Source organism: Streptomyces sp. NPDC102467 (assembly GCF_044765445.1).
Classification (GTDB): Bacteria; Actinomycetota; Actinomycetes; order Streptomycetales; family Streptomycetaceae; genus Streptomyces.
In genome coordinates this window covers 1-55,925 of record NZ_JBIWKA010000013.1, presented here as the reverse complement: position 1 = coordinate 55,925, position 55,925 = coordinate 1, and the positions used below count along the sequence as shown (strand labels likewise).

Sequence of the window (55,925 nt, the reverse complement as noted above, 5' to 3'; positions counted from 1 at the left end):
GCCGGTCATCACCGACGCCGTCACGATCGCGAGCGCGGTGGCACCACCCAGGAACAGGAACGCCAGGATCATGCGGAGGGGACTGATCCAGCGGGTCTGCAGCGTCGCGTCGGCCATCGCCTCGGTCGGCCGGACCTTCGACACCCGGCGGGAGGCGATGAACGCGGCGGCGAGCGCCGCGAACAGCGTGGCGCCGAAGCCTGCGAGTTTCGGGATGAGTCCCTGGCTGAAGAGCATCTCCCCCGGGATGAGGCCCTGTTCGACCAGGATGTCGTACATGAAGTGACCGAAAGCAGGTCCCAGTACGAGGGACAAGCCGGCCGCGAGAGTTGCGATCACGCATGTTTCCGCCATCACCATGCGGCGCAACTGCCCCGGCGTGACACCGGTCGTGCGCAGCAGCGCCATCTCCCTGCGGCGCTGCTGCATCAACATGCCCACGGTGCTGCCCACGACGAAGATCGCGACCATGGTGGACAGACCACCGAACGCGCCGGCGACCGGAATCAGGTTCTGCCGACCACTGATCGCGTCCGGGAACTCGGCAACCCCCCGATCGTCGCCGCGGAGCACCTGGGCCCCGTGCTCCCGGACGACGTCATCGACCGCGTCGGCGAGTTTCGCCGAGTCGGTGCCCGGGGCTGCGAGCACCCCGATGTCGTCGATCTTTCCCGGCCGGCCGTACAGCCGAGTGGCCTCGCCGTCGGAGAACAGCAGCGTGGACCGGGTGGTGATCCGGCTTTCGGCGATTCCGCTGACCCGGAAGACGTGCGGGGTGCCGCGCACCGACGTCCGCAGGTGTCGGCCCGGCCGCACGCCCAGCCTTTTCGCGGTGGTGCGGTCCACCACCACCTCGCCGGACGCGGTCGGCCTGGCGCCCTCGACCAGCTTGTACGGCGAGAGCGACGCGCTGGACCAGCCGTGCCCGAACGCGGAGACCGGTCGGCCGGCCAGCGCGGTGATCGGCACCGAGACGTCCGGTACGGCCGCGGCCACGCCGGGCACCTCGGCCACGGCGTTCACCAGATTCTCGTCCAGCGGTACTCGCTCGGTCATCGGGTCGGTTGCGGAGCCGACCGCGTGGCCGGGGTAATCCTGGCTTCCGGTCACCACGACCGGCGCCGCGGCCAGCCGCTCGGCCTTGACGTTGGCGCGGATACCGGTCTCCAGCAGTCCCCCGCAGCCCTGTACGACGACAGCGCCGACGAACAGAGCGATCAGCGACGCGAGGAACCCGCCCTTGCGATAGCGCAGGGTCTTGAACGCGAGTCGCAGCACTAGAGCGCCCGTTCCGCTGCCACGGGCCGCTGCATCCGGGCCCACGCGCCGAGTTGCGTCATCTGCCCGGCCACCTGCTGGGCGGAGGGCCGTTGGAGCTCGGCGCTCACCCGGCCGTCCACCAGGAACACCACGCGGTCGGCGTGCGATGCGGCCACCGGGTCGTGCGTCACGATCACCGCGGTCTGCTCGCCGCTGTCGACCGACTCGCGCAGCAGCCCGAGGATCTCCAGCGCGGTCTCGGTGTCCAGGGCGCCTGTCGGCTCGTCTCCGAACAGCAGGGCCGGCCGGGTGACCAGGGCGCGGGCGATCGCCACGCGCTGCTGCTGACCACCGGAAAGCTCGCCCGGGCGGTGCTTGCGGCGGGACGAGAGGCCGGTGCGCTCGATGACGTCGTCCACCAGCCTGCGGTCGGGCCGTTTGCCCGCAAGCCGCAGCGGCAGCGTCACGTTGTCCACGACGTTCAGCGCGGGCAGCAGATTGAAACTCTGGAAGACGAACCCGATCCGATTCCTGCGCAGCTTGGTCAACTTGCGCTCGTTCATCGCCGTCAGGTCCTGGCCGTCCAGGAAGACGCTGCCGGACGTCGGCCGGTCCAGGAGGGCGGCGCAGTGCAGAAAGGTGCTCTTGCCGGAACCGGAGGGGCCCATCACCGCGGTGAAGGTGTGGCGGCGAAAGGCGAGCGACACCCCCGCCAGCGCCACCACGCTGTTGCGCGACCGCCCGTACACCTTGCGGACGTCCCGCAAGCGCAGTAACTCGTCCGTGGTCGGCCGCCCTTGCCCCGAACTCATGAAGGTCTCCCAGCTCTCAGGTGTTCCACCGGCTCGGGAGGGATCGAAAGACCGACGCACTCGGCGATGGATCCGACCAGCGCGGCAGCCGAAGCGGCGGGGGACGCCGCGGACAACGACCCTAGGGACGTACGGCGCCCCCGAACATGGGGCTACCCCTACCTACGAGCCGGTGGAAAACCCGCTAGTACCTCTGCCGGCGCGGGGCCTAGTCGATACAGAACTCGTTGCCCTCGATGTCCTGCATCGGGATGCACGCATCGTTGCCGTCATAGAGAGTCTGCAGGTGTACCGCCCCGAGCGGGATCAGTCGTGCGCACTCGGCCTCAAGCGCGGCAAGGCGCTCTTCACCCACAAGTCCGGTGCCGACCCGCACATCGAGATGCAGCCGGTTCTTGGCGGCCTTGCCTTCGGGGACACGCTGGAAATACAGCCGCGGGCCCACACCTGAGGGGTCACTGCAGGCACACCACGCGTCCTGCTGCTCGGGGGGCTGCGACAGCTTGAAATCGTTCCACGTGGCAAACCCGTCCGGCGGCGGGACGACATACCCCAACACCTCGCACCAGAAGCGAGCGAGGCGCTCAGGTTCCGCGCAGTCGAAGGTGACTTGGAACTGCTTGATCGATGCCATCGGCCCATCGTAGAGACGAGGCCTCGGGCCCGCCGCACGTTGGAGCATCACCCGGCTTCCCGGCGGCATCCGGCTCACCAGTTCAGGATGAGCTCGGCGGCGGTGGGGCCAGTCGGTTGATGGCCGGCGCGCTCTCCGATACCGGCTGCGGGTTCTTGAACTGGCGCAGATGTGGCGGCAGCGCCGCGCATACCCGTCCCTCAGCCGGGCGATACCACTGCCGTTGAGAACACAGGGTCACAACATCCGGAAACGCCGGGTGAGTTCGGCGCCGAGGACCGGGGCCAGGGCCCTCGCGTAGGCCTCCGCGATGTGGCCGTCGTCGCGGTAGACGAGCGTGTCGGCGACCAGCACCGGGCAGATCCGGGGTGCGCACAGCCAGCGGCCCGGGTCGACGGCCGAGGCGCCGGTCGACGCCGCCGCGGCCCGCACCGCGGCGGCCCTGCGCGGGTCCTTCACCGCGCTGTCCGGCACGGCCGCGCACCGCCCCAGGTCCAGTGGATGTGTCCCCGCGCAGTCCACCGCGTCCGACGCGGGCCAGGGCGTGTCGAGGAACGCCGCCACCTCGGCCCCGCTCGCGCGGATCGCCCGGTACGTCCGCTCGAAGCCTGCCGTCCACTGCCGTACCGCGCCTCCGGCGTCGGGGTGCGCGGGGACGCCGGCCTCGGATGAGGAGGCGATCACCAGGTCGGGCCGCAGGTCCGCGATCCGCGCCAGGACCTTCGAGCGCCAGGTGTCGCACGCGGTGTACGGCTCGCCGCCGCTGACGATGGTGACGTCGGCGACCTTGCACGAGGCTTTTGTCAGGGAGACGAGCCGCCAGTGGCGTTCGCGCGCGAGGCGTTCGAGGGCCGGGAACCACTGGGCGGCGTGCGAGTCGCCGAAGAGCACCACCGTGGTGTCCGACGCGGGGTCGCCGTACACGCAGGGCGGCACGTCGACCGATGCCAGGCCGATGTGGCAGCCGTCCCGGTACACCGCGGATCGGCCCGACTTGATCTCGGTGAGGCCGGGCGTCAGATTGCTGGGTACGACATCGCCGGGCGCGGCGAGCAATTGGGACAGGCGTGCCTGCGGGTCCGGTGCCCGGTCGAGGGCCGCGGCCAGGCGTGGCGCCGGGCGGCCGGAGTCGATCGGGGGTGGGAAGAGCGCCGCGACGAGAGCGAGAGCCACGGCCCCCGCGGTCAGGCCGGCGCCCAGCCCCAGCGCTCTGCGGGGACGGTCCCGGAAAGCGGCGCCGAACCGTACGGGGTTCTCCACGAGCCGTAGCGTCAGCCAGGCCAGAAGCAGCGCGAACGCGCACACCGCCAGCCGGGCGTACACGTCGGCCGTCGGCCGGTCCAGGGCGACGGGCAGGATCACGAGCAGCGGCCAGTGCCACAGGTACCAGCCGTAGGAGAGGCCACCGATGCCGGTCAACGCCCTTTGGCGTAGGAGGAGTTCACCGCCGAACCGGCTGGGAACGCAGCCGCCTGCCAGCACGAGCACCGTGCCCGCGACGGGCACGACGGCCGCGTACCCGGGGAACCGGGTGGTGTCGTCGAACGTGAGGGCCGCCCCGACCACGGTCGCCAGGCCCACCCAGGAGAGCGTCCCGGCGAGCAGCGGCCGCATGCCGCGCAAGCGGTGGGCACAGAGGGCGAGGAGCGCCCCGGCGGCCGGCTCCCACGCCCGTGTGTGCGAGCCGAAGTAGGCCCAGGACGGGGATGTCCGCGTCGTGCGGACGCTCAGGTAGAACGAGAGCGCGAGGAGGACGCAGGCGATCCCGGCCGGCACCGCGGCGGTCCGCCGGGGCGTTCGTCCTGCACGCCGCCACCGACCGGCGACCGCATACGCGGCCACCAGCACCAGCGGCCACACCACGTAGAACTGCTCCTCGACCGCCAATGACCAGAAGTGCTGGAAGGGCGACGGCGGATCGGTCGCCTGCAGATAGTCGGTGCCGGACACGGCGAGCCGGAGGTTGACCGCATACAGGCTGCTCGCGATCGCGTCGCCCACATACGCCGCGAAGCGCGCCTTCGAGAGGAAGAGATACGCCCCGCCGAGCGTCACCACCGTGACCAGGACGGAGGCCGACAACAGGCGCAGGGCCCGCCGGGCGTAGAAGCGGGTCACGGAAATGCGGCCGGTGCGGTCCAGCTCGCGGGCGAGCAGGGACGTGATGAGGAAGCCGGATATGACGAAGAAGACGTCGACGCCCACGTACCCGCCGCTGAACCGTCGCACCCCGGCGTGCGACAGCACGACGAGCGTGACGGCCACGGCGCGCAGCCCCTGAATGTCCGCGCGCCTGGCGGCGGTCGCACCCGGCGGGCGCGCCGCCGCTCTGGGCCTCGGCAAGCGTCGTCCGGGCCACAGCAGTACTTGGGTCACGGTGTCTTCGTCTTCCTCACTAATACACAGGGGCATTCGTGGGACGGACGTGACAGTCGCAACAGTTGCGCGCTGCTGAGGGAGTTCCGCAGGTCTCCGACCCTGCGCGGCCCGGAACTCATCCCGTGTTCGGCCAGGGTTCACCTACACGCCCGGAGGCGCCCGGTGTCAGGGCAGCACGTGCCCGGCCGTGCGGAACAGGCGGTACCACTCCTCCCGGGTGAGCGGGAGGTCCGAGCCCGCGGCGGACTCGGCGACCCGGCCCGGGTTGGTGGTGCCGAGCACCACCTGCATGTTCGCCGGGTGGCGGGTGATCCACGCGACGGCGATGCCGGTCGGCGTCACCTCGTACTTCTCGGCCAGTTCGTCGAGGGCGTCGTTCAGCTCGGCGTAGTTCTCGCGGTCACCGATGAAGACCCCGTCGAAGAAACCCTTCTGGAACGGGGACCAGGCCTGCAAGGTGATGCCGTTCAGGCGCGCGTGGTCCAACAGGCCGTTGTCCCGGGAGACCGACTGGTCGAGGCCGCTCATGTTCGCGGCGATCCCCGAGGCGATCATCGGGCAGTGGGTGATGCTCAGCTGCACCTGGTTGGCGACCAGCGGCCTGCGTACCGCGGTCTTGAGCAGTTCGATCTGGCCCGGCGTGTGGTTGGAGACACCGAAGTTCACGACCTTGCCGGCCGAGTGCAGTTCGTCGAAGGCCGCGGCCACCTCTTCCGGCTCGACGAGCGTGTCGGGACGGTGCAGCAGGAGGACGTCGAGGTAGTCGGTGTGCAGGGCCGCGAGCGACTCGTCGACGGTGCGCACGATGTGCTCTTTGGAGAAGTCGAAGAAGCCGGGCCGGATGCCGACCTTGCTCTGGATCACGATGGACTCGCGCTCCGCGCCGGTCAGTTTGACGGCCTGTCCGAAGCGCTCCTCGCACGCGTGGCGCGACGGGCCGTAGATGTCGGCGTGGTCGAAGGTGTTGATCCCGGCGTCCCGGGCGCTGTGGTAGAGCCCGCGGACGGCCTCGTCGTCGAGCTCGGCGATGCGCATCAGGCCCAGGACGACGTTCGAGGCCCGCAGTTCGGTCTGGGGGAAGGAGATCGTTTTCACGATGCCATCCTTGCGAACGGGCCGACTCGGCGCCAGTATCAACCGGCAAGTCAGTACCGGTGCCGGGTGTCGTGTGCGGGCAGTGGGCGCAGCGTGGGCCAGCGTTCCACGAGGCGCCCGGCCAGCGCCTTGCTAAGGTGGCCGAGTGCGTGCAGGTGGTCGTGGTCGCGGGAGAGGTCGGCCACCACGTCGAGCCGGTGGACGAGGCGTTCGCGGGCGGAGACGTAGCCCCACTCGAAGTCCTCCGCGGGCACGCGCGCCAGGTGGTCCACGGTTTCCCGGTGAGCGCGCTCCACCAGCGCGTCGCCACGGATCAGCCAGCCCGCGCAGGCGTCGGCGAGGTCACCGGGGACGTCGGTGCCGGTGAGGCTCCGCCAGGTGGTCCGATAGGTCTCCTCGGCTTCCGCGAGCGGCGCGGCCGTGACCGACATCGCGCACCAGCAGGTCGGGAACCCGATGCGGAGGTAGGCGAGTTCGACCAGCCCGTTGCCGAGCGACGCCTGCTCGAAGTCGACGAAACGGACACCGCCGGTGGTGCGCAGGTCGTTGCCTGGGCAGGGGTCACCATGCAGGAACGCGTGGTGGTCCGACGGGTCGAGCCGGTCGATCAGATCCGCGAGTTCACCCGGCACCGCGGGCGGGACGGGGACATCGAGCGCTTCGGCCAGGGCGAGGAAGGACGCGGTGTCGGAAGCCGACGGTCCGGACCAGGTGGGGAGCGTGCCCGCGTCGGCCGGTCCGGTGAGTGCGTGCAGCCGGGCGAGGGACTCGGCGTAGCCGGGCATCCAGTCGTCGGCCGCGCCGAGATCGTCCAGGTGCTCCAGGACCAGGACGCGGGCCGCCGGGTCCGTGCCGAGCAGCGCGGGCGCGACGGCCGGCCGGGTGGCACGGGCGGCGAGTCGCAACGCGGTGGCCTCGCGCGCATAGCGCGCGTCCGCGTCGGTTCCGGATCCGCCTCCGTCGGTGATCTGTTTGACGATCACCCGGCCCCCGGCGCCCAGTTCGACCCGCCACACGCGGGACCGCGGGCTGCTGTCGAGGAGCGTGGCCGCCGTGGGACGGCCCAGCGAGTAACGCAGCTCATCGCTGAAGGGCACCGAGATCGCCATGACGTCAGCGTAGGACCTTGTGTTCATGACTGAGTCGATCGGCCCCGGGCTCACCGTGGGCAGCACCGCGCCGCTGCCCGTGGCGAGCAACGGAAGCCGCCGCTGCACCCGTTCGGGGCGGGCTGCGTCGCCGGGGTTCGCGACGCAGCGGCGGTCGGCCCGAACAAGAGGTCAGGGCAGGTTCCACCTGCGCAAACATCGGGCGCCCGTGATCACCGTATTGAGTTAATGTCGATGACTTTTCTTGGCCCGACGGGCGCAGCGACCCGTACTGTTCTCACGAAATCTGGACGAATTCCCGCCCGTATACCCGCATTTCCTCCTGCCGCCCGATCGCCCCAGGCCCACGCGCTGCCGCCCGACCAAGGAGAGCTCCCCCGATGACCGTTGACTCGACCCCGGAGACTCGCCTGGAGCCGCCGCGCCAATCCAGCCTGGGCACGGCGGCTGCCCGCAACCTCTCCACCACGACCAAGTCCGCCCCGCAGATGCAGGAGATCACCTCTCGCTGGCTGTTGCGGATGCTCCCCTGGGTCGAGACCACGGGCGGGACCTACCGGGTGAACCGCCGCCTGACCTACACGGTCGGCGACGGAAGCGTGGAGTTCGTCCAGGACGGCGCCGAGGTCCGGGTGATCCCGCGCGAGCTCGGTGAACTGGCCCTGCTGCGTGGCTTCGACGACATCGACGTGTTGACCGCCATCGCCGAGCGGTGCGTACAACGCGACTTCCGGGCGGGCGAGACACTGGTCGAGCGTGGAGCGCCGGCGGACCGGCTCCACTTGATCGCCCACGGACGCGTCAGCCAGATCTCCGTCGGAGAGTACGGCGACGAAGTCGCTCTCGACGTACTCGCGGACGGCGACCGGTTCGGAGACGACGCCCTGCTGGAGGAGGGTGCCCGCTGGAAGCAGACCGCGGTCGCCGACACGCCGGGCACGCTGCTCACCCTGTCGCGCGCCGACTTCGCGGCAGTGGTGGCCACGGCGCCGGGACTGCGGGACCACATCGCGGAGTTCACGTCGCGTTCGAGTCGCCGTCAGAACCATCGCGGCGAGGCGGAGATCGCGATGTCGGCCGGCCACCACGGTGAGCACGAGTTGCCCGGCGCGTTCGTCGACTACGACCTGAACCCGCGCGAGTACGAACTCTCCGTCGCGCAGACGATCCTGCGGGTCCACACCAGGGTCGCCGACCTCTACAACGAGCCGATGCACCAGACCAAGGAGCAACTCAGGCTCACCATCGAGGCGTTGCGCGAACGCCAGGAGCACGAGCTCATCAACAACCGGGAGTTCGGGCTGCTCCACAACGCCGACTTCAAGCAGCGCATCCAGACGCACTCCGGTCCGCCGACACCGGACGACCTGGACGAACTGCTCTGCCGCCGTCGCGGTTCGAAGTTCTACCTCGCCCATCCCCGGACGATCGCGGCGATCGGGCGCGAGTTCAACGCGCGGGGACTCTATCCGGACCATGTCGACCTCGGCGGCCAGCAGGTCCCGGCCTGGCGCGGGGTCCCGATCCTGCCCTGCAACAAGATCCCCATCACGAAGGAGCGGACCAGCTCGATCCTCATCATGCGTACCGGCGAGGAGAACCAGGGCGTCATCGGTCTGCGCCAGACCGGCCTGCCGGACGAGTACGAACCGGGGCTGTCCGTCCGCTTCATGGGCGTCGAGGAGAAAGCGATCACCTCCTACCTCGTCAGCACCTACTACTCCGCGGCCATCCTCGTGCCGGACGCGGTCGGCGTACTGGAGAACGTGCAGATCGCCCGCTGGCCCAACTAGCAGGTTCGGCCCGCACCGCACGGCGCGTAACCCCCGGTCGGTCCCCCGGGCCGGTCGCGCCTGCCCGAAGGGCCAAGGGACAGCCGCCCACCTCACCAAGGAGCCCTCCAGGAGTCATGGATGCCCCAGCCTGATCCGACCCCTCCTCAGTCGAGCCTGTCGGAAGCGCTCTCCCGCTTCGGGGCGCACGTACTTGCCGGCGCCGCGGCCCGCGCCTGCGACATCGGCGCTGCCACCGGCGGCCCACCCCGTACGCCTGCCCCGCACGCCGCGCTCACGGTGCCCGCGCCCGCCTCGCCCTCCCTCGACGCACCGGCGGTCGCGCCCCCGGCGCCGAGCACCGACTTGGCGCGACTCCTGAGCGGCCCCAGCGGCATCGGCACGGCGGGCCTGCGCCTGAGCCTGCGGGAGGAACCCCCGCACCATCCGGAGCCGTCGGCCTCGGCGCCATCGGTCTCGTCGCCGTCGGCAACTGCCGCGCAGGGCACGCCGATTCCCGGCCTGTACCACCACCCCGTACCCGACCCCGACCCTGTGCGGATCGAGGAGGTCAGCCGCAGGATCAAGGCCTGGGCCCTGGACGAGGTCTCCCTGTACCCCGACGACTGGGAGGAGGAGTTCGACGGCTTCTCCGTGGGCAGCTATATGGTCGGCTGCCATCCCGACGCGCCCACCATCGACCACCTGATGATCGCCACCCGGCTGATGGTGGCCGAGAACGCGGTGGACGACTGCTACTGCGAGGACCACGGCGGCTCGCCCATCGGCCTCGGCGAGCGTCTTCTGCTGGCGCACACCGCCCTCGATCCCCTGCACACGACGGCGGAGTACCAGCCGGACTGGGCGAAGTCGCTCCGTTCGGACGCGCCCCGGCGTGCGTACCGCTCCGCGATGGAGTACTTCGTCCAGGCGAGCAGCCCGTCCCAGGCCGACCGGTACCGGCACGACATGGCCCGGCTGCACATGGGCTACCTCGCCGAGGCCGCCTGGGCCCAGATGGACGAGGTCCCCGAGGTGTGGGAGTACCTGGCGATGCGCCAGTTCAACAACTTCCGCCCCTGTCCCACCATCACCGACACCGTCGGCGGCTACGAACTGCCCGCGGATCTGCATGCCCAGCCGGCCATGCAGAAGGTCATCGCACTCGCGGGGAACGCGACGACCATCGTCAACGACCTGTACTCGTACACCAAGGAACTCGACGCTCCCGGCAGGCACTTGAACCTGCCGGTCGTGATCGCGGAACGTGAGGACCTCTCCGACCGGGACGCCTATCTGAAGTCGGTCGAGGTCCACAACGACCTCATGCACGACTTCGAGACCAACGCCGCGGCACTGGCCGCCGACTGCCCGCTGCCGAACGTCCAGCGCTTCCTGCGCGGCGTCGCCGCCTGGGTCGACGGCAACCACCACTGGCACCAGAACAACACCTATCGCTACAGCCTGCCCGATTTCTGGTAAGAAGATTGGATTCATCTGTGACCAGCACCGAACTCACCACCCCCGCCCGTGACCTTCCCCTGTTCGTCCCCAGCCCGGCTACGCCCTATCAGGGCGACATCGCCCGCTACTGGGACGGCGAGGCCCGGCCCGTTAACCTGCGGCTCGGCGATGTCGACGGTCTCTATCACCACCACTACGGCATCGGTGCGGTCGACCACTCCGCGCTCGGCGACGGCGGGGACGCCAAGAGCGAGCAGAAGCTGATCGCCGAGCTCCACCGACTGGAGTCGGCGCAGGCCGATTTCCTTCTGCAGAACCTCGGCGACATCGGACGGGACGACACCCTGGTGGACGCCGGGTGCGGCCGCGGCGGCTCGATGGTGATGGCGCACCAGCGCTTCGGATGCACGGTCGAAGGGGTCACGCTGTCGGCCAAGCAGGCCGACTTCGCCAACGGGCGCGCCGCCGAACTCGGCATGCAGGACCACGTCCGCGCCCGCGTCTGCAACATGCTCGACACGCCCTTCGAGACCGGGCAGGCCGCGGCCTCGTGGAACAACGAGTCGAGCATGTACGTCGACCTGCACGACCTCTTCGCCGAGCACGCGCGCGTTCTCTCGGTCGGCGGTCGCTACGTGACCATCACCGGCTGCTGGAATCCGCGGTACGGCCAGCCCTCGAAGTGGGTGTCGCAGATCAACGCGCACTTCGAGTGCAACATCCACTCCCGCCGGGAGTACCTGCGCGCCATGGCCGACAACCGCCTCGTGCCGCAGGCCGTCATCGACCTCACCCCCGACACCCTGCCGTACTGGGAGCTGCGGGCCACCTCTTCGCTGGTCACGGGGATCGAGGACGCGTTCATCAACTCCTACAGGGACGGCTCTTTCCAGTACCTCCTGATCGCAGCCGACCGCGTCTGACCTTCTGCTGACCGGAGAGGCCCGAGCGGGGCGCGGGCCCGACGATTGAGACCGGTCTCATCGAGCTGTACGAAACTGTGGGCGGCACCCTGGGTGTCGCCCACAGGTGACACTGCCTCGCATACTTCTCTGATGGGCACACCGCGGAACTCCTGGCGCAATACGACGCACGACTGGGCCGGCTCCGTCGACCTCGCGCATCTCGTGCTCATTCGCCGGACCCCAGCCGCCTTCGCTCCGGGCGGCGTCCAGCATCTGATCCTCGAGGTGCTCGCGTACGCCGCGGACGAGGCGGAGTGCAGCGGTGGCGGACGCTGCCGCATCACATATCACCTCGACGGTTCCGTGGCTGTGGCCGACTACGGGCGAGGCACCGACACACGCCTCGACGAACACGGCAGGCCCGTGAAGAAGCCGGTCATGGCGACGAAGGACCTTCGCTTCTTCGACCGACCCGACACGCCCCTGCTGCCCGACGGTCATCGCCGCCGAGGCATGTCGACCGTCGCCGCGCTGAGCTCATGGCTCATCCACACCAATCGCCGACACAACGGATCCTGGACCCAGCGATACGAGCACGGTGTTCCTGCCAGTGACTTGCGGCCCATCGCCGACGACCGCACGACCGGGACCACCGTGCACTTTCTCCCCGACAGATCGGTGCTCACGGGGTGGGGAACCAGCGCCGTCGAACCGGAACGGCTCACCACGCATTGGCCATACCTGCGCGTCGCAATCAACGACTGCCGCACCCGCTGAAAGGTCACACGGGTCGGCTTCTCCGTACAACGGACACGTAATTGTCGATTCCGCGGGCATCCGCCCATACAAAGGAGGGTGTCGTCTGTGAGTATCGGTGAGATAGCGAGATCGGCTGCGGAGCAGGGTGGTAGCCGCGAGGAGGCTCATGAGAGGGCCAATCGGCGCTGGGCGGAAATCCTCCAGGAGACCCGCGTCGCGCAGACCGGTGTGCAGATCCTCTTCGGTTTCCTGCTGAGTGTTGCTTTCACGCCTCGCTTCGGCGACCTCGGCGCCTTCGACACCAGCGTGTACGTGACGACCGTGATCCTGGGTGCCGCCGCAACCGGAGTCCTCATCGCACCCGTGTCTCTGCACCGCCTTCTGACGGGTCAGCAGCTGAAGGACGACCTGGTGAAGACAGCGGGGCGGTTGATGGTCACAGGACTTGTCCTCCTCGCCCTCACCATCAGCGGCACGGTGCTCCTGATCCTCCACGTGGTCCTGCCCGACCTGCTGGCCGAGATCCTCGCCGGCGGGATCCTCCTGTGGTTCGCACTGTGCTGGTACGCACTGCCCCTGGCGCTCAAGAAACGCTCCTCGCGACACCAGGCCTCTGCCTGACGGGCACGAGCCCCCGCGCGGGGTCCCGGCACGAGAACTCTGCTCCATGTCTACTCTGCCGTACCCGTGTCGGAGGAGCAGGACCACGTAAATCCTCCCTTTCCTGGTCGTCTCCGAGTGCCACGCGTGGCCTCCTGACGTGTGCTCTCTTGAGCGACGGGAAGGCGGTGTACGAACAACGCCGGCCGCACACGCGGACAAAGGAGGTTTTCGCCATGGGCGCTCCCCTCATGCCCCTCACGGAGCGCATGACCTGTTCACAGGCGCGCGCAGAGATCAGCACAACGGTCCTCCCCCTCTGCGAGGGCCTGCCGTACCACCAGGCGCGTCGGCTGCGCGAGGACGCCTTGCTGGTCGCCAGCGAGCTCACGGCCAACGCGCTGCGCCACGGCGGCGGCATCGCCCGCTTCAGCGCCTGCACCCACGAGCACGCCCTGGTGATCCAGGTCAGCGACCACAGCAGCCGACAGCCGCTGCTGCTGCCCCACGATCCGGCGATGCCCGGCGGTTTCGGCTGGCTCATGGTCCGACAGCTGGCCCGGTCCGTCTCCATCGAGCAGCACGGCGCCGGCAAGACGATCACTGCCGTTCTGGATGCCGGCTCCTCGCGCTGAGCCCGCAGCCCCGCCCCGGCGTCAGGACGCGTCGGAGGTGCGCAGCCGAGCCAGGGCATCCGGTCGGTCGGCGGCGAGCGGCAGGACCGCGTCGGTGCCGGTGATCTGCAGCAGCCGCCCCACGGCGTCGTGCAACGGTCCGCACAGGGCCAACGGGCGCCCCTTCGCGGCGTGGCCGGAGTAGGTCACCAGGATCTGGTTGAGGAAGACGCTGTCGGCGAACGCCACCTGGGAGAGGTCGATCAAGGTGGTGTCCGTCGAGGTGTCGGAGAGAACCTGCGCGAACGTGTCGACGACCTCGGTGAGATCGTTCAGGTCCACCTCTCCGTGCAGGGTGACCACTGCCACTCGTCCCTGCTGGTCAACGCGTATCTTTCCGCTACCGGGCGTCATGCGCAGCACCTTTGCACACAGCGGGCGCCGCATGCACATCGCCCCTCGGCCCGCAGGGGGCCGAGGGGCGATGCGACGAATCCGGGCGTGGGCCCGGGGGCGGGCCGTCTACTCGGTCGCCATCAGGCCGGTGCGGAGCTTGCCCAGAACACGGGTGATCAGGCGGGAGACGTGCATCTGCGAGCAGCCCAGCTCCTCGCCGATCTCCGCCTGCGTGCGCTCCTCGACGAAGCGCAGATGGATCAGGCGCCGGTCACGCTCGTCGAGGTCGGCCACGAGCGGGGCCAGCGAGTGGAAGTTCTCGACCAGTTCGAAGCGGTCTTCGTCGATGCCGATGAAGTCGGCGAGCAGTGTGTCGGACTCGTCCTCGGATCCGCTGACGGCCGCGTCCAGGGAGACGCTGTTGTAGCCGTTGGACGCCTTCTGCGCCTCGGCGACCTCCGCCACATCCAGCTGCATCAGTTCGGCGAGTTCGGTCGTCGACGGGGAGCGGCCCAGCCGTGTGCGCAACTCCTCGGTGGCCTTGGACAGTTCGATACGGGCTTCCTGCAGCCGGCGCGGCACGTGCACGGCCCAGGACGTGTCACGGAAGAAACGCTTGATCTCCCCCGTGATGTACGGGACGGCGAAGGACGCGAACTCGACCTCGCGGGACAGCTCGAACCGGTCGATCGCCTTGATCAGGCCGATCGTGCCGACCTGGACGATGTCCTCCATCTCCTGCACGCCACGGTGCTTGAAGCGGGAGGCGGCGTACTGCACCAGGGAGAGGTTCATCTCGATCAGCGCGTTGCGCACGTAGCTGTACTCGGACGTGCCCTCTTCCAGCCGGGTCAGCCGGTCGAAGAAGTGCCGCCCGACCTCGCGAGCATCCCTCGGCGCGATCGAGGCAGGATCCGCGTACGCACGCTCGACCAGCTCCCGCACGGGCCGCGTAGTGAGGTCCTGAGCCTGCTGCTGCGTAGCCACGGTGGTCATGCTCTGTCCCCTCGCACTCTGCTTGTACATGGGCTTCTACGTCGGGCCATTACCCCGACATCCGTCCCACATACCTATCACCCGGCACGGCACGACAGAGCGGCCCCTCCCCCTCGCGCCTCTCTCCCCCGCGGACCGGTCCCCGCAGACCGGGGGTGCAGGTTCCGCTGTGCGCCGGCGGGGACGTTCATGCAGGTGAGATCCCGTGAGCGCCAATCGATCCGGGTGCGGTGACGATGTTTGCCGGGCGATCGAGGGGCCAGTCGGAGGGTGAGCACATGATGTCGATGGCAAGGGAGCGTGAGCGGATATGACCGCCAACGAGAAGGCCAAGGCGAAGACCGAGCAGGCCACCGGCGCCGCCAAGGCCGCCGCCGGACGCGCCGCCGGCAACGAACGCCTCACCGAAGAAGGCCGCGCCCAGCAGACGATGGGCGACGCCCGCCAGGCCAAGGAGAAGACCAAGGACATCGGCAAGCACTAGCTTCGCGCCGAAACGATTTCGCGCAGGGCGGCCCTGACCGGGGCCGCCCTGCGCGTGCGGAGACCCCTGCTCCTCGGCGCCCGCACGGCCACGTCGGCATTCCGCGCAGTCGCGCCGGTCACACACCCGAAGGGATACGCGATCACCTTGCAGGCTCGAAGCCACACGGCAGTACTGGCCGCTTCCGGCATCAACTCGGTACTGCTCGTCATCATGGGCGTCGTCGTGGTCCTGGGCCTGATCGCCGTGTTCATCGGCGGAAAGTCGTGGAGCGACGCGAAGCAGTCCCGCCGCGCCGTCCAAAGCTGAGCGGGCCTCAGGGCGCACCGCGCGGAGGCCGCGCGCGTACGGCCGTCTCGAATTCGCCCCTCTGCGCAGGAATCCGCGCACGCCCCATGGACAACAGGCCGCCGCCCTCGCTAGTTTCGCCGACCGTTGACAACGATGTCGGGCTTTCGAGGGGCAGTGATCGTCGATGGTGTCACGAAGAAATCTCCTGCAGGCGGGTGGCGCGGTGCTCGCCGCCGGGAGTCTCAGGCTCTCCCTGCCGGGCCGGGCGGACGCCGCCGGCCCCGGTGAGGCGCGCCGCCTGCTGCCGTCCTTCGGCCGCCCCACCCGGCTGGACGTCGCGGATGTCAGCTCCCTGAACGGCCACGATCAACTGCTCCTGACGACCCTTCAGGGGATCGTGAACCGGCGTGACCCGCGCCTCTACTTCAACTTCGACACCAGCAAGATCGACCTGCGCTGGCTCCCCGGCACCGGCGCACGCGTCACCCATCACAACGACGCCCTCGACCTCGTGGGCAAGTACCGCGCCGAGGTACGCGGCGCCGTCCTGATCGACCCCGACGTCCCGGACTCGGTCAACGTCGCCACCACGCTCGCCGGTCTGCAGAACGCCGTCGCCGCCACCGCCGAGCAGGCCCGCGAGCACCACCTGCGGACGGTGGCCGACCTGCGCGGCCGCTTCGACCCGGACGACACCCTGGCCACCTACCGCTGGCAGCTCGACCACCTCTTCCCGCGCTGCTCGCACGTCCTGCTGGCCGGACTGCCGCCCACCCGTACGGTGCGCGTCGAGGGCGTGACGTGGCGCGAGGTCACCCGGGAGACCGAGCGGATCCGTGACCTCTCCAACCGCAAGGTGCGCACCCTCGATCTGAGCCCAGAGGCTGCCGAGGACAACGATGTCTACCTACGGTTCCAGGACTCTTTCGGCGACGACGGATGGGGCGCGTCCGTCGCTTCCGTGACGGTGAAAGCGGACGGCACGGAGATCGCCTCCTTCACGCCCGGCACGGACGCCGAGAAGCCCTACCTGTTCGACGGCCTCAACTCCTCCGTCGGCAACCAGTCCAACCGCTTCAGCGACGGCGGCGGCTACTTCGTCTACCACTTCACCGCTCCCGACGGCACGCGGCAGCTCACCGTCGACGTCGACCTGTGGAACCAGTACCTGGTCACCGCCACCACGACCGCCCCCACCCGGGTCGAGCCGTTCCCCAACTTCCGCGACTACGTCACGGCGAGCCGGGCCATGGTGCTGTGGCTGCCGCCCGCGGGCGAGACCGGCAAGCTGCTCGACGAGGTCTTCAGCAGCCTGCGGCCGACCACCCCGTACACCGGCTGGTTCTCCAATGACGTGGCCGGCGAGTGGGGCGGTGTCGACCGGGCGTCGCAGCACGGGATCGAGGTCGTTCCGGCCGACTTCTACATGAACGCCACCGTGCACGCCGGGGTACCGGCGAAGATCTCCAGCACGGTGCGCCCACGGCCCGGCGCCGCCCTGCGCAACCGCGTCTACGTCACCCTCACCGTCGGTGAAGGTGACAACGTCCAATACTGCCAGCGGCGGATGCGTGACATCTGGGACGACCCCAAGCGCGGCGACGTACCCGTCAACTGGACCGTCAGCCCGCTGCTCGCGGACATCGGCCCGGCGCTGCTCGCCCACTACCAGCGCACCGCCACGGCCAACGACCTCCTCATCTCCGGTCCGTCCGGGGCCGGGTACACATATCCGGGTTCGTGGCCGGAGAAAGACCTCGACGCGTACACCGAGCTCAGCGGAGGGTTCCTGCGCCGCACCGGCATGGACCTGGCCTACGCCTACAACCCGCGCAACGCCGAAAATGACGGGTGGATCCCGTTCGACGAGCGGGTCGCGGCGTCGTACCGGAAGAACACCCCACTGCGCGGGATCATCCAGTCGTGGGAGACCGGCGATCTCCAGATATGGCCCGCCGGGATCCCGGTGCTGGGCAATTTCTACCCGCAGGGGAAGGGCGCCGAGTTCCGCGACGGGTTGCTGAAGCACATCGAGGGGCGCGATGCGTCGAAGCCGATGTTCATCGCGGCCGCGATCAACGCGTGGAACTGGACTCCGAGCGACATCGCGGAGCTCGCCGAGCTGCTCGAGGACCCGTTCGAGATCGTCCGGGGCGACACGTTCTTCGAGCTGCTGAACCGCAGCGCCGACTGAGCGCGGGGCCGCGCCACGGTAGCCGTGCCGGCGCTCGTGGCGCAGCCGCTGCCCGTGCCGGCGCTCGTGGCGCAGCCGCTGCCCGTTCCGTCTAGACGTCGCGGGCGTGGTTGCCCTGGCCTTCGATGTGCCAGCTGACGATCCGCTCCGGGTGGATCCGGATCACGTCGTTGCTGAAGAAGTCCGGTGCCACCGGCGGTACTTCGACCACGATCAGCTCCGCACGGCCACGGATCTCCACGCCGCGCCCCCACCCGGGAGCGACTGCGTCGGGTTCGTCCTCCGGGGTCATGTCGTCGACGACGAACGAGACCTGCGGATGGGCGGCCGCATTGCGAAACTTCCGGCTCTTCGCATTGTCGGGACCGCCGATGTCGAGCGTCCCGTCCTCGTTGAGCCGGAAGCCGACCGGGCGCAGGGTCAGTGTCCCGTCCGGGGCGGCGGTGGCCAGCCGCCCGAGGCTCCGGCCGAGCAGATAGGTGCGTTCCTTCGGAGTGAAGATCGAGTCCATGGAAGAAACGTAGGACCTCAACCTGGGTTGAGCTCAAGCCCTCTCCGCGACTGCCACGCCGTCAGCGCCGTTTGGTGAAGTAGCCGTGTTTGTGCAGCTTGTAGACGATCCACGGACCAACGATCACGACGACCGCCAGGAGCACCCACCTCAGCCCTGGCGGCCCGTCCGGTCTGCTGTCCTGGGCCAGCCCGGTCGCCGCCGCAAGGAATGAAGTCATGCCCTACGGGTGCCCGGTTCGCAGCGGCAGACACGCGGCGCGCAGTCTTCCTCGCGGGGATCGCGATCAGTCGGCTTGATGGGCCATTCCCGGCCACTCCCCCACATTTGAGCCACTTCACATCAGACACAACAACCATTCCTCTGTCCGGCCGGTCACATCAAGCAGGAGCAACCGCTCCACAAACACCATGGGGGAAATATGCGATTCGCGCGTTCTATGCTGTCCGTGGCCGCCGTGGCAGCGCTGACGGCGGGATCCACCGCCGTTCTCGCCGCGCCGGCCTCCGCCGCTCCCAACACCACGCCGCAGAAGGTGTGCGGTAGCTCCTACAAGACCGTCAACTCCGCGGCCATCGGCTCGCTCGGCACGGTCTACCTGACCTACAACTCCGCCAACGGCCGCAACTGTGTCGCGACCATCCGCAGCACCCCTGGCACCGCCGTCGACATGTCGACGTGGATCTACGTCGAGGACACCGAGCAGGGCGACTCGGACAGCGGCAACTACACCTCCTACGCCGGCCCGGCCTCTGTGTACGGCAAGGCCCACTGCGTGGACTGGGGCGGGAACATCAAAAACGTGTACGTCTCCGTGTACGGCTCCAACTGCGCCAGCCTCAAGGAGCAGCGAGTCACCTCCGTCCACTGACGCCCCGCTTCCGCCGGCTGTCGTCCGGGGCTTCCCGGGTGAGTGACGGCGCAGCATACGACGATCGGTGCGTACGACGATGGGGAGGCGCCGCACGGGCGTCTCCCCATCGGAGTGAAGTCAACGGCGAGGAAAGCAAGGGGACTTGGATTCAGAGAAGGAAGGGAGAAGGAAGCCCCTTCATGGCCTCGCCATGGGCAACGCGAGCAGTCAGCCCGGGATCACGTCGCGCAGGTTTTCGAGGGTGATGATCCAGGAGTCCGGGTGCAGTCCTTCGGGCCGTTCGAGGCCGATGTACATCACGGCCTCGTCCGCGACCGGCTCGCCGTCCCACAGGTCCACGGCCGTGGCGTCCGCGGACATCAAGTCGACCAGGTACCCCACCGTCAGCTGCTCGCGCTCCACGATGGCGCGCACCACCTTCGCCACGGTTACTTGATTCCCCTCGACCTGGTTGGCCGACGAGATGCCCTTCAAGTACAGGTGCAGCCAGAAGTTTCCCACCTCCATCGTGAGCAGGCCGCTCGGTGCTCAAGTCAGCTGACGGTGCAGGTGGTTGTCAGCGGAGACCACGGCTCCGGCCTTAAGCGGGACGGCGACACTGACCAAGGCCGGGAAGTCGGTAGTGAAGTGCGTTCCGCGGATCACAGACTCCCATCCCAGTGAGGCTCTTACATCACCATGACGCCCTGCTGTCGCGCAGAGTCAGCACCACCGGGACGCTACTGAGTTTGTGGGCGTGATGTCGTCGGGGGCTGACGAGAGGTGAGGGCTGCGCAGGTACGCGGTCATCGCCCGATTCGACACCCCCTCGTCCCCTCACTCTCATACAGCCGCCGACGGGACGGTGTTGCTCAGTCGTCGGGGGGCAGCAGCGTCGGATCGATGGTGTCCGCCAGGACGTTGCTGGCCACTTCGGTGAGCTTCATCTGATGGGTACGGGCGTAGGCGCGCAGGGCGGTGAACGCCTCGTCGACGCCCCTCTCGCGGTGGTGCGCGAGGTAGCCCTTGGCCTGCTCGATGACGACACGGCTGTCCAGGGCATGTTGAAGTTGCGCCGTTACGGTCATCTGGTCGCGCATCGCCCGCTGGTGCAGGATCCCGATGGTGGCGGTGTCCGCCAGCGCCTGCCCCAGCCGTAGCTCGGACGCCGACAGCGCACCGGGCCGGTCCCGGAACAGGTTCAATGCGCCGATCACCTGCTCGTGCAGCCGCAGCGGGGCCGCCGCCACCGAGCTGAACCCCGCGTCGACGGCCGTGGGGGCGAACTGCGGCCACCGGACGGCTGCCGCCTCGGTGTCCAGCGGCACATCGGGCACCTGCGCGCCGCTGTGGAAACAGTCGCGGCACGGGCCCTCGTCCCATTCGCTGCTGAGGCGCTCCAGTTTGCGGGTGCGTTCATCGGAGGCGGCGATGTCCACGGCCTGGCCCTGCGGGGTGGCGATCAGCACGCCGGCTGCCGCCACCTCCAGCAGGTCTACACAGTGATCCACCAGCATGTGCAGGAAGCTGATGACGTCGTAGTCCCGCACCAGCATGTCGGCGAGTTCGACGAACGCGGCCGCCGGCCGCTCCTCCCTCGGCAACTCAGGCATGGGTCCCCACCCCCACGGCCGGGCCCGGGAAGGCGTCGCTGCCGGCGGTCGCCAGCCACTGTCCACGCGGCGCGAGCTCGATGGCCGTGGACGTGGCCGGACCCGCGAGCGTCGAGACCCGGCGGGTCACCGAGGTCAGCACCTTCTGCAGGGCCGGGGTGACCAGCAGCCGGGCTTCGCCTCCTTCCCCGTCGCTGTGGACATCGCCGGAGACGGCGGGCTGGACCATCGTCATCGAGCTCTCCACAGAGAGGAAGTTGCAGACCAGGTAAAGGGGCGTCACGGTCTCCTTGTCCGGACGATGACCACCACCTTGGCTGCAGGCTAAATCGTGGTTCTCCGTGGCACCGGCCGATCCACGTCCGTTACTAGCCAGAAAGCGCGGTGAATCCTCCGTTCCGGGGGACCCGCGGTTACGGTCGGCCCGGCGGGTTAGTCGGCAGGAACGCATGCCGGCCCGCTCGCAGCGAAGGGGGCGAAGGCAAGACCATGGTGCAGGCGCCGACTCTCCGATCCTCATTCGAACAGCCTGTGCAGGTCCGCACCAACGATGTGGACGAGGCCAGGCTCGTCATCCAGCAGAACTTCTACAGCAACACCGTCCAACTGCTCCAGCCGTCGACTGCCTTCGCGGGCCGTTTCTCGGTCGCGAGACTGGGCGACATCACGGTCGGCGACCTGCGGTTCGGCACGGATGTGCGCATGGACTTCGGGGAGTTGGGGGCCTATCACGTTGACGTACCGTTGTCTGGCACCCTCGCCTGGCATCAGGGCAGTCAGGAGCCTCTGCTGTCCACCGCGACTTGCGCCGCGGTCTTTCGGCCCTCGCGCAACACGGTGTTGGACCGGCTGAGCGGGGACTGCCGAGTCCTCGCGATCAAGATCAAACGGACCGCCTTGGAAACACAGTTGGAACGGCTGCTGGACACCCCTGTCCAGTCGCCTCTGCAGCTCGCCCCGGTCCTGGACATGTCCAGCGGCCCGGGGCTCAGCTGGCTGCGGCTGGTGCGCATGCTCGCGGAGGACGCCCACATGCCCGAGGGGCTGATCCATCATGAGCTGCTCGCCGACCTGCTGCACGAGTCCTTGCTCAACGCACTGTTGCTGTCGGCCGATCACCGCTACCGCGAGACCCTGACGCAGCGGATCCCCCACTGCCGCCCGGCCCTGGTCAAACGCGCCGTCGATGCCATGGAAGCGCATCCGGAGGAGCCCTTCACCGTGGCAGCCCTGGCGGAGATCGCGAATGTCAGCGTGCGACGGCTGCAGGAAGGCTTCCGGCATTACGTCGGCATGTCGCCCACGACCTACCTGCGCCAGATCCGGCTTGCCCGTGCCCACGACGAGCTGCGCTGGAGCGACCTCAGTCAGGTCACCGTCACCGACGTCGCCTACCGCTGGGGCTTCACCCACCTGAGCCGCTTCTCAGGCGCCTACCGGCAACGTTATGGCGTGGCCCCGTCGGTGACTCTCCGAATGACTTACGGGCCCTAGCAAAGCCGCGGCGGAAGCCGTGCAGCCAGCGATCGTGCGCTCGACCACGTAACCGAAGATGCCCAGGCCGGAGTCGTGCGGCCGGCCTCGCTGGGCGATGACGGGGCGGATGCCGTGCTGACGCAGCAGGCGGCGGGACGTGTCGTGGTCGTAGCCGCGGTCGGCGAGGAGCGCGTCGGGCCTGCGTCTGGGCCGGCCGACGGTGCCGGCGACGGCAGGGATCTTGTCGAGCAGGGGCAGGAGCTGGGTGACGTCGCCCACGGTTGCCGCCGGTCAGCGACACCGCGAGCGGGATGCCCTGGCCGTCGGTGAGGACGTGGTGCTTGCTGCCCGGTCGCGCGCGGTCGACCGGGCTGGGTCCGCTTTTGCGCCTCGGCGGGCGGCCCGGACATGGGAGGAGTCGATCACCGCTCGGGACCGGTTCAGCTGGTTCTTCGAGCACAGCTTGTCCAGCAGCCGCGCATGCAGCCGGTCCCAGACACCGGCCTCGTTCCAGGCCGCCAGCCGCCGCCAGCAGGTCATGTCCGGGCCGAAGCCCAGCTCCGGGGGCAGCTACTCCCATTGGATGCCGGTGTGCAGCACGAACAGGATCTTGCACAACGCCTGCCGCTCCGGCACCCGCGGCCTGCCCTGCACCAGCTTCGGCGCCGGCTCGGATGTACCGAAAGGACGATCACTCCGTCGATCTGGGATTTTTACGCTGGTTGGCGAGGAAGCGCGCTTTCTTCTGACGGTTCCCGCACGTGTTCATGTCGCACCATTTGCGGGTGCGGCTCTGACTGGTGTCGAAGAAGGCGGCTCGGCAGGTCGGTGACGCGCACAGGGCCAATTTTCCGTCTCGTTCGCCCGCGATGACGCCGACCGCGTCGGCGGCGATCACGCCGAGGGCATCTTCCACGCAGGCAGCCGAGCCGAGCCGCCATTGCCGCTTGCCGTCGGGCGTCAGGATCGCCGCGGCCCGCCCCTGAATGCTGCGGTCGTTGATGACTTCGACAGCAGCCGCTGGCAGAGCGTCCTGGATCGCGGCCGCTGTCGCGGCGGCGTGGATCGACTCCCTCAGCTCCCGCGCGAGGTCGAGCTGGGCGGTGGTGCAGGAGTCCACGGCGAGGCCGTTCACTGCCAGCCAGTCGACGAGTCGGTGGGGCGTGGGAATGCGCTCCACAGCGTCGCCAAGGCGCTCCGACAGCGTCCCCGTGAAGCTGGTCGCCAGCACGGTACCGAGGCGGAAGTCGGGAAACGCAGCGCACATGGAACCACCTTAGCGGGTTGCGGCGTGGCTCGGAGAACTGCTAGAACCGCCTTAGCCGGTTCACGGTAGGTCGTGACCGGTTCCACGCCGGCCAGGAGGTCCGATGCCCCGTCCCACCAGCGACGTACAAGCATTTGAAGCCCACGCAACTGACGCCGACCTCGACGATCTGCGCGCGCGACTGGCCGCGGCGCGGCTGCCGGAGGCCGAGACGGTGTACCGCGCCGCGCCCGACCCTCGCCGGTGGGCGCAGGGCGTTCCTCTCGCCGACCTGGTCGATGTCGTGAACTACTGGCGCACCGGGTACAACTGGCGGTCGTTCGAAGAGCGCCTCAACCGGATCGGTCAGTTCCGTACGACCATCGATGATCTGGGAATCCACTTCCTGCACCGCCGATCCGCGCGCGCGGACGCCACTCCCCTGCTGTTGACGCACGGCTGGCCGGACAGCGTTGCTCGGTTCATCGACGTAGTGGACGAGCTGGCAGATCCGAAGGATGCGGACGCGCCGGCGTTCCACGTCGTGGTGCCGTCGCTCCCCGGCTTCGGTTACAGCGACAAGCCGGCCACCACCGGGTGGGGAACCGAGAAGATCGCGGCCGCCTGGGTGGAACTGATGGGACGGCTCGGCTACGGCAAGTTCGTGGCCCACGGCGGCGACTGGGGAGGCAATATCACCACGGTCCTCGGCGGCAGGTTCCCGGCACACGTTCTCGGCATCCACACGACGTTCGCGGAGGGGCCGCCCGGGCTGACGACGGACGGGCTGACGGCGGTCGAGCGCAAGTGGACCGAGGAGACCCGCGATTTCTGGCGCCACCGCGCGGCGTACGCGAAGCAGCAGGCGACTCGACCGCAGACCATCGGCTACTCGCTCGTCGACTCACCCATCGGGCTTCTGGCCTGGGTCCTCGACAAGTTCGCCGAGTGGTCGGACACCGAGGACAGTCCGTTCGAGACGATTTCCAGGGACCGCATTCTCGACGACGTCACCCTGTACTGGCTGACGCGGACCGGCGCATCGGCGGCCCGCATCTACTACGAAAGCCACAACTCGCTCGATCCTGAACTCCGGGTCGACGTCCCGTCAGCACTCACCATGTATCCCCGCGACGTCGAGAAGTGTCCGCGCCCGTGGGCTCAGGAACGGTACCGGCAGATCGTTCGATGGAGGGAGCCCGAGATCGGGGGACATTTCCCGTCGCTGGAGGTTCCCGAGTACTTCGTCAAAGATCTGCAAGAGGGCCTCGCGGCAGTACTGGCCGCTCGTCGGTGAACGTGGCCGGAGAGGGCGCGGCGCCTACCGAGGACGAACCGCGACGCAGCATGTAGGACACCGTCTCAGTCGCGCTCACGGCGCCGGGCCAGGAGTGTCGCTCCGGCAATGACGCATCCGATGGCCAGGACCTTGGCGGCCCCGTAGTACTGGGACCAGGCGTCGGCGGCGTCGCTCCCGCCCCATACCAGCCACAGCAGCAGCCCCGCCCCGATCGCGACAAGGGCCACTGCGCCCACCAGGCCGAGCCCGCCCCACCAGGGATCGTCTGCGGCCGGTGGAGTCTCGGGATCCCGACCCCGTTCGGCGTCGCTCACGTTATTTCCTCTCCCGCGATCATGATCTTCTACGGAGAGACGCAACCCGCCGAGGAGGGGTTCCAGAGTTTCTCGGCCACACCGGCCGGAGTTCATCCGGAGCCGCACCTGATGCGGCAGCCCTCAGCAGCGCGGCCCTCAACAGCACGGCTCCTCAGAGCAGTTGGGCGTGGGTGCGTCCGCGAGCGTAGCTGGACCGGACCTGCCGCTGCGGCCTAATGTTCAAGGGGCCACGGCCTGGGACAGCTGACGGGGAGGCTGCGGCGCGTGCGTCGTGGCGCTGGTTCGGTGGGGGCCTGGTGGAGCGGTATGAGATCGAGACGTTTCTGGCGTTGGCCGAGGAGTTGCACTTCGCCCGGACCGCGGAGCGTCTGCACGTCTCGCCCGGCCGGGTCAGCCAGACGATCAAGGCGCTGGAGCGTCGTATCGGCGGCACACTCTTCGAACGCAGCAGTCGCCGCGTGGACCTCACCCCGGTCGGTCGGCAGCTCCGCGACGACCTGCTCCCCGCGTACGAGCAGATCCAGCGCGCCGTCGCCGACGCGACGGCAGCCTGCACGGACATCCATGGTGTGCTGCGGGTCGGCTTCACCGCCCCGTGGTCGGGCAAGCTCCTCGCGCAAGCCGCAGAGGCCTTCTCCACACGTCACCCCCGCTGCTCGGTCGAGCTCCAAGGGGCGACGTACAACCTCGTGATCACGGCGCTGCGCCAGAAGGACGTCGACCTGGTGATCGCCGAGCCACCCGTCGAAGAGCCCGACGTCATCGTGGGCCCCGTGTTGTTCTCCGAGCGTCGTGCCCTCGTGGTGCCCGCCGACCATCCCCTGGCGGCACGGGAATCGGTGTCGCTGGAGGATTTCGCCGTGCTGCCGCTGATCGCGGCAGTCGGCGTGTCCCGAGCGTGGCGCGAGGCATTCTTCCCGCGCCGTACACCCCGGGGAGCGCGTATCGAGCACGGCCCGACCGCATTCAACTGGGAGGGGGTGCTGTCCCTGGTCGGTGCGGGTGAAGGGGCCACGGTGGCCACCGTCAGGGCGGCGCAGTACCACGGCCGACCCGACGTCGCCTACGTCCCGTTCGCCGACGCGGCGCCGGTCGAATACGCGCTGATGTGGCGGAACGAGAGCCGAGCCGCCGGCCCTCGAGCGTTCATCCGAACTGTCCTCGACCTCGCCCCGTAGCAGAGCAGCCACTCTTTACAGGCTCTTATGCAGCCGCGACCCGGTGCCTTGCCCGTGGCAGCGTCAGCGTCGCGCCGGCTGTGAGTGCGAGCCCGGCCGCCGCGAGCAGCACGCTCCATCGCATCCCGGCCAGGAACGTGTCCGCCCCTGTCAGCAGCGCACCGTAGACCGCCACCGCGATGGCCCCGCCGACCTGGCGGGCGGTGTTGAGCACCGCGCCCGCGGTGCCCGCCCGGTCCGCGGGCACAACGTCGAGCAGCATCGCGGTCAGCGCGGGCACCGCCAGCGCGCCGCCGAGTCCGACGGGCACCATCAACAGCGCCACCGCCCACACGTCGGTGTGCACGCCGACCGAGGTCAGCGCCAGCAGTCCGGCCGTCCCGACCAGTTGCCCCGCCACCATCGGCACCCGCGGGCCGAACCGGGCGGCCAGCTTCGCCGAGGCCAGGTTCACCACCGCGACAAGGGCCGTCATCGGGATGAACATCAGGCCCGCCCGCAGAGCCGACTGCCCGCGCTCCTGCTGCAGATAGAGGCTGAAGACGAACACCCCGCCGTAGTAAGCGGCGTTGAGCATGAACCCCATCAGCAAGGACACCGCCACCACCCGGGACCGGAACAGCGGCAGTGGCAGCATGGGGTGGGCGCCCCTGGTCTGCGCGGCGAGGAAGCCGGCCGCGCAGACCGCGGCCACCAGCAGCGACGCCACCGCGGCCGGCCGGCCGAAGCCCTCGGCGCCGCCCTCGATGACGCCGTACGTCAGTCCGCCCATCGCCGACACCGCCGTCACCTGCCCGACGATGTCCAGACGCGCGGGCAGCCGCGGGGAAGCCGGCACGCGGGTGAGCAGGACGAGAGCCAGCAGACCGGCCGGCAGGTTGACGAAGAAGATCCACCGCCAGCCGACGGTTGCGGTGAGCGCTCCGCCGAGCACGGGACCGGCCGCCACCGCGACCGCGCCGCCCACCGTCCAGATCGCGATGGCCCGCGCCCGCTTGGCCTGATCGGGGAAATTCTGCCGAACCAGGGCGAGGGACGCGGGCATCATCACGGCCGCCGCGGCGCCCTGCACCATCCGCGCGGCGACCAGCACGCCCAGCCCCGGCGCGAGGCCGCACGCCGCCGAGGCCAGCGCGAACAGCACGAGCCCGCCGCCGAACGCCTGCCGCGCCCCGATGCGGTCTGACAGCGCGCCGGCGGAGAGCATCAAGGCGGCGAACAGCAGCGTGTATCCATCCACCACCCATTGCAGGCCGGACATGCCGCCGCCGAGGTCGCGTCCGATGTCGGGCAGCGCGACGGTGACGATCAACGCGTCCAGCGAGATGAGGAAGAAGCCCAGCAGGGCCGCGCCGAGCACCACCGGAGATCCGCCCCGGGCGGCGGGCGGCGGCACGGCAAGGGGCGTAGGAGTGGCGGCAGTCATCGTCGGCCGGCTGCCCGCGCGGGAAGGTCCTTGTTGCCGTCGCCCCAGGTCGCGGTCATCAGCACGGTGTCGATGAGCCAGCGTTCGCCGGTCCGGGTCAGCTCCCACCGGTATGCGCCGCCGAGCGTCCACAGCGGCGCCCCGTGGGCGGTGGCCAGGCGGTGGGTGGCCTGGAAGGAGGCCGTGCAGACGGCGTGGTCCCCGTCGATCTCGACGAGTTGGTTTGCGATCAGGTGCTGGGTGGCGTCGAAGCCGCCGAGCGTCGCCGCCCAGGCGTCGACGATTTCCTGCGGGGTGAGCTGGACCGGCTCGCCGCCATTCAGGCTGGTGTAGTCGAGCAGCACCTTGTCGGCGAACAGGTCACGCAGTTGCTTCCATTCGCGGCGATCAACGTGCACCGCCATGCGGGTGCAGGTCTCGGCGACCGCGTACTTGGACTCGACGGACTCGGACACGGCGGGGGTCTCCTATCGGCAGCGGGGTTCACAGAGTGCGGGCGAAGTGCTCGGCCACCGCGTCCGCGGCGAGGCCGACCTGCGGCGCCTGGTCGTAGAAGTCGAACTGGACGCCGTCGGTCCACAAGAACGTCCGCTCCCCCATGAGGCCGTCGTAGAAGCGGCGGGCACCGTCCGGGATGGCGGCATCCTCGCTGTGCACGAGCAACGCGGGGGTGGTCACCTTCGCGGCGAGCGCGACGGCGTCGAAGTCCAACCACTCGGACCAGGCCATGACGGCGTAGCGGTTGGGCCACTGCGGGATGCCGCCGCGCTCCGGGTTGAGGTAGAAGTCGATGTCGAAGGGCATGGCCGCGTCCGGATCGCTGCCACTGACCACCGGCACATAAGCGACCTCCCCGCTCGCTTCGTACCGCCGTCGAGCCGCGGCGGCCGCCGCCTTCTTCGCGGCAATCCCCTCGGTTCCGCCGTAGTTCTCCTCGCAGATACGGCGATCGTGCAGCCACGGCGCCACCAGCGCCAATGACCCCACCCGTGCGTCTTCGGCGGCCAAGGCGCTCGCGTACATCGACCCGGCGCACACACCCAGTGCGCCCAGTTGCCCGTCGCCCACCGCCGGATGGCCGGTCAGGAAGTCCGCGGCGGCGTGGAGATCACGGACCTTGAGTTCCGGCGACTCGTAGTCGCGTGGCGCGCCTTCGGACTCGCCGTATCCGGTGAAGTCGAACGCCAGCGCGGCATAGCCGCGCCGGGCCAGCTCCTCGGCGTACCGGTCGGCCATCTGCTCCTTGACGCTGGTCCATGTCCCGGCGAGCAGCACACCCTGCGCCGGAGTGGCTTCGACGGGGCTCGCGGCACCGGGCAGAAAGAGGTGGCCGGCGAGCTTGGCCGTACCGCTGACGAAACTCACGTGTTCGCGCAGGGGCATAGCAGGGCTCCTTGGAAGCGGATGTACGGCATGTCGGCATCGACCGCCGGAAGAGAGCCGGTGGGCGAGTTCGCGACGCCCGGCGTGGATCACCGACCAGCGCCTACACGCTGACATCCGGCGTCCCTTCGAACAACGCCCGATGTGTAAGGCCAGGTTGAGCAGGGCTAAACCAACCCGCCGATCAGGTCCCGCACGTCGATCCGCGGTGAAACCACTCCGGCCCTCTCGACACATATCGTCGAGAGGGCCGGAAGTATGTCCGCCGGCGGTTGAGCTCCGCGAGCAGGAACACAGTGGCTTTCAAGGGCCGATGCCTCAGCGATCGACCAGTAGCACGCGTCAGTGCCTAGGCGGCACGACCGTGGGTGCGCCGGGCCCCGCGGGTACGGAGCGGGGTCGAGGGGGCCTGGTCCTCGGCCCATTCCTGCTCGTCTTCTTCGGCGAAGCCCTCAGGGTAGGCGGGCGCGACGAACAGGTTCTGCCATTGCGGCTGCGGCAGGCGCGCCTGCCCGGCAGCGGTGTCGTCACGACGACTGAGCTGAGACGTGGTCACTTGTCCTTCAATCACTCGAAAAATCCGCCGCCACCGAATGCACGCGCGGGACGCGCTCAGAATGCCTCTCGGGCACAGCGTTAATCAAGTGACCTCGGCGAGAGCCGGGGCCGCAGTATGCAAGTCGGCCAAACCCTCATGCGTTTCTCGGCCATGACACCGGGAGTGGGCACATCCCGTCCCCGATGGATCATGCGGCGACGGTCGGGCGACCGGCGTCAGAAACGGTCCGGGGCGCGCTCCGGGAGGGCAGAGCCGGGGAGCTCGTCCCGCTTCTTGTTCTTCCGCGTCTCCGCGTTCGAGGCGGCCTTCGTCTCGCAGGTCACGTCCTTCGCCGGGAGCTTGCCGGTGAGCAGGTAGTCATTGACCGTGCCGTCCGTGCACGCGTTGCCGTTCGGGTAGACGCCGTGGCCCTCGCCGCCCAGGACGGTGATCATTTTCGATCGCTTCAGGTCGGCGTGGAGCGCCTGGCCGCTGGGCAGCGGGGTCTGCGGGTCCCACTCGTTCTGGACGATCAGGGAGCCGACCTTGTTGTTCACCCGGGTCGCCGGTTCGACGGACTTGTCCCAGAAGGCACAGGGCTTGATGCTGGACACGAAGTCACCGTAGAGCGGGTATCGGCTCTTGTCCTTGATCGCGTCCTGCCGGTAGCTCTCGGGATCGCGGGACCACGCGGCCGAGTTGTCGCCGCACACCACCGCGAAGAGGCTCGCCATCGCGTTGTCGGCCGGCACCTCGGCGGCGTCAGCGGCGGTGCCTTGCGACCCGGCCCCCTCGGATCCGGGGAAGGCCGTGAGTTTCTTCGCGGAAGTGGGCTTGCCTGCCGCGGCCTTCCTCAGCTCCACGACCGCCTCGGTGGCGTCCTTGGGGATGTGGACCGCCCCGCGCATACCGTTGCGGATGTCATCACCGGTGTTCGGCCGGCCCTCTACCTCGATGGGCTTCTCGTCGGCCTGCGCGACCAGACCCCAGAACGTCCGGGCGACCTCCTTCGGTGTGTCACCGAGGTCGTACTTCTCCGAACGCTCGGCGGCCCACGCGGTCCACCGGTCGAACGCGGGCTCGGCGCCCGCCGCCCACCACTGGATCATCCCGCGCCAGGCGCGCGCCGGATCGACCGCGCTGTCCAGGACGAACCGGTCGGCCCGGCCCGGGAAGAGCTGCGTGTACACCGCTCCCAGGTAGGTGCCGTACGAGGTACCCACGTACGAGATCTTCTTCTCACCGAGGATCGCCCGGAGCAGGTCCATGTCGCGCGCGGTGTTGCGTGTGGTGAGGTACGGGAGCGTGTCGCCCGCTTTCTCCTTGCACTTGTTCGCAACCTCGCGAGCCCAGGCGACGTCCTTGTCGAACGTCCCCTCCTTGTACGGCCGCAGCCAATTCTCGTCCTCGGTCCCCAGACCGCAGGAGACCGGGCTGCTCTGCCCCACACCGCGCGGATCGAAGCCGATGAGGTCGTACTTCTGCCGCGCGGATTCGGGGAGCCTGTCCTGCATGCTCATCGGCATGTAGCGCCCCTCCATCCCCGGACCGCCGGGGTTGGAGAGCAGGACACCGTGCCGCTTGCCGGGCGCAGTGCTCTTGATGCGGGATATGGCCAGGTCGATCCGCTTGCCCCCGGGAACCCGGTAGTCCAACGGCACTTCGATCGTGGCGCACTCGAACTCCGCCGGTGAGTCGGCCGCACACCGCTTCCACCGCGGCTTCTGCTGCACGTAACGGTCCAGGGTGCCGCCGGCGGCGGACGAGGAAGCAGTCGGCCGGGTGGTGTTCGGAGTGGCGGTGGCTGTCGAGGTGGCGAGTGCGGGGGCCAGCGTGGCCGTCACACTGACGGCCAACAGGGGCCCGAGACATCGTCTACGCACGTAATCGTTCCTTCCGGTCACTGTTCGGACAGGAACGATCATTCAGGCGGCGTCGCCCGGGAACATCAGCCGAGCGGCCTCAACTCCCCTCAGACTTGGGGGTGACATGACGGCCGTACATGATCCCCAGGTCGTAGGGGACGGGTGCTCCGCTGTGCGATCCGGAGAATTGACTGCAGCGGGTAGGGGGTTGTCCGACTCTCCTCCTGGAATCGGCGAGAGAAGTCCCCCATCACTGCGGCGACCGGCGCGTGACGGGCGATGACCGCAGCGGCCGCCGCTGGAATGCTCTCCGGGGTCTCCGACTGGGCGCCGTCGGCGCAGGCGCGCACGAAGGCCCGGCGTTCTTCCGGTCCGTACCCGTACAGAGCGACGGCCAGCCAGTTCACCAGGTGCGTGGCGGCGTAGGACCGGTCGTAGGTGCGGTGCGCGTCGAAGAAGGCGGTCTCAGTCTCCGAAAGCTCGAATCGCGAAGAGACCGCGAGGCCGTAGTCGGCGAAGAAGAGCCGCTGTCCGTCGGTCAGGATGTTCTCGAAGTGGGCGTCGAAGTGCAGCAGCCCGCGCGCGTTCATGAACGAGATGCCGTCGTCCAGCTCGCGCTCCACCATGGCGCAGGCCCGCTCGGCTGTCTCGTCGCCGGCCCTGATCCGGGCGCCCAGCCAGTCGTGCAGGGTCTGCGGTATGTACTCCAGAAACAGCGTGAGGGCGGCCGTGGACTGCTGGAGCGCCTCGATCCGGCGGTGTACCTGCGGTCGGCCTCCCCAGTAGTCAACTGCCCTTTCCACATCGGCCAGTTCGTCAGGAAGCGGCTGACCGGAATCCGGCAGCGCCCGCCAGTGGTACATCAGGGGGAAACCCTCGTGGGCTCCAGCGATCACCCAGTTCGTCGTCATGGCGTGTACGGCCAGCTCTCGCCAGGCTCCGAACCCCGGGGTGCCGGGACGGCCGATGCCGAAGTGGCAGAAGGTCGGAAGTTCGAACAGGTTCGCGGTGGAGTGCGCGTTCTCCGGCCGCCGCTCCGGATCTGTCAGGCGTACTTGCTTGACGAAGACCGGGGTGCCGTCGATCTCCAGCAACATTGTCCTCCCGCCGATTCCGGAACCGACCGGTACAGCGGCATCGATGAGTTCACGCAGCCTGCGATCACTGCACAGCGCCAGCGCTGTAGAAGCGGCACCGTGGGCGGCCAGACGGGCTCCGCGGGACATGTCAGGGCTCTGCACCTACGCCTCCAGCCGGGCACCCGCCTCGCGTGCACACATGCGCACACGGGCGGGGCGGCGTCACCCTCTCATGCGAGGGCGGAGACTGCTTCTGCGTGGTGACCGTCGACGTTCGCGCCGGGCCCCTTCCCGCTCGTGCCTCAACTCCCCTACGATCAGCCTCGATCACTGGGGAGTGATCCGTACTGGGGGGTACAGATGGGCTACCTGATCGGCATTCTGTTGATCGTCTTCGGCGCTCCGCTCGTCGGGCTCGTCGGCCACTGGACAGAGGACTCCGGCAACGAAACGGTGGGAAAGACGATCTCGATCGGCGGGTACTTGCTGGTGCTGGGTGCGGCGGCCTGGTTGATCATCAGCAGTTTCTGACGTCCGCACCGCTCTCCAGGTCCGACCTCGGCCGGCCTCGGGCGGGCCGCCGGAAAACGGCCGGAGTCACCCGCAGGAGCCACTGAGCATGCGGTGGGCGCGGCCCGGGCGCAGGCTCGTTGCGTGTGGAGTGCTGGCCGCCTCCGCCGGTCCTCGGTGTGTTCCGTGAGGTCCGCCCCGGCCGCTGAATCCTGAAAGGACCGCATCAGATGCGCAGCATTGCCCAGTTCGTGGCTGTCGGAGCTCTTGTCACGCCTCTCGTCATCGGCAGCGCCGGGTTCGCGTCGGCCGACGACGGCCCGGCCTACGAGAACGTGCGGACCTCCGCGAACGCCAGTGGCGGCACGACGTCGCGCACGGTCAGCGGCTTCACTCCGGACGGCAAGGCCTACTTCATGACCACGACGAGGCGGCACCCCGTCAGCACCTCCGGGAATGCCACGGGCTCGCACTCCTGACGCGGTCCCGGATGCCGCCCGGCTCCTGAGCCGGGTCACCCGTGCCCCGAGGCCCGCGCGCTTCGGGGCACGCGGCCGCAAAGCCCCTCCCGCTGCACTTTCCTGCTGAAAAGGTGTGCTCCTTGATGCTCCGCGCCCCCCTTACCGCCGTGTCACTCGCTCTGCTCGCCTCCCTCGGCGCCACCAACACCGCCCTGGCCGCCGCGCCCGCCGGCCCGGAGTACTGCCGGGTCGTTTCCACCAGCGGCCTCGGGGCCTCCGTGGAGATCTCCTCCATCCCGCTGCCCATGACCAAACGGTCCTGCCTCGCGAAGGGCGGAACCGTCACCACCACCGCTCCCGACATCGGCATGGCCGTCCCGGGTGAAATCGTTTCACCTCCCGACCTCTCCGTTTTGAGCACGTTCCACGCCGGTCCTACGGCTCTCACCGGATTCACTGCTTCTCTGGGCAGGACGGCCAAGGCTCTCTTCGCGATGTGAGCGGGGTCATGGGGAGGGAACCGCGCCGGTGGCGTAGTAGGGCTTGCAGACCGTCCCGTCGTAGTCCGTGGCGATCTCCAGCAGGCTCTGGCCGTTCGTCGAAGGCAGCAGCGCCGAGCTGTAGTTGGGGCAGTAGTCGACGGTCGTCGAGGACACCGCGACGGGCGCGGGGATCTCCCGCCAGACGCCCGCTCCGCCGGTGTCGTTGACCCATACCGTGCGACCGCTGCCCGCCGCGACGGAGTCGTCCGCGTTGTGCATGACTTGGCCCACCAGGTAGAGACGGCCCGTGGCGGAGCCGCTCAGGGGCGCCCAGGCCACCGTAGGGGCGTGTTTGAAGTATTTGCCGTCAGCGGTCTCGGGGCGGAACCCCAGATGGGCGGGGTCGCCCCAGTTCCAGCCGTCGGACGAGGTGCGATAGTGCACGACGCACACGTACTGGCCGGCCGCGGCGCAGATCTCGTACGTCATGAAGTACGTGCCGTTGGCCAGGCGCCGCACGACGGCCATGCCCGGCCGGTCCGACGCCAGATTGCTGGCGATGGTGGCGTGGTGGCCGGACCAGCCGACGCCGTCCGTGGTCCGGGCGGCCATGAGCTTCTGGCTGTGCGCGGGGTCGGTCTCGTCGGAGTAGTGGGCGACCAGCTCACCTGCGGAGTCGACGGAGAACTCCGGCTCCCACAGCCCTTTTTCGTTGTTCGCGGTCGCCACGGTGGAGAGGTAGCTCCACGTCCGGCCGATGTCCGTGCTCTTGAAGACGCGCAGAGCCATGCGCCGTCCCGCCTCGTCCTGGCCGACCGAGGCCGCCCACAGCAGGGTGCCCGTCGGCAGGGCACCGATCTGGCGCGGGAGTTCGAAGAGAGTGGAGCAGCACAGCCCTTGGCCCGCCGCCGCCTCCGGGTCGGTGACCGTGCCGACCTGACGGAAGGTGCCGCCGCCGTCCGTGCTCTCGTGGATCGCGCCCAGGCCGTTGTTCCCGGAGAAGGAGACGACCGAGGCCAGGACACGTCCGTTGGCCGTCCCGTTGTGTTCGAGGCGTATGACACGTGGATACAGGCCGGTGTCGTTGCGCAGCGGAGTACCGCTCGCCGCGTGTGCGGTGCCGGACTGCACGCCGCCCAGCAGGGAGACGAGCAGCCCGAGGACCACCACGGTGAACAGGGCTGCTCTGCGCAGGGGAACCGGTCGTATGTGGTGCATGAGGCCTCCTCAGGAACCGACGCGGCCACCTGAGGGCGCCGTCCCGGGCGCAGGCGATGAGGTTCGAGCGAGGGAGCGGTGGGGGGACGGCTGCCATCGGTGGGTGGGGACGTGCGGGGTCAGTGGTATGGATGGGGCGCGACGTACAGCGATTTACATCGTTGTACTCAAGGGGTGAGGGGGCGTCAAGAGTGCGCGCGCGTTCCGGGGACGCGGGAGGCGGTGCCGGTGGCCGACGGCTTCGCCGCCCGGCCTTGCCGACCACCGCGACCCGCGATCCACGTCGAGTTCGCCGGCTGTGCGGGAACTTTCCCCGCGCGCCGGCCGGCGCGGACGGGTCGTCAGGCGACGGCCCGCTCGGCGAGGAACGCCTCCCATGTCCGGTCGCCGTGCACCGCGTGCGCCGACGGAGCCAGGTTCACGCCCTCGCGATACGCGCGCCCCGCCTTGCCGGGCATCCGCATCCCCAGCACCGGCCGACGGCGCCCGGTGGCGCCCAGGTAGGAACGGACCACGTCGTCCATCGTGTACACCTTCGGTCCTGCCAACTCCGCGACCAGGCCGGCCGGTTCACCCAGCGCCAGCTCGACCAAGCGCTGCGCGACATCGCGGACGTCGACCGGCTCCAGGCGCATCCCGGGCGCCGGAACCAGGGGCAGCTTCGCCATTTTGGCGACCATCTCGTGCACCAGGTCGTGGAACTGGGCGGCCCGCAGCATCGTCCACGCGATACCCGAGCCGGTGATCGCTTCCTCCGCCGCGCGCTGCGTCGCGAACCATGCCATCGGCATCCGGTCCGCACCGATCACCGAGATGTGCACGATGTGCCGCACGCCGGCCTCCCGGGCCGCCGCGGCCAGGTGGGCCGCCACCACATCGTCGCCCTTGGCGCCACCGGCCAGGTGCAGCACCGTGTCCACCCCGGACAGCGCCGCCGCCACGCCCTCACCGTTCATGAGGTCGCCGGTGACATGGGTGACCCCGTCGGTGTCCGGCCGTACGCTGCGGCTGAGCACGCGCACCGCAGCGCCCGGCGCCGCCTGCCGCAGCAGCGGCACCACCTGCCGGCCGAGCGTTCCGGTACCACCGGTGACCAGGATCGTGGTGTCAACCGCCATGATGTACCCCTCAGTTGATTGTTTCGTGGTGTGCGAGCTTCGGTTCTGCTGCTCTGACACGCCGCCGCGGGGGGATGTGACGGATGAACGAAAAGAATCTCGAAAAGAGTCTTCGGGCCGAGGATTTCGAAGCCCACCGCCCGCACCTGCGCGCGGTCGCCCACCGCATGCTCGGTTCGCTGGCGGAGGCCGATGACGCGGTGCAGGAGACCTGGCTACGGGCCTCCGCCGCCGACACGAGCGAGATCGTGAACACCGGCGGTTGGCTCACCACCATCGCCACCCGGACCTGTCTCAACGCCCTGCGCTCCCGCGCCACGCGCCGCGAAGAAGAGCTGGAGACCGCCTACGGCAGCGACCGCCCGGACGGCCGGCCCAGCCCCGAACAGGAGGTGGAGGCCGCCGACGCGGTGGGCATCGCCCTCCTCGTCGTGCTCGACACCCTCACTCCCGACGAACGCCTCGCCTTCGTCCTGCACGACCTCTTCGCCCTCCCCTTCGACGAGATCGCCGCGATCCTGGAACGCAGTCCCGCCTCCGCCCGCCAACTCGCCAGCCGCGCCCGGCGCCGGGTCAAAGGAACTGCCCCGGCCGCACCCGACTCCACCCGTCAGCGACAGGCCGTGGACGCGTTCCTCGCGGCGTCCCGCGCCGGCGACTTCGAGGCCCTGGTCACCCTGCTCCACCCGGACGTCGTCCTCACCGCGGACCCGGCCGTGATCCCGACTCCGGAGCCGGTCGTCGTCCTCGGCGCACACACCGTCGCCAAGGGCGCCATGGCAGCCACCGGACGCGCCCAGTTCACCGGCCTCGCCCTCCTGGACGGTTTCCCCGGCCTGGTCATGGCCCCGCAAGGCCAGCTCCGCCTGGTCCTCGCCTTCACCATCGAGCCCGAGACCGGGCTGATCACCGCCGTCGACGTGATCGCCGAACCGCGGCGCCTCGCCGCGCTCGATCTGGCAGTCGCCTGACGCCCATGGGCGCCGGTCCCACGTCGCCGCTACGAAGCGTCCTGGCCCTCGAAAGGAACGTCGAAAGGAACGTCGATCCGAGACCGGCCGCCGGCCCGGCTTCGACCGTACGCGCGCACCCGGCGCCCTGCGACGTACAGCAGGGCGACGGCGGCGACCGCGAGGACGACGTGGCCGATCAGGTTGGTGGTGCCGTCGGAGCCGGCGTCGGGGGTCTGTCCGAAGCCGGTCCAGACATACGTCAGCGTGGCACCTGCGGCGAGCGCGAACTCCTGCGGCAATCCCCAACCCGGCCTCCGCGACCAGGAGATCCCGAGGGCCAGAGCCGCGGCCGCGACGGCGAGAGCCGCCGCCACACCCCACCAATTCGCCTGAAGCACCATCATGAAAGCGCTGGTCAGCAGGAACGCCGCCGCAGCCACGAGCAGGGGGCGGGGTACGCTGCGGCCGGACCGGCCGGGGACCGGCTGCCGGATCCGGAACGCGGCGACCGCCAGCAGGACCACTACCGCCGCCGTGCCTGCCAGGCGCGGCCAGGGGGCCATGAAGTGACTCTCGTCGTAGCTGCCCCAGCCGGTGATCACGACGCCGAGGGCGAAGAGCACTGCGGTGACGGACAGACCGGTGCCGCCCAGCCACGGCTGCCGCGACCGGTCCGGGACCAGCGACTCCATGAGCGCGATCGGCACGGTCACGCTCCACACGGCGTGCACGGCCAGCACCGAGAGCAGTCCGTACCCGCCGATGCCCAGGAACGGCACGTGCGTCACCGAGACCATGTCGTAGTTGCCGGAGTAGTCGGCATTGAACAGCATCTGGTCCAGGAGCCCCTCCTCCACCAGTGCGTACGCCGCGCCCAGCAGCAGGATCGAACACCATCCCCGTCCGGCGCGCCGGACGACCTCGCGGATCAGCAGGCACCCGCCGCCGTAGAGCAGCGCCTGCACCGGCAACAACCAGAGCATGTCGATGGAGGTCGCACCGAGCAGCAGCTCCCCGACGATCGGCGACAGGAAGAACAGCCCTACGGCGGGCATCGCGTGTTTCATGCCATCGACGCTACGGACGGCGTGGCCTGCGACGCGTCTGCCGACCGGCCAGAAGCGGTCCGCCGAAAGGCTGGAGCGGGGTGACGAAAGTTCGGGCCGGGGCGGGGAGGGCGCGGGCACCGCGCATCCGCCGGTCGTCGTCGGTGCGGCGGAGTCGGCCGAACAGCCGGCGCCACTGGATGAGCGAGAGCCTGCTGCGGTCACTGACGAGCCCGCGGTCAGGACGATATTCTGCGGGTGGAGCTACCGTGGGATCCGGGCCGGGGAGGTGCGTGACCGGTGCATGAAGTACTGCGGGCAACCTCTGGCAGCCAGCTGTTCGAGGTGACCGCCGCTCCGTACGTGGTGCTCGACACGAGCTTCCGCATCCAGGGGGTGAACGCTGCCTACCTGTCCGCCACGGGGCGGACGCGTGGCGAACTGCTCGGCGCGCTCGTGTTCGACGCGTTCCCTGACGACCCCCGTGACGCCACCGCCACAGGTGTACGCAACCTCACCGCCTCCCTGGAACGGGTACTGCGGTCCCAGGCAGCCCACGACATGGGTATCCAGCGCCATGACATCCCCGACTCCAGAGCCCCCGGGGGCTTTCGCCGCAAAGCGTGGAGTCCGGTCAACTCCCCGCTGGCCGATGCGGACGGCCGCGTCGTCGGCGCCCTGCACCACGTCGAGGACGTGACCGCGGTACACGCGATCCTGGGCGAGGCCCATCGTGGCGGTGCCACGGACACGGCGCCGCCGGCCACGCTGGTCCACCAGGTGATGCTGGCCCTCACCCGCTACGAACACGCCACCAGAACGGCGGCCACCGGGCAGACTGCCCCCGTAGATCCGGCGCGGGCAGGCTCTCGGCCCAGTCCGGCGAGCACCCGGCGCGATGCGATGTGGCACGCGATCGTCCACGCCGCCCGCCGGGCCCGCGCCGACGACTGCGCCGCAGCGGTGTGCGTTGCCGCGGTGCAGAACCTCCCCTCGGTCGACGCCGCCGTGATCACCCTGCACGGCGGCGCTCTGTGGCCTGTCCAACTGGCCGTCAGTTCCCCGTGGGGAGGGCGTGTCGAGGAAGTGCACTTCGTGACCGGCGAGGGCCCGTCGCTGGCGGCGTTCCGCACCGGAACGGCCGTTCTCGTCCCTGACCTGAGCCAATCCGGCTCGGCGGGCGCACAGTGGCCGCTGTTCGCCGAGGCCGCGGGCGGCCTCGGCGTCGGCGCCGCCTTCGCCTACCCCTTGCGCGCCGCCACCGCCGCGCTCGGCACCCTCACCCTGTACCGCAAACACCGCGGCACCACCCCCACCGGGCCGCCCGCGGACGCGCAGGCGTTCGCGGACATCACGGCACACGTGCTCCTCGCCGACCTGGACAACGAGATCATCGAACAGATCAGAGCCACCGCCGGCCAGGACGACCTCAACCTCGCCGCCGGCATCGTCGCCGCGACCCGAGGCACCAGCATCAGTGACGCACTCGGCTACCTGCACACCGTGGCCAGGGCACGGCGCATCCCCGTCACCGACCTCGCCCGCTCTCTCCTCGCGCACCATCCGTAGGACCCACCGACGCCTCGGTGCTCCCGCAGGGGCCGGTTCGGCTTTACCTCTCTTGAAGCACAACTCTGCGTGACGCGAGGACAGTTGGTGGGCGGCCCGTCAGGGCGGCCGGTTGCATGATCACGCAGACAGCCGACGCAACTCCTCGACATACTGCTCTAGTTGGAGCCGACCGGCCCGACCGCCGCCGACTTTCGGGGGGCCACCAGGCTCGGCGCCTGCTACCGCGCTCTGGTTCTCCGCCCGCCGCCCACGACCACACCGCTCCGCAGATTCGCTTCCCCAAGGAGTTCTCGCATGCACCAACCCCAGATCCTTGCCCTGGACGCCGCTGGGAGCGACCGGCACGCCGAGGATGCCGAGCTGCGCTCGCGCGGTCCCGCTGCCCGCGTCGACGTCCTCGGCATCGAGGCGTGGGCGGTGACCGACCCGGCTCTGCTCAAGCAACTCCTCACCGACCCGCGGGTCTCCAAAGATCCCCGGCAGCACTGGCCGATATTCCCCGAGAAGATCGTCGGCACCTGGCCACTCGCGCTCTGGGTGGCTGTCGACAACATGTTCACCGCTTTCGGCGGCGACCACCGGCGGCTACGGCGTCTGGTCAGCCCGGCTTTCACCTCGCGCCGCATCGCCGCCCTGCGGCCACGCATCGAGGCGATAACCCACACGTTGCTCGATGAGCTCGCCGACATTCCCGCCGGAGACTCCACCGACCTGCGCGATCGGTTCGCCTATCCGCTCCCGATCCGGGTCATCAGCGAACTCATGGGCCTTCCCGACCATTCCCAGCCGGGCTTTCGCCGGACCGTCGACGGCGTCTTCGACACCACGCTCAGCCCCGACCAGGCCGCCGCGAACGCCCAGGAGGTCTACGCGATCCTGGCCGACCTGGTCGCGGCCAAGCGCGCCGAGCCCGGCGAGGACATGACCTCCGTACTCATCGCCGCCCGGGACGACGACGGTTCCGCGCTGAGCGAGCAGGAACTCCTCGACACGCTCCTCCTCGTGATCAGCGCGGGGTACGAGACCACCGTCAATCTGCTGGACCAGGCCATCGCCGCGCTGCTCACCCATCCGCAGCAACTCGCCCTGGTCCGCGAGGGAAAGAGTGCGTGGACGGATGTCGTCGAAGAGACGCTGCGCTTTGAAGCACCTGTCGCGAACCTGCCGATGCGGTACGCGGTCGAGGACATCGAGCTGGCGCGGGGGCTCGTGATCCGTCAGGGCGAGGCGATCCTTGCCTCGTACGCGGCAGCCGGCCGTCACCCCGACCTCCACGGCCCGAGCGCCGGCTCCTTCGACGTGACCAGGGCCGGCAAGAACCATCTCGCCTTCGGCCACGGCGTCCACGTCTGCCTCGGCGCGGCCCTGGCGCGGATGGAGGCCGAGACGGCACTTCAGGCGCTGTTCAGCCGCTTCCCTGACCTCACCCTTGCCGTGCCCGCATCCACCCTGCGCCCCACGGAGTCATTCATCTCCAACGGACACCGGGAACTGCCGGTCATCCTCCGTCCGGCCACCGAGAACTGACGCGCCCTCTCGCCACGGGCGCCAGAACCACCTGCCGGTCTGGCGCTCGCGTCCCGGCGTCCTCCATCAGGCCCCTCTGACGACCATGACCCGGCGCCCGCGCGTGTGACCTGCCTGGCTGTCGATGTGGGCCGCCGTGGCCTCGTCGAGGGAGTACGACTTCTCGACCGGGATGTGGAGCGCTCCCCGCGAGATGAGGTCGGCCGCCTCGGCGAGCGCATGCGGCACGCTCCCGGCCACGCCGGAGAACCGGACGCCGAACTCCGGCGCTTCCAGATCGGCAATGGAGATCACCTTGAGCGGGTCCCCGGTCAGCTCGACGAGCTCGCGGATCACGCCCGAACCGGCCAGGTCGAGGGCCGCGTCGACATGGCCGAGCAGCCGCACCCGCTCGGCCCAGCCCTCGCCGTACGTCGTGGCGAGGGCACCCAGGCTCCGCAGATAGTCCAGGTTCCCGGCCCCGGCGGTGCCGATCACCGTGATGCCGCGGTCGCGGGCGATCTGCAGCACCGCCGACCCGACTCCCCCGGACGCACCGCTGACCAGCAGCGTCTGTCCCGGCTCCACCCCGACCTCGCGGATGATGCGCAGCGCGGTCTCCACCACGGAGGGGTACCCGGCGGCCTCTTCGAACGTCAGCCCCTCGGGCATACGGGCCCAGGCCGACACCACGGCGAACTCGGCATACGTGCTGGAGCCTTCGCCGAACACGTGGTCGCCGACCTCGACCCCTTCCACGCCCTCGCCGACCTCGTCCACGACCCCGGCGGCGTCGAGCCCGACTCCGGCGGGCAACTCGAGTGGCGGGTGCGCCGCACTGCTCCTTTTCTGGAACTGGCCTTCACGGATCCTCCAGTCGACGGGGTTCACGCCCGCCGCCCGCACCGCGATGCGGACCTGACCGGGGCCCGCATGGGGCTCCTCGGCGTCTATGAGGTGCAGAACGTCCGGACCGCCGAACTCGGCGAAGCTCACTTTCTTCATGCCGTGGACCGTAACACTAACGGTTAGTGTTTTGAAACAGCTACGGCTTCGTACCTGGTAGCGTGAAGGCATGACCGTGCCGACCGGACGCCGCGAACGCAAAAAGGCCGCGACCCGCCAGAAGATCGCTGACGCCGCCCTGCGGCTCTTCCTGGAACGCGGGTACGAAGCGGTGGGTATCCGTGAAGTCGCCGCTGAGGCCGATGTGGCCGTCACCACGCTCTTCTCCCACTTCGCCTCGAAAGAGGCCCTGGTGTTCGAGCAGGACGAGGACTTCGAGCAACGCCTCACGCGGGCGGTCACCGGCCGGGCGCCGCACGAGCCCCTCATCCCCGCGCTGCGCCACGAGATCCATGCCCTGGTACGCCACTGCACGGCGGACAGCGCCGCCCCGATCTGGTGCATGATCAGCGACTCACCGGCCCTGCGGAAGTACGACGAGTCGATGAGGCTGCGCCACGCGGAGACGCTGGCGACGGCCATCGCCGCCGATCCCGACCTGTCACGGACCGCGACGGCGAGCCGGACGATCGCCAGATTCGTGATCGATGCCTATGCGCTGGCCCGTGAGGCAGCCGATCCGCAAGCCGCGGTGGACGAGATCTTCCGGATGATCGAAGCGGCCTGGGAGGTCGCCGGCGCTCGGCCCTGACCTGCGGTTCCCAGGATCGGGGATCGACTGTCCGCCGCAACGGCGACTCAGCCTGAACGCCGCTACGCCGAAGCCCGGGACACGGTCGGCTCGCCACGCGTCCCGGTGGAGCGGTGTCGCACCCATTGCCGAAGCCGCTCCGCCGGTTGCGGCAGCACCACGAACGCCTCGGCCTGCAGACACGCCCAGCCGATGCGCGGGAGGTCGCGGGCGGTCGGGTAGACGACGAAACGGGGCTGCCACCGCGGGCGGAACTTGGCGTTGAAGCGGTACAGCGACTCGATCTGGAACCAGCGTGACAGGAAGACGAGCAGCGCCCGCCACATGCGCAGCACCGGGCCCGCGCCGAGCCGCTCGCCGCGTGCCAACGCCGCCCGGAACACGGCGAAGTTGAGGGAGACACGGGCGACTCCCAGGCCGGGTGCGGCGCGCAGTGCGGCGACGATGAGGAGCTCGTTCAGGCCGGGTTCCGCGGTGCGGTCGCGGCGCATCAGGTCGAGGGAGAGTCCGTCCTCGCCCCAGGGCACGAAGTGCAGCAGCGCACGGACCTGCTGGGTGCCGTCGGCGTTTCTCTGGTGAGCGGTGACGACGACACAGTCGCCGTCGGCCGGGTCGCCGAACCGGCCCAGCGCCATCGAGAACCCGCGTTCGGTGGCGCTCCCCCGCCAGGCCGCCGCGTCCGCGCGGAGCTGCCTCTTCTCCTCGTCGGCCAGCTCGCGCACCCGTCGTACGCGGCATGAGTAGCCGCTGCGTTCAATGCGGTTGACCATCTGGCGTACGTTGCGCATGGTGCGGCCCGCGAGGCTGAAGCCCGCGCAGTCGACGATCGCCTCGTCCCCCAACTCCCATGCTTTCAGGCCGCCTTCACGGATCCAGACCTGTGCGCCCAGTTCACTGCAGCCCATGACTGCCGGGGTCCAGGCGTACCGCGCGCACTGCCCGAGGAACTCCTTGATGGCGCCCGGCCAGGCCTCCGGATCACCGAGAGGGTCACCACCGACGAGCGCGACACCGGAGACGACGCGGTAGGCGACTGCGGCCTTTCCGGTGGCCGAGAAGAGGGCGGCCTTGTCGCGGCGGAGCGCGAAGTAGCCGAGCGAGTCGCGCCGCCCGTCCCGCGCCAAGAGGGCCCGCAGCCTTCCGTCGCCGTGCCTCGGGGCGAGCCGGACGGGCCGCAGCGCCAGGTAGACGGTGGTCGAGGCGGTGAGCAGCCCGAGGGCGAGCAGCGACACGTGCACGACGTCACCGACCCGGTCGCTGTCGTACGTCAGCGGGCCCGCCATCCCCACGAGCCCGTACGCGACTTGCCGCAACCGGTCGACGAAGGAGATGCCGTGGCCCGCCTCCCGATCGGCGCGCACCCCGACGATCAGCAGCCCGAGGCCGACACTGATGGCGCCGAGCAGCAGCAGGTTGCCCAGGGCGCGGGTCCGGCCGCGTGGGTCGCTCAGGGCGTGGAATTCGCCCCGCAGCAGCACGAGCGCGGCGCAGAGCAGCGCGGACACGGCGGCGGCGACGAACGCGTGATGCCGCAGGTCCTGCACCAGCGCGCTCACCGCGAGCAGGGCGACGGCCGCCTCCCAGGCTCGCCGTTTACGGCGCCGCAGCCCGCGGGCGAGCAGGACGAGGAGGACGCCTGCGACGAGGGATGCGGCGCGTGCCACCTCGTCGGCGAGGCCGGGGACGTAGGGAGCGATGCGCTCGATCCGGCTGGCGCGTACGTGCGGGGAGATGGCCGTCGCGATGTCGACGAGCCCGATGAACAGGCACGTGTGACCGGCCACGGCGGCGGAGGGAGGTTTCACGGCCGCTGAGCGTAGGCGGGCCGGGCACCGGTGGAGTAAGAGCAGGTGAGGAGAACGGTAAGAACGTGATGCGGAGGAAACCCGCTTCCCCGTCCTGGCCTCTTTTCCGGCGGAAACTGCCTCGACGGCAGTTGACCCCGTCCCCGGTGAGAGGTGGCGAACGTGGGCCTGACGAGTCGGGCGCTGGAGTACGCGACGGCGCTGGCCGCCCTGGCGTGTGTGGGACTCACGGCGTGGGCGTGGCCGCGGCTCGCCCGGCGCGGCCCGCTTGCCGTGCTCGGCAGGTTGGGAGCCGTCGCGGCGACGCAACTGGCGATCCTGACGGCGTGCGCGGTCGTGGTGAACGCGAACTTCGAGTTCTACGGCACCTGGGACGAACTGCTCGGTCATGTCTCCACGGCGCCCGCGCGGATCGCGGACGCGGGTGGTGGACCCAGTGTGTACGCGGCGCGCGGCGGCCTCGTCCAGCCCGCGGGGCCGCAGGGCCTGGACCGGGTCGAGGGCCTGCCCAGCGGGCCGCCCGCGAAGGTCGGCAGGGTCGAGTCGGTACGGATCATCGGGCGGCGCACACGGGCCATCGACCCCGCGTTCGTGTACCTGCCCCCGCAGTACTTCCAGCGGCAGTACCACCGCCAGCGTTTCCCGGTGATCGTGGCGATCAGCGGCTACCCGGGCGGCATCATGAACCTCGCCCGGTTCCTTCATGTCCCGCAGACGGCCGCCCAGTTGGAGGGCTCCGGCCGGCTGCAGCCGACGGTGGTGGTGATGGTGCGGCCGACGATCGCGCCACCGCGTGACACGGAGTGCGTGGACGTGCCGGGCGGCCCGAAGGCGGAGACGTTCTTCACCAAGGACCTGCCCGAGGCGCTGAAGTCGGCGTACCGGGTCGGGCACGATCCCAGCGCGTGGGGCGCGCTCGGCTACTCGTCAGGAGGCTCCTGCGCCCTCCAACTCGCCCTGCGCGATCCGAAGGTGTACACGTCGGCGGCCGCACTGTCCGCCGACTACAAGGTGACCGACGACCTGACGACGGGCAGCCTCTTCGGCGGTGGCCCGCGCGCGGGCCACCTTGAGCAGGGACACGACCTGGTCTGGCGGCTCCGGCATCTGCCGGTGCCGCAGGTTTCGGTGCTCGTGGCGAGCAGCCGGCGGGGCGAGCAGGACTACGCTCCGACGCTGCGGTTCCTCAAGGCCGTACGGCCGCCGATGACATCGGCGCGCATCATCCTGCCGCGCGGCAGCCACCATTTCACGACGTGGCTGCGGGAGGTCGGCCCGGCGATGCAGTGGATGGGCAGGCAGCTGACGTTCCCGCAGGACACGACGCCGGCCCCGAGGCCGCGCCGCACCGCGCAGGCGGCCTCGCCCGGGGCACGGCCGGTCCTCAGGCACTGAACGCCGTCCGCCCCGGGCCCCCTGCCCACCCGGGCCGCTCTCCGCCGATTCGGAACTTCTCACCCCGCCCCGCCCTCTCTATCAGTACATGCAGCACATGCGGTATATGCGGTATATGCAGTACATGACCGGCGAGAGGAGCAGTTCCTGATGGTGCGTCGAATTCGTGTGACGCTGTTGACCGCTTTGTTACTGGTGACAGCCTCGGTGCTGGCGGCAGTGCCGGCATCCGCTGTCATCGGTGGGTCGAAGAGCACCTACGGTCCATGGGCGGTACGCATGCTCGTCGACGGCAAGCCGGCGTGCACCGGGACGGCGGTCACGCCCCAGTGGATCATCAGTGCCTCGCACTGTTTCTTCGAGCAGGGGCAGCCGGTCGCCGACAAGCGGATCACCTTCCGGGTCGGCAACCTCGACATGCGCAAGGGCGCCACGGTGCACCCGGTGCCCGGCAAACGCTCGGGAAGCGCACACGCGGACATGATGCTCATCAAGGTGCCGCCGATGAAGATCCCGACGGTGCGCTTGGCCACTGCCGGTGTGCGACCGGGCCAGGTCGTGCGCCAATACGGGTGGGGCGCCACGTGCACGGGGGACGAGAACACCTGCCAGTCCCCTGTGCTCAAGCAGTCGGATCTGCGGGTCGTTCGCCCCAGTGACCCGCGCTGCGAGGGTTACACCGCGCCCGGCGGTTCGGACTTCTGCATGGAAAGGGTGTCCGGAATTCCAGCCGGCGGCGACTCCGGAGGCCCGGTCATGAGCATCGGCCCCCACGGTAAGCAAACCCTCCTGGGCGTCTTTGACGGCTCCGACAGGGAACAGATCGCGGAAGCCGGAGAGATCGCCAGGCAACTCGCCTGGATCCATTCGGTGACCCGGTCGTAGCGGCGAAGAGCCGCGGTCGGCAGGGCGACCCGCTGGAGGTTGCCCGCCCTCTCGCCGGGACTGCCTCAACGCGAGCCCTACGGGGATCAGGCCCCGGTCGCGCCGGCGGTGAGCCACTCCGCGACCACCTCGTCGGTGTGCGCGCCGAGGTGCGGGCTCGGAGCCGTCACAGCCGGTGCCCGGGGCGCGGCGTCGACCGGACCCGGGTCCGCCGCGCCGAAGTGGGCCGGCTGACGCAGATACGGGGTCGGGCCGAGCACGGGGTGGTCGAACTCGCCCACCAAGCCCCGATGTTGGATCTGTTCGCTCTCTATCGCCTCGGCGAGGTCCTGGATCTGCGCGGCCGGTACGCCCTCTGCGCGGGCGAGCTTCAGCGCTTGTGCCGTGGTCAGGTCGCGCGACCACTCCTCGGTGATCCGGCGCACCTCCGCCCTGTTCCGTGTACGGGCACCGTCGTCGCGGAAGCGCGGGTCGGCGGGGAGCTCGGGCCGGCCCACCAGCCGGGCGAAGCGGGCGAACACCGCGTCGCTCGCGACGGCGACGGCGAGCAGGCCGTCGGCGGTGCCGTAGGTGTCGAACGGGGTGGAGACCGGATGCCGGTTGCCGACCCGGCCGGGCAGACTGCCGGTCGCGGTGAGCAGGCTCATCGCCGTCACCTGCAGCGACACCAGCGAGTCGAGCATGGAGACGTCGATGTGCCGGCCCCGGCCGGTGCGATCCCGGTCGAAGAGGGCCGCGCTGACCGCCCAGGAGGCGAACAGTCCCGCGATCAGGTCACCGATGGACTCTCCGACCCGGGTGGGCGGCCCGTCGGGGCTCCCGGTGCCGGCCATCAGTCCGGACATCGCCTGGACGATCAGGTCGTACGCGGGGTACTCACGCATCGGTCCGCTCTGCCCGAAGCCGGAGATGCTCGCGTAGACCAGCCGCGGGTTGGCGGCCGCGAGCGTGGCGTGGTCGATACCGAGACGGGCGGCGACGCCGGGGCGGTAGTTCTCGACGAGGACGTCGGCCTGCTCTGCCAGGCGCAGCAGCAGCGCGTGACCATCGGGGTCCTTGAGGTCGAGCACGATGCTCCGCTTGCCCCGGTTGAGCTGCGCGAAGTACACGCTTTCGCCGTCCCGGAAGGGGCCGAGGTGGCGGGCGTCGTCGCCGGCCGGCGGCTCGACCTTGACGACGTCGGCGCCCAGGTCGGCGAGGAGTGCGGTGCAGTACGGGCCTGCCAGCACCCGGCTGAGGTCGAGTACGCGCAGCCCTTGAAAGAGAGTCATCGCATTGCGCCTTTCCGTTCGTGGGACCGCGGTTGCGAGGCGCCGCGGCACTGCGGAACGTATGCGCGGGTCTGTCGGCACGTCGATGTGCACCTGCACGAAGAGGGTCTCGATCGTCGTGCGGGTGCACATTGGCCCGGGGCCGTGCGGTGCGCGGCAATGGAACCGCCCCACCCGGAAGCGGTGCCCACGGCATCGAAGCACCATGAAGGAGCACGGCATGACGCCGTACCTGCTGCCCGAGTTGTACGACGAGTTCCGCGCCACGGCCCGCGCCTTCGCCGAGAAGGAGTTGGCGCCCCGGGCGGCGGAGACCGATGCGCGGGCCGAGTTCCCGCACGACAACTACGCACGGCTGGTCGCGGCCGGGCTGCACGCTCCCGGCATCCCCGAGGAGTACGACGGCGACGGGATGGACGCCATCGCCGCGGCCATCGCGGTGGAGGAGGTCGCCCGGGCCTGCGCGTCCTCGTCGACCATCCAGACGTCCAACAAGCTCGGCGTCACACCGCTGCTGCTGTCCGGCACGCCGCAGCAGCGCGGCCGCTACCTGCCGGAAGTCGCCACGGGCGAGGCGCTGATGGCCTACGCGATCAGCGAGCGGGAGGCCGGCAGCGACGTCGCGGCGATGCGCTGCCGGGCGACGGCCGACGGTGCCGGCTGGGTCCTGGACGGTGTGAAGACCTGGATCACTTCGGCGGGCGTCGCCAGGTACCTCATCGTGTTCGCCGTCACCGACCCCGGCGCGGGCTCACGCGGCATCTCGGCGTTCGTGGTGCACTCGGACGACGCGGGAATCTCGTACGGCGAGCCCGAGCGGAAGATGGGCCTGAAGGGCTCGGTCACGCGCGAGGTGTACTTCGACGGCTGCCGCATCCCCGGGGACCGCCTGCTCGGCGAGCGCGGCAGGGGGCTCCGGCTGGCCCTTGCCACCCTGGACCACACCCGAGTCTCGGTCGGCGCGCAGGCCCTGGGCATCGCCCAGGGCTCGCTCGACCTGGCGATCGGATACGTGCAGGACCGCAAGCAGTTCGGCCGGGCGATCGCGGACTTCCAGGGTGTGCAGTTCATGCTCGCCGACATGGCGATGAAGGTGGAGTCGGCCCGACAGATGGTGTACGCCGCCGCCGCGCGCAGTTGCACGGGCGCCGACGACTTGACGTACTTCGGCGCGGCCGCCAAGTGCCTCGCGTCCGACACCGCCATGTCGGTCACCACGGACGCGGTGCAGCTGCTCGGCGGCTACGGCTACACCAAGGACTTCCCCGCCGAGCGGATGATGCGCGACGCGAAGATCACCCAGATCTACGAAGGCACCAACCAGATTCAGCGGATCGTGGTCTCGCGCCAGTTGCTGCGGGCCCACTGAACCGGGCGTTCGGTTCGGTGACGTTCGGTTCGACGACGCTCGGTTAGGCGGGCGAGGGGCCGGGTCACAGGGCGGGCCCCTCGTCGAGTGCCGTCAGCGCCAGCCACAGCTCGAGGCGGTCGGTCAGCCGGTCGAGGTCGCGGCCGGTGAGCTGCTCGATCAGCCGGAGCCGGTAGCGCAGGCTGTTGCGGTGCAAGGTGAGTGCCTCGGCGGTGGCGGCGGAGGCACAGTCGTGGGCGAGGTAGGTCCGCAGCGTGCCGACGAGCTCGGCGCGGTGCGCCTCGTCGTGCCGCAGCAGCGGTGCGAGCACGGTGTTCCCCAGCTCGTGCAGCGGCAGGTCCAGGTTCCCCATCAGGAGACCGGCGAGGCTGAGCGGCGCGGCCCCGTGGACACCGGGCCCCGCCTGGGCGGCCTGGCGTGCCTCGAAGTAGCCGAGCCGCAGACCGGACACCCCTCGCCGGGGTTCGCCGACGCCGACGCGGACCTGGGGGTCCAGTACGGACAGGCGGGCGGCGACGGTGTGGGCGGCGCCCTCGGCGTCGACGCCGTCCGGCACGACGACCATCACCGTGTCGTCGATGAGCGCGGTGGGCAACCGGTCGCCCTCGCGCTCCAGGAGCGGTTCCAGGGTCCAGGGCAGGCTGCGCAGCCGTCGGGGATCACCGCCCACCCGCGCGACCACCACCGTGTTCGCCCCGTCGCCCGCCAGTCCGTACGAGGAGAGCCGGCGGCGGGCTTCGGCGTCGGCGATCGTACGGTGCAGGACGTCCTCGAGGAACTGGCCGAGCAGCTCCCGGCGGCCGGTGAGCACGGCGTGGTGGCGGGCCACCTCCAGGCCGAGAATGCTCGTGGCGAACGCGAGAACATCGCTGCGCGGGGTGGGCCGCCGTGTACAGAGCCGGGCGACCGGCGCTCCGTCCACCACGATCGGCACCGCCGCTCCCTCCCCCGGGCCCTCGCTGCCCGGCCGGCAGGTGGGGTCGGCTCCGTGCCCCGACGTCGCGAGTACGGTGGCGTCCGGCCAAGCGGACGAGGCGGGGTGGCGGGCCAGGACTTTCCCGGTCGGCTCCACCACGGCCACCGGCCCCGCCCCCAACTGCCGGTACAGCCGCCGGAGCAGCCCGCGCAGCCCGTGCCCCGAGAGCAGCTCCCGCATCAGCTCGTCCTGCAGCGCGGAGGTGGCCCGCACGGCGTCGTACTGCTCGGCGAACACCAGGTCCGCCACCCAGTGACTGATCTGCGCGAACGGCACCTCGACCGGCGACTCGACGAGTGCGAGGCCGACCCGTTCGGCGATCTCGATGACGACCGGGGGGGCCGCGCTGTGCACCAGTCCGGTGCCGATGCACAGCGCGGCGACCGGAAGCTCCGCGAGCCGGCCGAGCAGCTGTATCCAGTCGGCCTCGTCGCGGTCCAGCAGGCACGTGGTCATCACCAGCTCACCACCGCGAAGGAACGGCAGCGGGTCGGGCAGCTCCGTGGTGGACACCCAGCTGATCCGGCGCTCCACGTCGTCGCAGTGGCTGGTCAGCGCCCTGAGCCGGAGAGTCGGCTGGGCGAGCAGGTCGGGAACGCAGACGGGCATCAGCCGATTCTGCACCAGCATGCGGTACGACCCGCCCTCGCCCCACTCGCCTCCCCCGGGGCGCACCGATCCGGGGCCTGAGCCCTGCCGCCGCCACGAGTTCGGCACTCTCGCCAATTGTGGGAAGGGCACAATCTCGCGCTATCGAATCGGTCAACCCCTGCCCTGACTTACCCCACGCACGCTGAAATGATCCCCATGAAGGCACGTCAGGACTATGTAGCATCTACACAAACATAGGAGGCTCGTGTGACCCGCAACGGTCAGGTGCTGGTGACGGGCGTCGGTGCGATGACGCCCCTGGGAGCCGATGCCTCGTCCTCGTGGTCGGGGCTGCTGGACGGTAAGTCGGGGGTGCGTTTGCTGGAGGAGGAGTGGGCCTCGGACCTGCCCGTGCACGTGGCGGCCGGGCTCACGGTGGACCCGGCCTCCCTCCTTCCGCGGGCCGAGGCCAGGAAGCTGGACCGCGGTGAGCAGGTCGCCGTCCTCAGTGCGCGCGAGGCCTGGCAGGACGCCGGTACTCCGCAGGTCGAGCCTGAACGGTTCGCCGTCGTCGTCGGTACGGGAACCGGCGGTGTCCTCACCACCCTGGGACAGGACGACATCTTCGAACGCGCCGGGATTCGCCGGCTGTCGCCGTACGCGGTTCCCATGCTGATGCCCAACGGACCGGCTTCCTGGGTGAGCATGGACCTGGGCGCGAAGGGGGGCGCCAGGACTCCGGTGAGTGCCTGTGCGTCCGGGGCGGAGGCCCTCGCCCTGGGGCAGGATCTGATCCGCAGCGGGCGGGCGGACGTGGTCGTCGCAGGTGGGGTGGAGGCGTGCCTGCACCCCTTCACCCTCGCGGCGTTCGCCCAGATGAAGGCCCTGTCGACACGCTCGGTGGACCCGGAGGCCGTGTCCCGTCCGTTCGACGTGGAGCGTTCCGGGTTCGTCATGGGCGAGGGCGCGGGAATGATGGTGCTCGAACGCCCCGAGTTCGCCCGGGCCCGAGGCGCACGTACCTACGGCACGCTGGCCGGCAGCGCCGTGAGTTCGAGCGCGCACCACATCACGGCCTCCGACGCGGACGGCCAGGCCTTCGCCATGGAACTGGCACTGCGCGACGCCGGTCTGGTCCCGGCGGACATCGGGGTCGTGCACGCCCACGCCACCTCGACGGACTCCGGTGACCTGGCGGAGGCCGAGGCGATCGGCCGAGTGATCGGCGGCCACGCCGCGGTGACGGCGACGAAGTCGATGACAGGTCACATGATGGGCGCGCCCGGAACCATCGGTGCCATGGCCGCTCTGTTCGCGCTCAAGGACGGCACGGTGCCGGCCACGCGCAACCTCGACGAGCTCGACCCGCGCGTGGATCTGGACGTGGTGCGCGGTGAGCGGCGCACCGGTCAGTATGCTGCCGCGCTGGCCAACTCGTTCGGGTTCGGCGGACACAACGTCAGCCTCGTCCTCACCAAGTGACGACACGACCGAACGGAGAACACGTGAAACATTCCCTCAGGGGCGTTGCCTGGCTTCCATGGTGACCGCCAGAGCGAACAGCAGTTGCCGGTCGACGGCGTCCTCGTGGACCGTCAGCTTGTACCAGTCATCGAACAGCTTCGGCTTTTCGATGCTGAACGCCGTCTTCCCGTCCCGTTCGAAGTCGAAGTGGTACTTCACCAACGCGCCGGCAATCTCGCCGACAGTGCCGCCGAGCCCGAAAAGGCGACGTGCCCGCGCCGTCCTCACACTGCGTTCGGTCCCGAGGAAACGGCCGAGGCCGGGCTGGTCGAACTGCCAGGTCGTGCGCTCCAGCGACTTCTTCATCAGTACGCCGAACGAGCCGAGAAGCCGGTCCTCACGATCGAACACCTCGTATCCGGTCATCGAGGCGAGCCATCCCGTGCTGCTTTCGCGCACGATCACCGACTTCTCGGTGCGTTGCTCATCCCGGTAGATCGTCAACTCGTCCGAGACTTTGAGCGCCTTATCTGCGTAGCCGATCGGCTCGCCGGGTTTTCCTGCACCGTCATCGGCAGAGATTCGGTACTTTCGCTTCAGGCCAAGCGAGACCTTCTGTACATGGTGAATCGATACCGGCATTCCCGGAATTTAACGCCCCCTGAGAGCGATCGCACAGTTGACGGTCCCGGGTCAGCAGCGGCGCCGACACCCGGAGCTCGCCGCGTACGGCGATACGCGTCGGTCCCCCGGAGGTCAAATACCTCACCTGATTCGTGGCCGGCCTTCTAAATTCCGTGGTGCCGGGGCCGATGGACATGCCAAGCTGGCGTCCACCGAAGGGGTGTAGCTCAGAGGCCAGAGCGCCGGTCTCCAAAACCGGATGCCGCAGGTTCGACTCCTGCCACCCCTGCCCCAGAGCGCCGGGTCCGCCCGGCGCGAGGGCGGTCGGTCGGAGTTCGGCTGACCGCCCCTCGCGCCGGCGCAGGCTTACTTGCCCTTGGCGGCTTCCTTGAGCTTGGAGCCCGCGGAGACCTTGACGCCGTAGCCGGCGGGGATGGTCATGGGCTCGCCCGAGGCCGGGTTGCGGCCCTCGCGCGCGGCACGGTGCGTGCGCTCGAAGGTCAGAAAGCCGGGGATGGTGACCTTCTCGTCGCCCTTGGCGACGACATCGCCGACGGTCACGGCAAACGCGGCCAGGATGGCGTCGGCGTCCTTCTGGGTCACCTCGGCGCGCTCGGCCAGCGCGGCCACCAGTTCACTACGGGTCATGTCGGTACTCCGAATCACATGTGGAACGCCCCGCTCCCGAGGGAACGGGACAGGTCAAGTCGACCATGCTGCCATCCACCACTGACATCGGGCCGCCACCCGCGTGGCGACCGACCTGGCACCTGCCCCGAACGGCTGACCATGAAGGACAGAAACTGACCTATATCGGGGTTAGCGTCACTGCATGCCGACGACGACACGCACGGTGAGTTGGGCCGGGGCGAATGCCCGCCGTATCGAGCGCCAGTGCCTGGCCGCACCGGCCCCCGCCTCCCCCACCGCCGTCCCTGAGCTGGCCGGCCTCATGCTGGGCGCACACGCCCAGGTGCTGTCAGCGGCCGAACTCTCTCTGGGACTGCGCATCGAGGGTGCGACACGCGCCGATGTGCGTACCGCACTGTGGCAGGAGCGGTCCTTGGTCAAGACGTTCGGTCCGCGCGGCACCGTGCATCTGCTGGCCGCCGTCGATGTACCGATGTGGACGGGCGCGCTCTCCGCCCTTCCCGGCCGCGTCGGCCAGCAGGCCAAGGACATCCGGCTCACGGCGGAGCAGACGGATGCCGTCGTGGCGGCCGCGGCGGAGGCTCTGTCCGGCGCGGAGCTGACCGTGGACGAGCTGACGGAGGCGATCGTGGCGCGCACCGGGACCTGGGCCGGTGACCTCGTCATGCCCGCTTTTCAGGGCATGTGGCCTCGCTGGCGCCAGGTGATGCACACGGCGGCGCACCGCGGGGTGCTCGCCTTCGGGCCGAACCGGGGACGGCAGGTGACGTACACGAATCCTTGCGTGGCGCCGATGGAGCAGGACGCCGCGCTCGCCGCGCTCGTCCGCCGCTACCTGTACGCGTACGGGCCGGCCACCCCAGAGCATTTCGCCAAGTGGCTGGCCGCACCGAAAAGTTGGGCGAACGAACTGTTCGTGAAGCTGGCGCGGCGCACGGTCGTCGAAGAAGTGTTCTTCGAGGGGGTCGGGCCGGCGTGGGTGGCGGCCGGCGACACGGCGTTCCCGAAGCCGGGAGAAGAGGCTGCCGGGGTACGTCTGCTCCCTTACTTCGACGCCTTCGGGATCGCCTCCCAGCCTCGCGAGCTGCTTTTTCCGGGGAGGGCCTACGAGCGGGCGCTGGCGGGCGGCCAGGCCGGAAATTTTCCGCTGCTCCTCGTGGACGGCGTCGTGGCCGGCGTGTGGCACCAGCGCCGTTCGGGCAGGCGCATCCTGGTCACGGTCGAACCGTTGGCGAAGCTGACGGCCGGACACCTGGAAGAGCTGGCACGTCAGGCGGAGCGCGTCGGCGAAGTCGCCGAAGGAGGCGCGGAGTTGACCGTGGGTAGGGTGACTGTGGGGCCACACGCATAGAGGGCTCCCGCCCCGTTTCGGCATCCTCTTGAGCCCTCGGTCTTCGCGTCGACACCGGCCGGCCGGCCCTGCGGACGGGTGCGCGTGCGGCGCCTCGGGCCCTCCCCGAGCGCCCCCGCGGAGTGTGCAAAAGGAGTGGAGTGGGCCGGGGCAGCGCTTGTGAGGCCGTTTCGCCCGTTACCCTTCGCAGTGTCTAGGGCGCCAAATGGCGGGCGCCGAATATTGGAGGCAACACTTCATGCTGATCGCTCAGCGTCCCTCGTTGACCGAAGAGGTCGTCGACGAGTTCCGTTCCCGGTTCGTGATCGAGCCGCTGGAGCCGGGCTTCGGCTACACCCTCGGCAACTCCCTGCGCCGGACGCTTCTCTCCTCGATTCCGGGTGCGGCGGTCACGTCCATCCGTATCGACGGTGTCCTGCACGAGTTCACCACCGTGCCGGGCGTCAAGGAGGACGTCACCGACCTGATCCT

54 protein-coding genes, 1 tRNA gene and 3 pseudogenes (1 of these 58 running past the window's edge) are annotated in these 55,925 nt (G+C 69.6%); 27 read left to right on the top strand and 31 right to left on the bottom strand.

The features are described 5' to 3' along the window. From ACIREE_RS26700 to ACIREE_RS26675, 6 genes are all read right to left on the bottom strand, one after another. Positions 1-1,278, bottom strand: partial view of an FtsX-like permease family protein gene (locus ACIREE_RS26700; protein ID WP_404157108.1) — the 5' end (the start) only. The gene continues 1,287 nt to the left of window position 1, outside the view; 1,278 of the gene's 2,565 nt are visible here — the first part of the coding sequence; the start codon lies at positions 1,276-1,278; its stop codon lies beyond the left edge, outside the window. Then, on the bottom strand, positions 1,278-2,072 hold the full coding sequence (locus ACIREE_RS26695; RefSeq protein WP_404157105.1) for an ABC transporter ATP-binding protein: 795 nt from the start codon (positions 2,070-2,072) through the stop codon (positions 1,278-1,280). Before ACIREE_RS26695 ends, ACIREE_RS26700 begins: the two co-directional genes overlap by 1 nt. A 208-nt stretch (positions 2,073-2,280) precedes the next feature. Then, positions 2,281-2,706: a VOC family protein gene (locus tag ACIREE_RS26690; RefSeq protein WP_404157102.1), complete on the bottom strand. Its 426-nt coding sequence runs from the start codon at positions 2,704-2,706 to the stop codon at positions 2,281-2,283. Positions 2,707-2,943: 237 nt separating this feature from the next. Continuing rightward, positions 2,944-5,049, bottom strand: a complete 2,106-nt coding sequence (locus tag ACIREE_RS26685) for an acyltransferase family protein (RefSeq protein WP_404157099.1) — start codon at positions 5,047-5,049, stop codon at positions 2,944-2,946. A gap of 201 nt (positions 5,050-5,250) precedes the next feature. After that, the gene (locus ACIREE_RS26680) at positions 5,251-6,180 is read right to left on the bottom strand and encodes an aldo/keto reductase family oxidoreductase (RefSeq protein ID WP_404157096.1); all 930 of its coding nucleotides are present in this window, start codon (positions 6,178-6,180) and stop codon (positions 5,251-5,253) included. Positions 6,181-6,230: 50 nt separating this feature from the next. Further along, positions 6,231-7,289: a phosphotransferase gene (locus ACIREE_RS26675; RefSeq protein ID WP_404157094.1), complete on the bottom strand. Its 1,059-nt coding sequence runs from the start codon at positions 7,287-7,289 to the stop codon at positions 6,231-6,233. Between the two features lie 380 nt (positions 7,290-7,669). Between ACIREE_RS26675 and ACIREE_RS26670 the strand changes: the two genes are divergently transcribed. The 6 genes from ACIREE_RS26670 to ACIREE_RS26645 all read left to right on the top strand — a co-directional run bounded on the left by ACIREE_RS26670 (position 7,670) and on the right by ACIREE_RS26645 (position 13,424). Next, on the top strand, positions 7,670-9,082 hold the full coding sequence (locus ACIREE_RS26670) for a family 2B encapsulin nanocompartment shell protein (protein WP_404157091.1): 1,413 nt from the start codon (positions 7,670-7,672) through the stop codon (positions 9,080-9,082). A 120-nt stretch (positions 9,083-9,202) separates the two neighbouring features. After that, a complete protein-coding gene (locus tag ACIREE_RS26665) occupies positions 9,203-10,543 on the top strand; it encodes a family 2 encapsulin nanocompartment cargo protein terpene cyclase (RefSeq protein WP_404157088.1) in 1,341 nt (446 codons plus the stop codon). Positions 10,544-10,560: 17 nt separating this feature from the next. Continuing rightward, positions 10,561-11,448: a geranyl diphosphate 2-C-methyltransferase gene (locus ACIREE_RS26660; RefSeq protein ID WP_404157086.1), complete on the top strand. Its 888-nt coding sequence runs from the start codon at positions 10,561-10,563 to the stop codon at positions 11,446-11,448. Positions 11,449-11,580: 132 nt separating this feature from the next. Continuing rightward, positions 11,581-12,207, top strand: a complete 627-nt coding sequence (locus ACIREE_RS26655; RefSeq protein ID WP_404157083.1) for an ATP-binding protein — start codon at positions 11,581-11,583, stop codon at positions 12,205-12,207. A gap of 87 nt (positions 12,208-12,294) precedes the next feature. Further along, on the top strand, positions 12,295-12,810 hold the full coding sequence (locus ACIREE_RS26650) for a DUF6328 family protein (RefSeq protein ID WP_404157080.1): 516 nt from the start codon (positions 12,295-12,297) through the stop codon (positions 12,808-12,810). 215 nt (positions 12,811-13,025) lie between these two features. Continuing rightward, positions 13,026-13,424, top strand: a complete 399-nt coding sequence (locus ACIREE_RS26645; protein WP_404157077.1) for an ATP-binding protein — start codon at positions 13,026-13,028, stop codon at positions 13,422-13,424. 21 nt (positions 13,425-13,445) lie between these two features. Here ACIREE_RS26645 and ACIREE_RS26640 read toward each other — a convergent pair whose 3' ends face one another. Both ACIREE_RS26640 and ACIREE_RS26635 read right to left on the bottom strand, forming a co-directional pair. Next, on the bottom strand, positions 13,446-13,817 hold the full coding sequence (locus ACIREE_RS26640; RefSeq protein WP_404157074.1) for an STAS domain-containing protein: 372 nt from the start codon (positions 13,815-13,817) through the stop codon (positions 13,446-13,448). A 108-nt stretch (positions 13,818-13,925) separates the two neighbouring features. Then, a complete protein-coding gene (locus tag ACIREE_RS26635) occupies positions 13,926-14,795 on the bottom strand; it encodes a SigB/SigF/SigG family RNA polymerase sigma factor (RefSeq protein WP_404157071.1) in 870 nt (289 codons plus the stop codon). Between the two features lie 310 nt (positions 14,796-15,105). On the opposite strand from ACIREE_RS26635, the gene ACIREE_RS26630 reads away from it, so the two are divergent. The 3 genes from ACIREE_RS26630 (at position 15,106) to ACIREE_RS26620 (ending at position 17,764) form a co-directional block, all read left to right on the top strand. Then, positions 15,106-15,279 carry a CsbD family protein gene (locus tag ACIREE_RS26630; protein WP_404157068.1) on the top strand — a complete coding sequence of 58 codons (174 nt, stop codon included), beginning with the start codon at positions 15,106-15,108 and terminating at the stop codon, positions 15,277-15,279. 147 nt (positions 15,280-15,426) lie between these two features. Then, positions 15,427-15,588 (top strand): hypothetical protein, encoded by a 162-nt coding sequence (locus tag ACIREE_RS26625; RefSeq protein WP_404157066.1) that lies wholly within the window; start codon positions 15,427-15,429, stop codon positions 15,586-15,588. Positions 15,589-15,754: 166 nt separating this feature from the next. After that, the gene (locus ACIREE_RS26620; protein WP_404157063.1) at positions 15,755-17,764 is read left to right on the top strand and encodes a GxGYxYP domain-containing protein; all 2,010 of its coding nucleotides are present in this window, start codon (positions 15,755-15,757) and stop codon (positions 17,762-17,764) included. A gap of 91 nt (positions 17,765-17,855) precedes the next feature. Here the strand turns inward: ACIREE_RS26620 and ACIREE_RS26615 are convergent, their stop codons facing one another. Continuing rightward, complete coding sequence (locus ACIREE_RS26615) at positions 17,856-18,275, bottom strand: PPOX class F420-dependent oxidoreductase (protein WP_404157060.1); 420 nt, start codon at positions 18,273-18,275, stop codon at positions 17,856-17,858. 61 nt (positions 18,276-18,336) lie between these two features. Then, positions 18,337-18,495 (bottom strand): hypothetical protein, encoded by a 159-nt coding sequence (locus ACIREE_RS26610; protein WP_404157057.1) that lies wholly within the window; start codon positions 18,493-18,495, stop codon positions 18,337-18,339. Between the two features lie 201 nt (positions 18,496-18,696). Between ACIREE_RS26610 and ACIREE_RS26605 the strand changes: the two genes are divergently transcribed. Then, positions 18,697-19,146 (top strand): spore-associated protein, encoded by a 450-nt coding sequence (locus ACIREE_RS26605; protein WP_404157055.1) that lies wholly within the window; start codon positions 18,697-18,699, stop codon positions 19,144-19,146. 210 nt (positions 19,147-19,356) lie between these two features. Here the strand turns inward: ACIREE_RS26605 and ACIREE_RS26600 are convergent. From ACIREE_RS26600 to ACIREE_RS26590, 3 genes and pseudogenes are all read right to left on the bottom strand, one after another. After that, positions 19,357-19,638, bottom strand: a pseudogene (locus tag ACIREE_RS26600) (hypothetical protein); the annotation flags it as partial. A 362-nt stretch (positions 19,639-20,000) separates the two neighbouring features. Continuing rightward, on the bottom strand, positions 20,001-20,741 hold the full coding sequence (locus ACIREE_RS26595; protein WP_404157053.1) for a GAF and ANTAR domain-containing protein: 741 nt from the start codon (positions 20,739-20,741) through the stop codon (positions 20,001-20,003). Further along, complete coding sequence (locus ACIREE_RS26590) at positions 20,734-21,024, bottom strand: hypothetical protein (RefSeq protein WP_404157050.1); 291 nt, start codon at positions 21,022-21,024, stop codon at positions 20,734-20,736. The genes ACIREE_RS26595 and ACIREE_RS26590 overlap by 8 nt, the downstream gene beginning before the upstream one ends. A gap of 206 nt (positions 21,025-21,230) precedes the next feature. On the opposite strand from ACIREE_RS26590, the gene ACIREE_RS26585 reads away from it, so the two are divergent. After that, complete coding sequence (locus tag ACIREE_RS26585) at positions 21,231-22,235, top strand: AraC family transcriptional regulator (RefSeq protein WP_404157047.1); 1,005 nt, start codon at positions 21,231-21,233, stop codon at positions 22,233-22,235. A 7-nt stretch (positions 22,236-22,242) separates the two neighbouring features. On the opposite strand, the pseudogene ACIREE_RS26580 reads toward ACIREE_RS26585, so the two are convergent. Together ACIREE_RS26580 and ACIREE_RS26575 are read right to left on the bottom strand one after the other, a co-directional pair. Beyond that, a pseudogene (locus tag ACIREE_RS26580) lies at positions 22,243-22,865 on the bottom strand (IS5 family transposase); the annotation flags it as partial. Positions 22,866-22,908: 43 nt separating this feature from the next. Then, positions 22,909-23,484 carry a CGNR zinc finger domain-containing protein gene (locus tag ACIREE_RS26575; protein WP_404157044.1) on the bottom strand — a complete coding sequence of 192 codons (576 nt, stop codon included), beginning with the start codon at positions 23,482-23,484 and terminating at the stop codon, positions 22,909-22,911. A 103-nt stretch (positions 23,485-23,587) separates the two neighbouring features. Here ACIREE_RS26575 and ACIREE_RS26570 point away from each other — a divergent pair, with 103 nt between their 5' ends. Further along, complete coding sequence (locus ACIREE_RS26570; protein ID WP_404157041.1) at positions 23,588-24,760, top strand: epoxide hydrolase family protein; 1,173 nt, start codon at positions 23,588-23,590, stop codon at positions 24,758-24,760. Positions 24,761-24,825: 65 nt separating this feature from the next. On the opposite strand, the gene ACIREE_RS26565 is transcribed toward ACIREE_RS26570, so the two are convergent. Next, complete coding sequence (locus tag ACIREE_RS26565; protein ID WP_404157038.1) at positions 24,826-25,077, bottom strand: hypothetical protein; 252 nt, start codon at positions 25,075-25,077, stop codon at positions 24,826-24,828. A gap of 299 nt (positions 25,078-25,376) precedes the next feature. Between ACIREE_RS26565 and ACIREE_RS26560 the strand changes: the two genes are divergently transcribed. Further along, entirely contained in the window at positions 25,377-26,258 is an 882-nt protein-coding gene (locus ACIREE_RS26560) for a LysR family transcriptional regulator (RefSeq protein ID WP_404157036.1), read from the top strand. 25 nt (positions 26,259-26,283) lie between these two features. Here ACIREE_RS26560 and ACIREE_RS26555 read toward each other — a convergent pair whose 3' ends face one another. From ACIREE_RS26555 to ACIREE_RS26530, 6 genes are all read right to left on the bottom strand, one after another. Further along, positions 26,284-27,684: an MFS transporter gene (locus tag ACIREE_RS26555; RefSeq protein WP_404157033.1), complete on the bottom strand. Its 1,401-nt coding sequence runs from the start codon at positions 27,682-27,684 to the stop codon at positions 26,284-26,286. Further along, on the bottom strand, positions 27,681-28,139 hold the full coding sequence (locus tag ACIREE_RS26550; protein WP_404157030.1) for a nuclear transport factor 2 family protein: 459 nt from the start codon (positions 28,137-28,139) through the stop codon (positions 27,681-27,683). Before ACIREE_RS26550 ends, ACIREE_RS26555 begins: the two co-directional genes overlap by 4 nt. 28 nt (positions 28,140-28,167) lie before the next feature. Continuing rightward, on the bottom strand, positions 28,168-29,067 hold the full coding sequence (locus tag ACIREE_RS26545; protein WP_404157027.1) for an alpha/beta hydrolase: 900 nt from the start codon (positions 29,065-29,067) through the stop codon (positions 28,168-28,170). 349 nt (positions 29,068-29,416) lie between these two features. Further along, positions 29,417-29,623, bottom strand: coding sequence for a hypothetical protein (locus tag ACIREE_RS26540; RefSeq protein ID WP_404157024.1), 207 nt, complete (start codon positions 29,621-29,623; stop codon positions 29,417-29,419). 218 nt (positions 29,624-29,841) lie between these two features. Continuing rightward, positions 29,842-31,488: an alpha/beta hydrolase gene (locus ACIREE_RS26535; RefSeq protein ID WP_404157022.1), complete on the bottom strand. Its 1,647-nt coding sequence runs from the start codon at positions 31,486-31,488 to the stop codon at positions 29,842-29,844. Positions 31,489-31,577: 89 nt separating this feature from the next. Then, entirely contained in the window at positions 31,578-32,696 is a 1,119-nt protein-coding gene (locus ACIREE_RS26530; RefSeq protein WP_404157019.1) for a protein kinase family protein, read from the bottom strand. Between the two features lie 213 nt (positions 32,697-32,909). Between ACIREE_RS26530 and ACIREE_RS26525 the strand changes: the two genes are divergently transcribed. The 3 genes from ACIREE_RS26525 to ACIREE_RS26515 all read left to right on the top strand — a co-directional run bounded on the left by ACIREE_RS26525 (position 32,910) and on the right by ACIREE_RS26515 (position 34,020). Next, positions 32,910-33,080, top strand: a complete 171-nt coding sequence (locus ACIREE_RS26525; RefSeq protein WP_404157016.1) for a hypothetical protein — start codon at positions 32,910-32,912, stop codon at positions 33,078-33,080. 209 nt (positions 33,081-33,289) lie between these two features. Further along, the gene (locus tag ACIREE_RS26520; protein ID WP_404157014.1) at positions 33,290-33,538 is read left to right on the top strand and encodes a hypothetical protein; all 249 of its coding nucleotides are present in this window, start codon (positions 33,290-33,292) and stop codon (positions 33,536-33,538) included. Between the two features lie 125 nt (positions 33,539-33,663). Continuing rightward, on the top strand, positions 33,664-34,020 hold the full coding sequence (locus ACIREE_RS26515) for a hypothetical protein (protein WP_404157011.1): 357 nt from the start codon (positions 33,664-33,666) through the stop codon (positions 34,018-34,020). Between the two features lie 6 nt (positions 34,021-34,026). On the opposite strand, the gene ACIREE_RS26510 is transcribed toward ACIREE_RS26515, so the two are convergent. Next, positions 34,027-35,220, bottom strand: coding sequence for an exo-alpha-sialidase (locus tag ACIREE_RS26510; RefSeq protein WP_404157008.1), 1,194 nt, complete (start codon positions 35,218-35,220; stop codon positions 34,027-34,029). A gap of 341 nt (positions 35,221-35,561) precedes the next feature. Next, the gene (locus ACIREE_RS26505; protein WP_404157005.1) at positions 35,562-36,338 is read right to left on the bottom strand and encodes an SDR family oxidoreductase; all 777 of its coding nucleotides are present in this window, start codon (positions 36,336-36,338) and stop codon (positions 35,562-35,564) included. Between the two features lie 83 nt (positions 36,339-36,421). On the opposite strand from ACIREE_RS26505, the gene ACIREE_RS26500 reads away from it, so the two are divergent. Beyond that, complete coding sequence (locus ACIREE_RS26500) at positions 36,422-37,309, top strand: sigma-70 family RNA polymerase sigma factor (RefSeq protein ID WP_404157001.1); 888 nt, start codon at positions 36,422-36,424, stop codon at positions 37,307-37,309. Positions 37,310-37,338: 29 nt separating this feature from the next. Here ACIREE_RS26500 and ACIREE_RS26495 read toward each other — a convergent pair whose 3' ends face one another. Beyond that, on the bottom strand, positions 37,339-38,358 hold the full coding sequence (locus ACIREE_RS26495; RefSeq protein WP_404156999.1) for a DUF998 domain-containing protein: 1,020 nt from the start codon (positions 38,356-38,358) through the stop codon (positions 37,339-37,341). Positions 38,359-38,637: 279 nt separating this feature from the next. On the opposite strand from ACIREE_RS26495, the gene ACIREE_RS26490 reads away from it, so the two are divergent. Both ACIREE_RS26490 and ACIREE_RS26485 read left to right on the top strand, forming a co-directional pair. Continuing rightward, positions 38,638-39,906: a PAS domain-containing protein gene (locus ACIREE_RS26490; protein WP_404156996.1), complete on the top strand. Its 1,269-nt coding sequence runs from the start codon at positions 38,638-38,640 to the stop codon at positions 39,904-39,906. A 297-nt stretch (positions 39,907-40,203) separates the two neighbouring features. Continuing rightward, positions 40,204-41,436: a cytochrome P450 gene (locus ACIREE_RS26485; RefSeq protein WP_404156993.1), complete on the top strand. Its 1,233-nt coding sequence runs from the start codon at positions 40,204-40,206 to the stop codon at positions 41,434-41,436. A gap of 66 nt (positions 41,437-41,502) precedes the next feature. Here ACIREE_RS26485 and ACIREE_RS26480 read toward each other — a convergent pair whose 3' ends face one another. Further along, the gene (locus tag ACIREE_RS26480; protein ID WP_404156990.1) at positions 41,503-42,420 is read right to left on the bottom strand and encodes an NADP-dependent oxidoreductase; all 918 of its coding nucleotides are present in this window, start codon (positions 42,418-42,420) and stop codon (positions 41,503-41,505) included. 70 nt (positions 42,421-42,490) lie between these two features. Between ACIREE_RS26480 and ACIREE_RS26475 the strand changes: the two genes are divergently transcribed. Next, on the top strand, positions 42,491-43,072 hold the full coding sequence (locus tag ACIREE_RS26475) for a TetR/AcrR family transcriptional regulator (RefSeq protein WP_404156987.1): 582 nt from the start codon (positions 42,491-42,493) through the stop codon (positions 43,070-43,072). A 62-nt stretch (positions 43,073-43,134) separates the two neighbouring features. Here the strand turns inward: ACIREE_RS26475 and ACIREE_RS26470 are convergent, their stop codons facing one another. Next, a complete protein-coding gene (locus ACIREE_RS26470) occupies positions 43,135-44,877 on the bottom strand; it encodes a phosphatidylglycerol lysyltransferase domain-containing protein (protein ID WP_404156985.1) in 1,743 nt (580 codons plus the stop codon). Between the two features lie 162 nt (positions 44,878-45,039). Here ACIREE_RS26470 and ACIREE_RS26465 point away from each other — a divergent pair, with 162 nt between their 5' ends. Next, on the top strand, positions 45,040-46,272 hold the full coding sequence (locus tag ACIREE_RS26465) for an alpha/beta hydrolase (RefSeq protein WP_404156982.1): 1,233 nt from the start codon (positions 45,040-45,042) through the stop codon (positions 46,270-46,272). Between the two features lie 150 nt (positions 46,273-46,422). After that, a complete protein-coding gene (locus ACIREE_RS26460) occupies positions 46,423-47,157 on the top strand; it encodes a S1 family peptidase (protein WP_404156980.1) in 735 nt (244 codons plus the stop codon). Positions 47,158-47,243: 86 nt separating this feature from the next. Here ACIREE_RS26460 and ACIREE_RS26455 read toward each other — a convergent pair whose 3' ends face one another. After that, a complete protein-coding gene (locus tag ACIREE_RS26455; RefSeq protein WP_404156977.1) occupies positions 47,244-48,428 on the bottom strand; it encodes a CaiB/BaiF CoA transferase family protein in 1,185 nt (394 codons plus the stop codon). 220 nt (positions 48,429-48,648) lie between these two features. Here ACIREE_RS26455 and ACIREE_RS26450 point away from each other — a divergent pair, with 220 nt between their 5' ends. Then, positions 48,649-49,797, top strand: coding sequence for an acyl-CoA dehydrogenase family protein (locus ACIREE_RS26450; RefSeq protein ID WP_404156975.1), 1,149 nt, complete (start codon positions 48,649-48,651; stop codon positions 49,795-49,797). Positions 49,798-49,861: 64 nt separating this feature from the next. Here the strand turns inward: ACIREE_RS26450 and ACIREE_RS26445 are convergent, their stop codons facing one another. Further along, the gene (locus tag ACIREE_RS26445; protein WP_404156972.1) at positions 49,862-51,403 is read right to left on the bottom strand and encodes a PucR family transcriptional regulator; all 1,542 of its coding nucleotides are present in this window, start codon (positions 51,401-51,403) and stop codon (positions 49,862-49,864) included. 228 nt (positions 51,404-51,631) lie between these two features. Between ACIREE_RS26445 and ACIREE_RS26440 the strand changes: the two genes are divergently transcribed. Then, entirely contained in the window at positions 51,632-52,846 is a 1,215-nt protein-coding gene (locus ACIREE_RS26440) for a beta-ketoacyl-[acyl-carrier-protein] synthase family protein (RefSeq protein WP_404156969.1), read from the top strand. A gap of 36 nt (positions 52,847-52,882) precedes the next feature. On the opposite strand, the gene ACIREE_RS26435 is transcribed toward ACIREE_RS26440, so the two are convergent. Next, positions 52,883-53,470 (bottom strand): hypothetical protein, encoded by a 588-nt coding sequence (locus ACIREE_RS26435; RefSeq protein ID WP_404156966.1) that lies wholly within the window; start codon positions 53,468-53,470, stop codon positions 52,883-52,885. Positions 53,471-53,668: 198 nt separating this feature from the next. Here ACIREE_RS26435 and ACIREE_RS26430 point away from each other — a divergent pair. Continuing rightward, positions 53,669-53,741 (top strand) — tRNA-Trp (locus ACIREE_RS26430). Positions 53,742-53,818: 77 nt separating this feature from the next. Here the strand turns inward: ACIREE_RS26430 and ACIREE_RS26425 are convergent. Further along, positions 53,819-54,100, bottom strand: a complete 282-nt coding sequence (locus tag ACIREE_RS26425; protein WP_404156963.1) for an HU family DNA-binding protein — start codon at positions 54,098-54,100, stop codon at positions 53,819-53,821. A 184-nt stretch (positions 54,101-54,284) separates the two neighbouring features. On the opposite strand from ACIREE_RS26425, the gene ACIREE_RS26420 reads away from it, so the two are divergent. Then, positions 54,285-55,454, top strand: a complete 1,170-nt coding sequence (locus tag ACIREE_RS26420) for a winged helix DNA-binding domain-containing protein (protein WP_404156960.1) — start codon at positions 54,285-54,287, stop codon at positions 55,452-55,454. 238 nt (positions 55,455-55,692) lie between these two features. Further along, positions 55,693-55,925, top strand: a pseudogene (locus ACIREE_RS26415) (DNA-directed RNA polymerase subunit alpha); the annotation flags it as partial.

Coding starts and splice junctions, on each gene's coding strand:
- ACIREE_RS26485 (WP_404156993.1), top strand. CDS start 40,204: ATGCACCAACCCCAGATCCTTGCCCTGGACGCCGCTGGGAGCGACCGG.
- ACIREE_RS26530 (WP_404157019.1), bottom strand. CDS start 32,696: ATGTCCCGCGGAGCCCGTCTGGCCGCCCACGGTGCCGCTTCTACAGCG.
- ACIREE_RS26525 (WP_404157016.1), top strand. CDS start 32,910: ATGGGCTACCTGATCGGCATTCTGTTGATCGTCTTCGGCGCTCCGCTC.
- ACIREE_RS26500 (WP_404157001.1), top strand. CDS start 36,422: ATGAACGAAAAGAATCTCGAAAAGAGTCTTCGGGCCGAGGATTTCGAA.
- ACIREE_RS26670 (WP_404157091.1), top strand. CDS start 7,670: ATGACCGTTGACTCGACCCCGGAGACTCGCCTGGAGCCGCCGCGCCAA.
- ACIREE_RS26585 (WP_404157047.1), top strand. CDS start 21,231: ATGGTGCAGGCGCCGACTCTCCGATCCTCATTCGAACAGCCTGTGCAG.
- ACIREE_RS26640 (WP_404157074.1), bottom strand. CDS start 13,817: ATGACGCCCGGTAGCGGAAAGATACGCGTTGACCAGCAGGGACGAGTG.
- ACIREE_RS26480 (WP_404156990.1), bottom strand. CDS start 42,420: ATGAAGAAAGTGAGCTTCGCCGAGTTCGGCGGTCCGGACGTTCTGCAC.
- ACIREE_RS26630 (WP_404157068.1), top strand. CDS start 15,106: ATGACCGCCAACGAGAAGGCCAAGGCGAAGACCGAGCAGGCCACCGGC.
- ACIREE_RS26505 (WP_404157005.1), bottom strand. CDS start 36,338: ATGGCGGTTGACACCACGATCCTGGTCACCGGTGGTACCGGAACGCTC.
- ACIREE_RS26620 (WP_404157063.1), top strand. CDS start 15,755: ATGGTGTCACGAAGAAATCTCCTGCAGGCGGGTGGCGCGGTGCTCGCC.
- ACIREE_RS26595 (WP_404157053.1), bottom strand. CDS start 20,741: ATGCCTGAGTTGCCGAGGGAGGAGCGGCCGGCGGCCGCGTTCGTCGAA.
- ACIREE_RS26520 (WP_404157014.1), top strand. CDS start 33,290: ATGCGCAGCATTGCCCAGTTCGTGGCTGTCGGAGCTCTTGTCACGCCT.
- ACIREE_RS26475 (WP_404156987.1), top strand. CDS start 42,491: ATGACCGTGCCGACCGGACGCCGCGAACGCAAAAAGGCCGCGACCCGC.
- ACIREE_RS26645 (WP_404157077.1), top strand. CDS start 13,026: ATGGGCGCTCCCCTCATGCCCCTCACGGAGCGCATGACCTGTTCACAG.
- ACIREE_RS26665 (WP_404157088.1), top strand. CDS start 9,203: ATGCCCCAGCCTGATCCGACCCCTCCTCAGTCGAGCCTGTCGGAAGCG.
- ACIREE_RS26495 (WP_404156999.1), bottom strand. CDS start 38,358: ATGAAACACGCGATGCCCGCCGTAGGGCTGTTCTTCCTGTCGCCGATC.
- ACIREE_RS26420 (WP_404156960.1), top strand. CDS start 54,285: ATGCCGACGACGACACGCACGGTGAGTTGGGCCGGGGCGAATGCCCGC.
- ACIREE_RS26575 (WP_404157044.1), bottom strand. CDS start 23,484: ATGTGCGCTGCGTTTCCCGACTTCCGCCTCGGTACCGTGCTGGCGACC.
- ACIREE_RS26635 (WP_404157071.1), bottom strand. CDS start 14,795: ATGACCACCGTGGCTACGCAGCAGCAGGCTCAGGACCTCACTACGCGG.
- ACIREE_RS26510 (WP_404157008.1), bottom strand. CDS start 35,220: ATGCACCACATACGACCGGTTCCCCTGCGCAGAGCAGCCCTGTTCACC.
- ACIREE_RS26610 (WP_404157057.1), bottom strand. CDS start 18,495: ATGACTTCATTCCTTGCGGCGGCGACCGGGCTGGCCCAGGACAGCAGA.
- ACIREE_RS26515 (WP_404157011.1), top strand. CDS start 33,664: ATGCTCCGCGCCCCCCTTACCGCCGTGTCACTCGCTCTGCTCGCCTCC.
- ACIREE_RS26445 (WP_404156972.1), bottom strand. CDS start 51,403: ATGCTGGTGCAGAATCGGCTGATGCCCGTCTGCGTTCCCGACCTGCTC.
- ACIREE_RS26435 (WP_404156966.1), bottom strand. CDS start 53,470: ATGCCGGTATCGATTCACCATGTACAGAAGGTCTCGCTTGGCCTGAAG.
- ACIREE_RS26695 (WP_404157105.1), bottom strand. CDS start 2,072: ATGAGTTCGGGGCAAGGGCGGCCGACCACGGACGAGTTACTGCGCTTG.
- ACIREE_RS26615 (WP_404157060.1), bottom strand. CDS start 18,275: ATGGACTCGATCTTCACTCCGAAGGAACGCACCTATCTGCTCGGCCGG.
- ACIREE_RS26450 (WP_404156975.1), top strand. CDS start 48,649: ATGACGCCGTACCTGCTGCCCGAGTTGTACGACGAGTTCCGCGCCACG.
- ACIREE_RS26605 (WP_404157055.1), top strand. CDS start 18,697: ATGCGATTCGCGCGTTCTATGCTGTCCGTGGCCGCCGTGGCAGCGCTG.
- ACIREE_RS26690 (WP_404157102.1), bottom strand. CDS start 2,706: ATGGCATCGATCAAGCAGTTCCAAGTCACCTTCGACTGCGCGGAACCT.
- ACIREE_RS26555 (WP_404157033.1), bottom strand. CDS start 27,684: ATGACTGCCGCCACTCCTACGCCCCTTGCCGTGCCGCCGCCCGCCGCC.
- ACIREE_RS26655 (WP_404157083.1), top strand. CDS start 11,581: ATGGGCACACCGCGGAACTCCTGGCGCAATACGACGCACGACTGGGCC.
- ACIREE_RS26570 (WP_404157041.1), top strand. CDS start 23,588: ATGCCCCGTCCCACCAGCGACGTACAAGCATTTGAAGCCCACGCAACT.
- ACIREE_RS26425 (WP_404156963.1), bottom strand. CDS start 54,100: ATGACCCGTAGTGAACTGGTGGCCGCGCTGGCCGAGCGCGCCGAGGTG.
- ACIREE_RS26460 (WP_404156980.1), top strand. CDS start 46,423: ATGGTGCGTCGAATTCGTGTGACGCTGTTGACCGCTTTGTTACTGGTG.
- ACIREE_RS26545 (WP_404157027.1), bottom strand. CDS start 29,067: ATGCCCCTGCGCGAACACGTGAGTTTCGTCAGCGGTACGGCCAAGCTC.
- ACIREE_RS26675 (WP_404157094.1), bottom strand. CDS start 7,289: ATGGCGATCTCGGTGCCCTTCAGCGATGAGCTGCGTTACTCGCTGGGC.
- ACIREE_RS26455 (WP_404156977.1), bottom strand. CDS start 48,428: ATGACTCTCTTTCAAGGGCTGCGCGTACTCGACCTCAGCCGGGTGCTG.